Source organism: Vibrio sp. 1069 (genome assembly GCF_033340555.1).
In genome coordinates, this window is the sequence record NZ_JAWOWP010000010.1 from 1 (window position 1) to 57,671 (window position 57,671).

The 57,671-nt window shown below is 44.1% G+C and carries 54 protein-coding genes (1 of these 54 running past the window's edge); 28 read left to right on the forward strand and 26 right to left on the reverse strand.

Annotated elements, in window-relative coordinates:
* Positions 1-192: 192 nt before the first annotated feature.
* Positions 193-1,317, forward strand: a complete 1,125-nt coding sequence (locus R7040_RS15260) for a flagellin (RefSeq protein WP_213896442.1) — start codon at positions 193-195, stop codon at positions 1,315-1,317.
* Between the two features lie 96 nt (positions 1,318-1,413).
* Here R7040_RS15260 and crr read toward each other — a convergent pair whose 3' ends face one another.
* The 5 genes from crr to cysZ form a co-directional block, all read right to left on the reverse strand.
* Positions 1,414-1,923: a PTS glucose transporter subunit IIA gene (gene crr, locus R7040_RS15265; RefSeq protein WP_005382041.1), complete on the reverse strand. Its 510-nt coding sequence runs from the start codon at positions 1,921-1,923 to the stop codon at positions 1,414-1,416.
* 121 nt (positions 1,924-2,044) lie between these two features.
* Positions 2,045-3,769, reverse strand: a complete 1,725-nt coding sequence (gene ptsI, locus R7040_RS15270; protein WP_005389298.1) for a phosphoenolpyruvate-protein phosphotransferase PtsI — start codon at positions 3,767-3,769, stop codon at positions 2,045-2,047.
* Between the two features lie 140 nt (positions 3,770-3,909).
* On the reverse strand, positions 3,910-4,167 hold the full coding sequence (locus tag R7040_RS15275) for an HPr family phosphocarrier protein (protein WP_005382043.1): 258 nt from the start codon (positions 4,165-4,167) through the stop codon (positions 3,910-3,912).
* Between the two features lie 300 nt (positions 4,168-4,467).
* Positions 4,468-5,436, reverse strand: coding sequence for a cysteine synthase A (gene cysK / locus R7040_RS15280; RefSeq protein WP_005382045.1), 969 nt, complete (start codon positions 5,434-5,436; stop codon positions 4,468-4,470).
* A gap of 164 nt (positions 5,437-5,600) precedes the next feature.
* Positions 5,601-6,344, reverse strand: a complete 744-nt coding sequence (cysZ, locus tag R7040_RS15285; RefSeq protein ID WP_025998633.1) for a sulfate transporter CysZ — start codon at positions 6,342-6,344, stop codon at positions 5,601-5,603.
* A gap of 251 nt (positions 6,345-6,595) precedes the next feature.
* Here cysZ and zipA point away from each other — a divergent pair, with 251 nt between their 5' ends.
* From zipA to R7040_RS15300, 3 genes are all read left to right on the forward strand, one after another.
* Positions 6,596-7,552 carry a cell division protein ZipA gene (gene zipA, locus R7040_RS15290; protein ID WP_115385804.1) on the forward strand — a complete coding sequence of 319 codons (957 nt, stop codon included), beginning with the start codon at positions 6,596-6,598 and terminating at the stop codon, positions 7,550-7,552.
* A 90-nt stretch (positions 7,553-7,642) separates the two neighbouring features.
* Complete coding sequence (gene ligA, locus R7040_RS15295) at positions 7,643-9,655, forward strand: NAD-dependent DNA ligase LigA (protein ID WP_017634827.1); 2,013 nt, start codon at positions 7,643-7,645, stop codon at positions 9,653-9,655.
* A 510-nt stretch (positions 9,656-10,165) separates the two neighbouring features.
* Positions 10,166-11,575 (forward strand): hypothetical protein, encoded by a 1,410-nt coding sequence (locus tag R7040_RS15300; RefSeq protein WP_005382055.1) that lies wholly within the window; start codon positions 10,166-10,168, stop codon positions 11,573-11,575.
* A 40-nt stretch (positions 11,576-11,615) separates the two neighbouring features.
* Here R7040_RS15300 and R7040_RS15305 read toward each other — a convergent pair whose 3' ends face one another.
* The 6 genes from R7040_RS15305 to R7040_RS15330 all read right to left on the reverse strand — a co-directional run bounded on the left by R7040_RS15305 (position 11,616) and on the right by R7040_RS15330 (position 17,071).
* Complete coding sequence (locus tag R7040_RS15305) at positions 11,616-11,798, reverse strand: hypothetical protein (protein ID WP_021707681.1); 183 nt, start codon at positions 11,796-11,798, stop codon at positions 11,616-11,618.
* Between the two features lie 617 nt (positions 11,799-12,415).
* Entirely contained in the window at positions 12,416-12,877 is a 462-nt protein-coding gene (locus R7040_RS15310) for an NfeD family protein (protein WP_005382058.1), read from the reverse strand.
* A 3-nt stretch (positions 12,878-12,880) separates the two neighbouring features.
* Positions 12,881-13,798: an SPFH domain-containing protein gene (locus R7040_RS15315; RefSeq protein WP_213896440.1), complete on the reverse strand. Its 918-nt coding sequence runs from the start codon at positions 13,796-13,798 to the stop codon at positions 12,881-12,883.
* Positions 13,799-13,957: 159 nt separating this feature from the next.
* A complete protein-coding gene (locus tag R7040_RS15320; RefSeq protein WP_005388628.1) occupies positions 13,958-14,812 on the reverse strand; it encodes a co-chaperone YbbN in 855 nt (284 codons plus the stop codon).
* Between the two features lie 472 nt (positions 14,813-15,284).
* Positions 15,285-16,112 carry an SDR family oxidoreductase gene (locus R7040_RS15325; RefSeq protein WP_064353702.1) on the reverse strand — a complete coding sequence of 276 codons (828 nt, stop codon included), beginning with the start codon at positions 16,110-16,112 and terminating at the stop codon, positions 15,285-15,287.
* Positions 16,113-16,156: 44 nt separating this feature from the next.
* A complete protein-coding gene (locus R7040_RS15330; RefSeq protein WP_318096901.1) occupies positions 16,157-17,071 on the reverse strand; it encodes a TIGR01777 family oxidoreductase in 915 nt (304 codons plus the stop codon).
* Positions 17,072-17,326: 255 nt separating this feature from the next.
* On the opposite strand from R7040_RS15330, the gene R7040_RS15335 reads away from it, so the two are divergent.
* The 6 genes from R7040_RS15335 to yfcE all read left to right on the forward strand — a co-directional run bounded on the left by R7040_RS15335 (position 17,327) and on the right by yfcE (position 20,573).
* Complete coding sequence (locus R7040_RS15335; protein ID WP_005382077.1) at positions 17,327-18,061, forward strand: DUF1538 domain-containing protein; 735 nt, start codon at positions 17,327-17,329, stop codon at positions 18,059-18,061.
* On the forward strand, positions 18,058-18,849 hold the full coding sequence (locus R7040_RS15340; protein WP_005382078.1) for a DUF1538 domain-containing protein: 792 nt from the start codon (positions 18,058-18,060) through the stop codon (positions 18,847-18,849). Before R7040_RS15335 ends, R7040_RS15340 begins: the two co-directional genes overlap by 4 nt.
* A complete protein-coding gene (locus R7040_RS15345) occupies positions 18,839-19,189 on the forward strand; it encodes a P-II family nitrogen regulator (protein WP_005382084.1) in 351 nt (116 codons plus the stop codon). The genes R7040_RS15340 and R7040_RS15345 overlap by 11 nt, the downstream gene beginning before the upstream one ends.
* Positions 19,186-19,593 (forward strand): CBS domain-containing protein, encoded by a 408-nt coding sequence (locus R7040_RS15350; RefSeq protein WP_005382085.1) that lies wholly within the window; start codon positions 19,186-19,188, stop codon positions 19,591-19,593. Before R7040_RS15345 ends, R7040_RS15350 begins: the two co-directional genes overlap by 4 nt.
* A 149-nt stretch (positions 19,594-19,742) precedes the next feature.
* Entirely contained in the window at positions 19,743-19,952 is a 210-nt protein-coding gene (locus R7040_RS15355) for a hypothetical protein (protein ID WP_005382086.1), read from the forward strand.
* Between the two features lie 75 nt (positions 19,953-20,027).
* Positions 20,028-20,573, forward strand: coding sequence for a phosphodiesterase (gene yfcE, locus R7040_RS15360; protein ID WP_017634822.1), 546 nt, complete (start codon positions 20,028-20,030; stop codon positions 20,571-20,573).
* Between the two features lie 39 nt (positions 20,574-20,612).
* Here yfcE and R7040_RS15365 read toward each other — a convergent pair whose 3' ends face one another.
* From R7040_RS15365 to R7040_RS15380, 4 genes are read right to left on the reverse strand one after another with little or no spacing between them, the layout of a single operon-like run.
* Positions 20,613-20,891, reverse strand: coding sequence for a SelT/SelW/SelH family protein (locus R7040_RS15365; protein ID WP_005382088.1), 279 nt, complete (start codon positions 20,889-20,891; stop codon positions 20,613-20,615).
* A 21-nt stretch (positions 20,892-20,912) separates the two neighbouring features.
* A complete protein-coding gene (locus R7040_RS15370; protein WP_053307523.1) occupies positions 20,913-21,668 on the reverse strand; it encodes a sulfite exporter TauE/SafE family protein in 756 nt (251 codons plus the stop codon).
* A 46-nt stretch (positions 21,669-21,714) separates the two neighbouring features.
* Positions 21,715-22,230, reverse strand: a complete 516-nt coding sequence (gene toxS / locus R7040_RS15375) for a transmembrane regulator ToxS (RefSeq protein ID WP_005382091.1) — start codon at positions 22,228-22,230, stop codon at positions 21,715-21,717.
* Between the two features lie 11 nt (positions 22,231-22,241).
* Positions 22,242-23,120, reverse strand: a complete 879-nt coding sequence (locus R7040_RS15380; RefSeq protein ID WP_005382092.1) for a transcriptional regulator — start codon at positions 23,118-23,120, stop codon at positions 22,242-22,244.
* 271 nt (positions 23,121-23,391) lie between these two features.
* Between R7040_RS15380 and htpG the strand changes: the two genes are divergently transcribed.
* From htpG to hemH, 3 genes are all read left to right on the forward strand, one after another.
* The gene (gene htpG / locus R7040_RS15385) at positions 23,392-25,296 is read left to right on the forward strand and encodes a molecular chaperone HtpG (RefSeq protein ID WP_213896438.1); all 1,905 of its coding nucleotides are present in this window, start codon (positions 23,392-23,394) and stop codon (positions 25,294-25,296) included.
* Between the two features lie 320 nt (positions 25,297-25,616).
* Positions 25,617-26,261, forward strand: a complete 645-nt coding sequence (gene adk / locus R7040_RS15390) for an adenylate kinase (protein WP_005382094.1) — start codon at positions 25,617-25,619, stop codon at positions 26,259-26,261.
* 167 nt (positions 26,262-26,428) lie between these two features.
* The gene (hemH, locus tag R7040_RS15395) at positions 26,429-27,391 is read left to right on the forward strand and encodes a ferrochelatase (protein ID WP_318096903.1); all 963 of its coding nucleotides are present in this window, start codon (positions 26,429-26,431) and stop codon (positions 27,389-27,391) included.
* Between the two features lie 49 nt (positions 27,392-27,440).
* On the opposite strand, the gene R7040_RS15400 is transcribed toward hemH, so the two are convergent.
* Entirely contained in the window at positions 27,441-28,829 is a 1,389-nt protein-coding gene (locus tag R7040_RS15400; RefSeq protein ID WP_005382097.1) for a peptide MFS transporter, read from the reverse strand.
* Positions 28,830-29,162: 333 nt separating this feature from the next.
* Between R7040_RS15400 and rfaH the strand changes: the two genes are divergently transcribed.
* Positions 29,163-29,663, forward strand: a complete 501-nt coding sequence (rfaH, locus tag R7040_RS15405; protein ID WP_005382098.1) for a transcription/translation regulatory transformer protein RfaH — start codon at positions 29,163-29,165, stop codon at positions 29,661-29,663.
* A gap of 115 nt (positions 29,664-29,778) precedes the next feature.
* On the opposite strand, the gene asnB is transcribed toward rfaH, so the two are convergent.
* The 4 genes from asnB to nagA form a co-directional block, all read right to left on the reverse strand.
* Positions 29,779-31,443, reverse strand: coding sequence for an asparagine synthase B (asnB, locus tag R7040_RS15410; protein WP_005384979.1), 1,665 nt, complete (start codon positions 31,441-31,443; stop codon positions 29,779-29,781).
* Positions 31,444-31,673: 230 nt separating this feature from the next.
* The gene (locus R7040_RS15415) at positions 31,674-33,263 is read right to left on the reverse strand and encodes a cation:proton antiporter family protein (protein ID WP_005384981.1); all 1,590 of its coding nucleotides are present in this window, start codon (positions 33,261-33,263) and stop codon (positions 31,674-31,676) included.
* A gap of 81 nt (positions 33,264-33,344) precedes the next feature.
* A complete protein-coding gene (gene nagC, locus R7040_RS15420) occupies positions 33,345-34,559 on the reverse strand; it encodes a DNA-binding transcriptional regulator NagC (protein ID WP_042523152.1) in 1,215 nt (404 codons plus the stop codon).
* A gap of 2 nt (positions 34,560-34,561) precedes the next feature.
* A complete protein-coding gene (gene nagA / locus R7040_RS15425) occupies positions 34,562-35,698 on the reverse strand; it encodes an N-acetylglucosamine-6-phosphate deacetylase (RefSeq protein WP_054578023.1) in 1,137 nt (378 codons plus the stop codon).
* Positions 35,699-36,187: 489 nt separating this feature from the next.
* On the opposite strand from nagA, the gene nagE reads away from it, so the two are divergent.
* Together nagE and glnS are read left to right on the forward strand one after the other, a co-directional pair.
* On the forward strand, positions 36,188-37,681 hold the full coding sequence (gene nagE, locus R7040_RS15430) for an N-acetylglucosamine-specific PTS transporter subunit IIBC (RefSeq protein ID WP_104975952.1): 1,494 nt from the start codon (positions 36,188-36,190) through the stop codon (positions 37,679-37,681).
* A gap of 276 nt (positions 37,682-37,957) precedes the next feature.
* Positions 37,958-39,628 (forward strand): glutamine--tRNA ligase, encoded by a 1,671-nt coding sequence (glnS, locus tag R7040_RS15435; RefSeq protein ID WP_115385807.1) that lies wholly within the window; start codon positions 37,958-37,960, stop codon positions 39,626-39,628.
* Positions 39,629-39,848: 220 nt separating this feature from the next.
* Here glnS and fcrX read toward each other — a convergent pair whose 3' ends face one another.
* Complete coding sequence (gene fcrX / locus R7040_RS15440) at positions 39,849-40,298, reverse strand: ferric iron uptake transcriptional regulator FcrX (RefSeq protein WP_005382141.1); 450 nt, start codon at positions 40,296-40,298, stop codon at positions 39,849-39,851.
* A 200-nt stretch (positions 40,299-40,498) separates the two neighbouring features.
* On the opposite strand from fcrX, the gene R7040_RS15445 reads away from it, so the two are divergent.
* The gene (locus R7040_RS15445; protein WP_005382144.1) at positions 40,499-41,002 is read left to right on the forward strand and encodes a DUF4442 domain-containing protein; all 504 of its coding nucleotides are present in this window, start codon (positions 40,499-40,501) and stop codon (positions 41,000-41,002) included.
* A 52-nt stretch (positions 41,003-41,054) separates the two neighbouring features.
* Here the strand turns inward: R7040_RS15445 and fldA are convergent, their stop codons facing one another.
* From fldA to R7040_RS15460, 3 genes are all read right to left on the reverse strand, one after another.
* Complete coding sequence (fldA, locus tag R7040_RS15450) at positions 41,055-41,588, reverse strand: flavodoxin FldA (RefSeq protein ID WP_005382146.1); 534 nt, start codon at positions 41,586-41,588, stop codon at positions 41,055-41,057.
* Between the two features lie 48 nt (positions 41,589-41,636).
* Positions 41,637-41,858: a DUF2788 domain-containing protein gene (locus tag R7040_RS15455; RefSeq protein ID WP_005393038.1), complete on the reverse strand. Its 222-nt coding sequence runs from the start codon at positions 41,856-41,858 to the stop codon at positions 41,637-41,639.
* Between the two features lie 112 nt (positions 41,859-41,970).
* Positions 41,971-42,738, reverse strand: a complete 768-nt coding sequence (locus R7040_RS15460) for an alpha/beta fold hydrolase (protein ID WP_005384988.1) — start codon at positions 42,736-42,738, stop codon at positions 41,971-41,973.
* 92 nt (positions 42,739-42,830) lie between these two features.
* On the opposite strand from R7040_RS15460, the gene seqA reads away from it, so the two are divergent.
* The gene (seqA, locus tag R7040_RS15465; RefSeq protein ID WP_005382149.1) at positions 42,831-43,373 is read left to right on the forward strand and encodes a replication initiation negative regulator SeqA; all 543 of its coding nucleotides are present in this window, start codon (positions 42,831-42,833) and stop codon (positions 43,371-43,373) included.
* 92 nt (positions 43,374-43,465) lie between these two features.
* Complete coding sequence (gene pgm / locus R7040_RS15470; protein ID WP_025766986.1) at positions 43,466-45,112, forward strand: phosphoglucomutase (alpha-D-glucose-1,6-bisphosphate-dependent); 1,647 nt, start codon at positions 43,466-43,468, stop codon at positions 45,110-45,112.
* A gap of 61 nt (positions 45,113-45,173) precedes the next feature.
* On the opposite strand, the gene R7040_RS15475 is transcribed toward pgm, so the two are convergent.
* Positions 45,174-45,947, reverse strand: a complete 774-nt coding sequence (locus tag R7040_RS15475; RefSeq protein WP_025766985.1) for a DUF1853 family protein — start codon at positions 45,945-45,947, stop codon at positions 45,174-45,176.
* Positions 45,948-46,179: 232 nt separating this feature from the next.
* Here R7040_RS15475 and R7040_RS15480 point away from each other — a divergent pair, with 232 nt between their 5' ends.
* Entirely contained in the window at positions 46,180-46,938 is a 759-nt protein-coding gene (locus R7040_RS15480; RefSeq protein ID WP_025766984.1) for a Nif3-like dinuclear metal center hexameric protein, read from the forward strand.
* A gap of 92 nt (positions 46,939-47,030) precedes the next feature.
* Here R7040_RS15480 and R7040_RS15485 read toward each other — a convergent pair whose 3' ends face one another.
* Positions 47,031-48,320: a citrate synthase gene (locus R7040_RS15485; protein WP_005382163.1), complete on the reverse strand. Its 1,290-nt coding sequence runs from the start codon at positions 48,318-48,320 to the stop codon at positions 47,031-47,033.
* A 396-nt stretch (positions 48,321-48,716) separates the two neighbouring features.
* Here R7040_RS15485 and sdhC point away from each other — a divergent pair, with 396 nt between their 5' ends.
* The 8 genes from sdhC to sucD all read left to right on the forward strand — a co-directional run.
* Positions 48,717-49,109, forward strand: coding sequence for a succinate dehydrogenase cytochrome b556 subunit (gene sdhC / locus R7040_RS15490; protein ID WP_017634811.1), 393 nt, complete (start codon positions 48,717-48,719; stop codon positions 49,107-49,109).
* A complete protein-coding gene (gene sdhD / locus R7040_RS15495; protein ID WP_005382169.1) occupies positions 49,103-49,447 on the forward strand; it encodes a succinate dehydrogenase, hydrophobic membrane anchor protein in 345 nt (114 codons plus the stop codon). The genes sdhC and sdhD overlap by 7 nt, the downstream gene beginning before the upstream one ends.
* Positions 49,448-51,214, forward strand: coding sequence for a succinate dehydrogenase flavoprotein subunit (gene sdhA / locus R7040_RS15500; RefSeq protein WP_005382172.1), 1,767 nt, complete (start codon positions 49,448-49,450; stop codon positions 51,212-51,214). It begins immediately after the preceding gene.
* 15 nt (positions 51,215-51,229) lie between these two features.
* Complete coding sequence (locus R7040_RS15505) at positions 51,230-51,940, forward strand: succinate dehydrogenase iron-sulfur subunit (protein ID WP_005382174.1); 711 nt, start codon at positions 51,230-51,232, stop codon at positions 51,938-51,940.
* Between the two features lie 171 nt (positions 51,941-52,111).
* Positions 52,112-54,937: a 2-oxoglutarate dehydrogenase E1 component gene (gene sucA / locus R7040_RS15510; protein ID WP_005382176.1), complete on the forward strand. Its 2,826-nt coding sequence runs from the start codon at positions 52,112-52,114 to the stop codon at positions 54,935-54,937.
* 28 nt (positions 54,938-54,965) lie between these two features.
* The gene (gene odhB, locus R7040_RS15515; protein ID WP_005382177.1) at positions 54,966-56,174 is read left to right on the forward strand and encodes a 2-oxoglutarate dehydrogenase complex dihydrolipoyllysine-residue succinyltransferase; all 1,209 of its coding nucleotides are present in this window, start codon (positions 54,966-54,968) and stop codon (positions 56,172-56,174) included.
* A 213-nt stretch (positions 56,175-56,387) separates the two neighbouring features.
* Entirely contained in the window at positions 56,388-57,554 is a 1,167-nt protein-coding gene (gene sucC / locus R7040_RS15520) for an ADP-forming succinate--CoA ligase subunit beta (RefSeq protein ID WP_005382179.1), read from the forward strand.
* Positions 57,554-57,671, forward strand: the start of a protein-coding gene (gene sucD, locus R7040_RS15525) for a succinate--CoA ligase subunit alpha (protein ID WP_005382181.1). The gene runs 755 nt beyond the window's last position; the window shows 118 of its 873 coding nt (coding positions 1-118); it begins with the start codon at positions 57,554-57,556; its stop codon lies beyond the right edge, outside the window. The genes sucC and sucD overlap by 1 nt, the downstream gene beginning before the upstream one ends.

Consider the following 57,671-nt stretch of genomic DNA (forward strand, 5'->3'; position numbering starts at 1 on the left):
TCTATCGCAAGCGTCAAGCTCAATCCTTGCGCAAGCGAAACAAGCGCCTAACTCAGCGCTAAGTCTGCTAGGTTAATCAATTTAACAAAGCAAGAAACCAAAGCCAGGCTCATCCCTGGCTTTTTGCTTATTGGCTATAACGATTCAGATGTGTCCTGACAGTATGTTCGATAAGGCATTCATATCGATTAGATGATCTCTTTAAATTCCAATGTTTCTGCGATGGTGGCGCAGAGACACCTGAGTCAAGCAGCTGCGCAAAATGTTGAGTCACAACGCAACCTAACTTCGGGGTTTCGAATCAACTCGGCGAGCGATGATGCGGCAGGTTTACAGATATCGAATACTCTCCATGTACAAACGAGAGGGCTTGATGTCGCCTTAAGAAATGCGCACGACGCTTTTTCTGTTGCTCAAACAGCGGAGGGAGCATTGCACGAAAGCAGTGACATATTGCAACGCTTACGCTCTCTGGGGCTTCAAGCAGCAAACGGCAGTTATGACTCAAGTGATCGGCAAAGTATTCAATATGAGGTCGTAGCGCTGCAAGATGAGCTTGATCGTGTCGCGATCACGACAACATTTGCGGATAAAAACCTGTTTGATGGATCTTACGGTTCACAAAGTTTCCATATTGGCGCGAACGCTAATTCAATCTCTTTGACGTTACGTAACATGCGTAGCCATATCCCAGAGATGGGAGGGCTGCATTATGTTGGTGATGCGGTCGATAAAGATTGGCGAGTCACTGGAGATAACCAAACTCTCAAAGTCGAATACCAAGACAGTAAAGGGCAAACCCAAACGGAATCCATTGGACTCAAATTGGGTGACCGTATAGAACAGGTCGCCACTTACATCAATGCTCAACAATCGATAGTGAATGCTTCAGTAACGGAAAACAACGAACTGCAATTCTTCTCTTCTACGATGGAGGCGCCAGAGGGTGTGGTTCTCGAAGGGAGTTTAGCGGATGAGCTTGATGTGAGCGCTGGTCAATTAGTCACAATGGATGACATTGATATGTCGACGGCAGGTAAGGCTCAGCTTTCAATTGGGGTGATTGATACAGCAATTAAGTACGTTGATTCGCACCGAAGTGAAATTGGCAGCTTTCAGAACCGTGTAAACGGCTCGATGGATAACTTAAATACTGTGAATCGGAGTGTTACAGAGTCCAAGAGTCGAATAAGAGATACAGACTTCGCAAGAGAATCTACGGAAATGGTGCGTTCTCAAGTGCTCCAAGATGCGACAACAGCATTATTGGCTCAGGCAAAGCAAAGGTCGAGTTCGGCACTTGGATTACTTAGCTGAGCGGATTTCATTGATGTAAGTCGATCAGAAATAAAATTTCAGGTAATAAAAAACGCTGCCAATGGCAGCGTTTTTTCGTGCTCGATTAAGTAAAAATTACTTAGTTACACGTAAAACTGGAGTTTCACCAACAGTTACAGAACCAGAAAGCTTGTTTAGCTCTTTGATTTCGTCCATGTTAGAGATAACAACTGGAGTTAGCGTTGACTTCGCTTTCTCTTCTAGAAGAGCTAGATCGAATTCAATTACAGTGTCGCCAGCTTTGACAGTTTGACCTTCTTCAGCGATACGTGTGAAGCCTTCGCCTTTTAGTTCAACTGTGTCGATACCGAAGTGAACGAAAAGCTCAACACCGTCGTCAGACTCGATAGAGAACGCGTGGTTAGTTTCGAAGATCTTACCGATAGTACCGTTTACAGGAGCTACCATTTTGTTGCCTGCTGGCTTGATAGCAATACCGTCACCAACGATTTTCTCAGCGAAAACAACATCTGGCACGTCTTCGATGTTTACAATCTCACCAGAAAGTGGCGCGATGATTTCGATAGCACCAGCGTCAGCGCTGTCATCAGATACAAGCTTCTTAAGTTTGTCAAACAGACCCATTGTGTCATGCTCCTAAGGTTTGGTTTTATTCTGTCGAATTATAGTATACCAATATAGCTCATTAGACGACTTTTTTCGCCGTCTAATGGCCATTAAGTATTGAATTACTTGGTACTACCGATTACTGAGCTTTCTCAGCAATAAACTTTTCTACCACGGCTTCGATTTCTTCTGCTGTCGGTAGAGAAAGGGCTTCTTCAGCCATTGCTTTCACTTCTGCGAAGTTAGAGTTACGAACTACTTTCTTCACTTTAGGGATAGAGATACCGCTCATTGAGAACTCGTCCAGACCCATACCTAGAAGTAGAAGTGTTGCACGCTCGTCACCTGCAAGTTCACCACACATACCAGTCCATTTACCTTCTGCGTGAGAAGCGTCGATAACTTGCTTGATCACAGTAAGTACAGCAGGTGATAGTGGGTTGTATAGGTGAGAAATCATCTCGTTACCACGGTCAACCGCTAGTGTGTACTGAGTTAGGTCGTTTGTACCGATAGAGAAGAAAGACACTTCCTTCGCTAAGTGGTGTGCGATCGCAGCAGCAGCAGGAGTTTCAACCATAACACCGATTTCGATGTTTTCGTCGAACGCGTGGCCTTCAGCGCGTAGCTCTTCTTTGTACTCTTCGATCGCTTTCTTAAGCTCACGGATTTCTTCGACAGAGATGATCATTGGGAACATGATACGCAGTTTGCCGTGTGCAGAAGCACGTAGAATGCCACGTAGCTGATCACGAAGGATTTCACGACGATCCAGACTGATACGTACAGCGCGCCAACCTAGGAATGGGTTCATCTCTTTTGGAAGATCCATGTATGGGAGATCTTTATCGCCGCCGATATCCATAGTACGGATGATCACAGCTTGACCGTTCATTGCTTCCGCAACTTCTTTGTACGCTTGGTACTGTTCTTCTTCAGTTGGTAGCGCAGTACGGTCCATAAATAGGAATTCAGTACGGTACAGACCAACACCTTCACCGCCGTTACGAAGGATACCGTCACAGTCTTTCACTGTACCGATGTTACCGCAAACTTCTACACGGTGACCGTCAGTCGTTTCTGCGTGTAGGTCTTTCAGTTTCGCTAGCTCTTCTTTTTCAGCGAGGAATGCTGCTTTAACCGCTTTCGCTTCTTCTAGCTCAGCTTCTGATGGGTTAACAACAATCTTGTTGTTCATTGCGTCAAGAATCAGCATGTCGCCATTCTTAACTTTCTTCGTGATGTCGTTAGTACCAACGATAGCTGGAAGCTCAAGTGAGCGAGCCATGATTGAAGTGTGAGAAGTACGACCGCCGATATCACAAGCAAAACCAAGCACGTAGTCTAGGTTGATTTGTGCAGTTTCAGATGGCGTTAGGTCGTAAGCAACAAGAATTACTTCTTCGTTGATATCGCTAAGCGAAACAATGTTGATGCCTAGTGCGTTCTTAACAAAACGAGAACCGATATCGCGGATGTCAGTTGCACGCTCTTTTAAGTATTCGTCGTCTAGAGACTCAAGAGCACATGCTTGCTCTTCGATCACTGAGTGGATAGCGTGATCAGCAGTCATCTTGTCGTTTTTGATAAGTGCTAGGATTTCCTCTTCTAGCTCTTCGTCTTCAAGAAGCATGATGTGACCTTCAAAGATCGCTTCTTTTTCTTCGCCAAACGTTTCAAGCGCTTTTTGCTTGATAGTTTCTAGCTGAGCTGCAGATTTGTTACGAGCGTCAAAGAAACGCTGAACTTCAGCTTCTACTTGATCGTCAGAAATAGTGTTTGTGTTTAGGACAATTTCATCTTCTTGAAGTAGTAGTGCTTTACCGATTGCAATACCAGGAGATGCTAGGATGCCTGAAATCATAGCCTTACCTTAAGTTTGGTCAACTTTATAAAACGGGAGAATAATGGGTGCGCTAACGAATAGTTTTAGCTTAGTTTTGAGCCTATTTCCAACGAAGCCATTTTGCTTTCACAAAATGGCTTCTGGAGTAGGAGACCGGATTAGTGTAGTTGGTCCATTAGAGCAACTAGGTGGTCAACTGCTTGCTGAGCTTGTGGGCCTTCAGCAGAAATAGTAACTTGAGTACCTTTTACTAGGCCTAGTGTTTGTAGTTTGAACAGGCTCTTAGCGCTAGCGCTTTTACCGTTAGAAGTCACAGTGATGTCTGCGTCGAATGCTTTTGCTTCTTTAACAAACTGTGCAGCTGGACGAGTGTGAAGGCCGTTTTCTGCTGTGATTTCTACTTGCTTCTCGTACATGTGATATACCCCAATAAATGTATTTTTTTGTTAGTTTGTGACCAGATTTTAGCTTAACTGCTTTACATCTTGTGCGCTAGCACGGGAAGAGTTCAAAGCGCGTCAGTTCTGATACTAGTCAAAAGTTTGGTAACTACGCAACTGTTTGCGTGCGTAATCACTTTGAAACCTTTTTGTGTTCTGCTTCTTTATTTTGAAGCTAGAAATAAAACACCCTGATATTACCAAAGGTAGGGCAGGGATCAACAAAAAAGCCCCTAAACGGGGCTTTTTTAAACTAAAAATTGATTTGAACACATATTATTGTTGGTTCTCTTTTTCGGTAAAGATACCTGCAAAGAGTGCTGTACTTAGGTAACGCTCACCGGAACTTGGCAAGACAGTTACAATTGTTTTTCCTTCAAATTCAGGTAGTTCCGCAAGTCGGTTCGCTGCAACAACCGCTGCGCCAGATGAGATACCAGCTAGGATACCTTCCTCTTCCATTAGGCGACGAGCCATCTCAATCGCTTCTTCTGAGGTAACTTGCTCAACACGGTCAATAATGTCTAAATCGAGGTTACCAGGGATGAAACCAGCACCGATACCTTGAATTTTGTGTGGGGCAGGTTGGATTTCTTCGCCAGCAAGTGCTTGTGCAATAACCGGAGACTCTGCTGGCTCAACTGCAACAGAAGTGATGGCTTTGCCTTTTTCACCTTTGATGTAACGGCTAGTACCTGTAATAGTACCGCCCGTACCAACACCAGCAACGAATACGTCGATTTCACCGTCTGTCGCTTCCCAAATCTCAGGGCCCGTAGTCTTTTCGTGGATTTCTGGGTTCGCTGGGTTGTCAAATTGTTGAAGAAGTAGGTACTTCTCAGGGTTGCTTGCTACGATTTCTTCTGCTTTAGCAATCGCCCCTTTCATGCCTTTCGCCGCTTCAGTCAGCTCAAGGTTCGCGCCTAGTGCTTTTAGTAGCTTACGGCGTTCTAGGCTCATTGATTCAGGCATGGTCAATGTTAGCTTGTAACCGCGAGCAGCCGCTACGAATGCTAGAGCAACACCTGTGTTACCACTGGTAGGTTCTACAAGCTCTACACCTGGCTTAAGAAGCCCCGCTTTCTCTGCTTCCCAAATCATGTTTGCACCGATACGGCACTTAACACTGAAGCTAGGGTTACGCGCTTCAATTTTCGCGAGAACTTTGCCTTTACTTACTTTGTTTAGACGAACGAGAGGTGTATTACCAATAGTAAGAGAGTTATCTTCGTAGATTTTGCTCATAGTGATGTTCCTTCATTACACGTTGTGTGAATATGGATAGAAGAATATGCGGTATGAAAAAAAGGGAAAAGGATTAAAAAGTTATATCTTATTAGGTTGGCCCAGAACTTGATAAAAGAAAAGGGAAAAGCTGACGCTGATCCCTTTCCTTAATCTCTAATCGACTATCGTTGGTGCTTAAACTCCGCGACCCACATAGCGGTTGCACCACATATTGCTACAGGCATGACAATGAGGTTCAAAATTGGGATCGTCGTAAATACAGACACCAATACCCCAAAGCCATAGGCCTTACCTTGCTTTTGTTTCAATTTGTAACGCATGTCGTTAAATGGGATTTTGTGGTTATCAAACGGGTAGTCACAATATTGAATCGCGAGCATCCAGGCGGTAAAGATAAACCATAAAAATGGGCCTACTGTTTGTCCAAGGGCAGGGATGAGCAATAACAGGAATAGGCCTATTGCTTTAGGTAAAATGTAAAGGAGCTTTCTCCACTCACGAGCTAAAACGCGAGGAACATCTTTCAGGACGGCAGTGAAACCATCATCATTTACTTTTTGTCCCGTTAAGTACTCTTCCACTTTTTCAGCCAAGAGGCCATTGAATGGCGCGGCGATAAAGTTCGCGAGCGTGCTGAAAAAATAGGAGAAGGTAGCGAGTATCGTCAGAGCGAGTAAAGGCCAAAGAATGTAAGTTAACCAGGATAAAAACTCAGGCAGCTGCCCAATCCAGCCTTCTATCCATATATTAAGGTTTGAAAATAGATAGAAGATGGCACCACCTACAAGCAAGATATTTGCAAGTAGAGGTAAGATGACAAAGCGCCTGATTTTAGGGGCAAGTGCCAATTGTATCCCGTATAGAAAATAACCGAACCCGGTTCTCTGCTGATTGTTTTGCTTCATGTCTATTTTGGCTTCGTGTAAATGAAAACTCATTGTACCTGTGAGGACTTTTCTTTCAATGCCCTGACAAATGACGTCTTGTTAAGTGGAATCGTGGCAAGAATCACAACAAAAAACGGAACTTCTTGCATTAAGTTGTTCTAAATCTACATATAGTTTTGGTAAAGTAAACGTATCATTCAGATTTATTGCACTTGGGTTGCTGCTCAAGGAACTGCGAGTAGTAAAAACAAGTATATTGAGAGTAAATAATGCAGGAATTGCGATTCGTACTCATTGTTGTTGGCGCATTAGCCATCGCGGCATTACTGTTTCATGGTTTATGGAGCAGTAAAAAAGAAGGCAAAGCAAAGTTTGGTAACAAGCCACTTGGTAAGCTGGATGTTAACCAAGAAGACAAAAATGATCTTGTTGAGAAAGAACGAGACTTCGCTCCCGCTCCTGAAGATGACTTTGAGATCATTCGCAAAGATCGCAAAGAACCAGATTTTGGGATGGCGAATTCTTTCGACAACAAGTTTGAATCTGACCCGTTATTCGGTGGCCCATCTGAAGTCAAACAGACGCAGCAGGAGCCGGATGACATCCCTTCATTTGGTGCAGAAAAAGATAAAGAAGAGGACGTTGAGCCTGTTGTTCAAGCAACAGTAGCTGAAGAGCCATTCCAGCCCGCTGTGGAAGAAGACGCTATTCCCGCCGCGTTTGATATTACGGAGAAAGAACAGCAAGTCGAAACGGTTAGTGAGCCTGTCGTTGCAGAGCCTAAGGAAGAGCCAAAGCTAGAACCTGAAATGCAAGTGATTGTATTGAATGTGCACTGTGCGGGTGAAGAGCCATTTGTTGGTACTGCTTTATTTGAAAGTATGCAACAAAACGGTCTAATTTATGGCGAGATGGATATTTTCCACCGTCATGTCGACTTGTCCGGTAACGGCAAAGTGCTGTTTAGCGTCGCTAATATGATGCACCCTGGTACGTTTGAACATGCTGATCCTGCTGAGTTTACAACGAAGGGTATTTCATTCTTCATGACATTGCCTTGTTATGGCGAGGCTGAACAGAACTTCAACTTAATGCTCCGAACTGCGCAGCAAATTGCTGATGATTTAGGTGGTAACGTACTTGATGACCAGCGCAACTTAATGACGCCAGATCGTTTAGCATCTTATCGACGTCAAATAGTTGAGTTTAATGCCGCTAACGCATAATCTTAACTGCAAATAATAATAGGGCTCCGGATGGAGCCCTTTTTCTTGGATTTCCCAACCTCACCGATTGAAAATACACGGGGCTTTACTATGTCTGAATCAGTACTTCAGCGACTAGAAGAACTAAAAGAGTCGTTGCATTACCACGCTGTGCGTTACTACGTGGAAGATAACCCAGAGATCCCTGATGCCGAGTACGACCGTTTAATGCGAGAGTTACTGGATATTGAAGCTGAGAACCCTGACTTAATAACCGTAGACTCGCCAAGCCAACGTGTCGGTGGGCAACCTCTCTCTGCGTTTAGCCAAGTGACACATGAAGTACCGATGCTTTCGCTTGATAACGCGTTTGATGATAGTGAACTCGATAGTTTCCACAAGCGCGCACAAGAGCGCGTGGGCAGCCAGAGTGTGAAAGAATACTGTTGTGAGCCTAAATTGGATGGACTCGCCGTAAGTTTGTTATATGAGAATGGCGTTTTAGTTCAGGCGGCCACTCGAGGCGATGGTACTACGGGTGAAAACATCACAGAGAATGTGCGTACGATTAAAGCCATTCCTTTAAAACTCAGAGGTAATGACTGGCCAAATCGTCTTGAAGTTCGTGGTGAAGTCTTTATGCCGAAAGTTGGGTTTGAAAAGCTCAATGAATTAGCAAGGAAGAAAGGCGAGAAAATCTTTGTTAATCCACGTAACGCTGCGGCAGGTAGCTTACGACAATTGGATTCACGTATTACGGCTTCTCGTCCGCTTAGCTTCTATGCATACAGTGTAGGCGTGGTGCAAGGCGCAGAATTGGCAGCAAGTCATTACGAACGCTTTTTGCAAATCAAATCTTGGGGACTGCCAATGTGTCCGGAAACTAAGCGAGTTGAAAGCTTGGCGGATGTAAAAGCTTACTACCAAGATATATTGCAGCGTCGTGATGCCCTCCCTTATGAGATCGATGGTGTCGTTATTAAAATTGACGATATTGCCGTGCAAGAGCGTCTGGGGTTTGTTGCTCGCGCTCCACGTTGGGCGATTGCCTACAAGTTCCCAGCACAGGAAGAAATGACGACACTGAATGAAGTGGAGTTCCAAGTCGGTCGCACTGGTGCGATTACACCTGTTGCTAAACTAGAGCCTGTATTTGTTGGCGGGGTAACGGTAAGTAATGCGACGCTTCATAACGCAGATGAGATAGAACGTCTGCAGGTCAAGATTGGTGATCACGTTGTGATCCGCCGTGCTGGCGATGTTATTCCGCAAGTCGTATCTGTCATCAAAGAGCGTCGACCAGAAACAGCTCGAGATATTGTTTTCCCAACTCAGTGTCCTGTTTGTGGTTCGCATGTTGAGCGGATCGAAGGAGAAGCGGTAACACGTTGTATGGGGGGCTTAGTTTGCCAAGCCCAACGCAAACAAGCGCTAAAACACTTTGTTTCTCGTAAAGCGTTAGACGTTGACGGTTTAGGCGATAAAGTGATCGAGCAGCTTGTTGATCGTGAGATGGTGAAAACTCCTGCTGACTTATTTAAGTTATCAGCGGGGATTTTAACCGTACTAGATCGCATGGGGCCAAAGTCTGCGCAGAATATTGTGAATGCGTTAGAAAAATCCAAAGAAACAACTTTACCTCGGTTTTTGTATTCACTGGGGATCCGTGAAGTTGGCGAGGCAACCGCAGCAAACTTAGCAATGCACTTTAAAACGTTGGGAGCGATCCAAAATGCTACCGAAGAGCAGTTGATTGAAGTGCAAGACATCGGTGCTGTGGTTGCTCAACATATTACGACTTTCTTTAGTGAAGAACAGAACCAAGCGGTGGTTAAAGATTTGCTTGAACAAGGAATTCATTGGCCAGAGATTAATACTACTGAGCAGGTGGGGGAATTACCATTAGAAGGTAAAACAGTAGTATTAACGGGAACACTTTCTCAACTGGGGCGTACAGAAGCCAAAGAAGCCCTCCAAGCACTGGGGGCTAAAGTGACGGGTAGTGTTTCTAAGAAAACCGATATTTTGTTTGCTGGTGAAAATGCAGGTTCGAAGCTCGCAAAGGCACAAGAACTGGGTATCGAAATTAAAACAGAACAAGACTTACTCGAACTGATGAATTAAGTCTTCTCAAAAAAGCTAAAAAATAACTAAAAGCCCCGTATGGTAAGCATGCGGGGCTTTTTATTGTTCATAATTAAGTGTTTTTTTATTGAGTAATTGATGCCTTTGTTCTTTTCAGTGATCAAGATCGAACCTTGGGTTATTGGTTTTTGGGGCTTTTTTAGTCTGCGAGTGACTTCAAGTTGATACTTTTGAGTTCAATTTAAGTGTTTGATTTTAAATAATAATTTATTGTGTTGTGTTGATGTTGTTAAAAATAAGATCTGGATCAATAAGTTATATGGAACTTTGGAGTGGCTCATATTTTTTTAGAAAAAAAATAAGTTCCATTTGGATGTTTTTAGCTGCGAAGTTAGTCTTAATCACGTGGATACACGGTGTGTATGCAGGAACTAAAAAAAGCCAAATTAGAAATAATGAGGTTTGATCAGGAATTTACTTCTCTCCTTCGGCGGCCAACTAAAGGTGAGATAGAAAAATACAGCTATATCCATTTTTAGGAGTTTTTCCATGGACAAATTTTTTAAGGTTTCAGCGTTAACCGCAGCAATGTTTGGTGTTGTTGCTGTCGCTCCAGCTACAGCGTCTACTGAAAGTGCAGCAGGTGGCGAGTACGTAGAGAAAGTGAACGAATTTATGCAAGACTCAAGTCTGAATGCATTATTCATAGTTGATACTCGTTCACGAACTCGTACAACAGGTAAGCCCGGCGGTGAAAATGGTGACCGTTGGAGTCGTCTAAACTACTCTTCTTACAACGCAATTTTAGACTTCACTTCTGGCTACCACGATGGTTGGGTGGGCGCAGATGTTGCGGCTTACTACTCTGGCGATCTTTACAACGATAGTCTTTACAATTCAAACGAAGGCTACCTATGTAACGAAATCTCAACTTGTAACAACCTAGACTGGGGTGCAGGTGATGGTCAGCAGCTTAAAGTTTACAAAGCAGCGCTGAAATTCAAAGCAAACGAAAACTTTAATGCTCGTTTCGGTATGTTACAGGCTGGTGGTAACGGTACAATCGGTAACGTTTGGAGCTTTGTACCTGGTACTTACCGTGGTTTCGAACTAAACGCTAAACTTGGTGATTTCAACCTAAGCTACTTTGGCGCAGACCAATTTACAGCACCTTGGCTGCTTCACGAAGATGATTACGCACCAGCGCTTTGGTCTGACACTTCATGGAGCTACCTACACTCTCTAGGCCTAAACGGTAACCTAACTGACAGCTTGTTTATGCAACTTGGTTTGGGTCAAGCTACTGGCGTTCAATATGCAAATGGTGTTGACTGGGGTGCAGGTCAAGTAACTAGCTACCACAACGAAACTGACAACACTTCTTACAAGGCTTACTTGAAGTACACTGTTAGTGACCGTACAACTCTAGCATTTGATTTCTACGGTGTTGACGATGATGTGAAATACGATGGTCTAGGTTTCCACACTGGTCTATCTTTGAATCAATCTTTCGGCAAGCTAGCTTGGATGTCTGAGTTGCGCTACACAGACACAGATAACCGTGCGGACTTCGTTCCTCGTACTATTCATACATATGGTATGAACAATGGTACTTGGTCTCAGTGGTGGGACGCGCTGTCTGACTGGAACAAAGCGGGTGAGCTAGCATGGTACAACCGTCTATCTTACAACCAAGGTAACGGCTGGAACTACTACCTAGGCTTTGGTTACGGTACTGGCGCTGACTCTGCAGCAAGCGGAGCATCAGGTGACTGGGATTACGAAAGCGAATACGCAGTTAACGCAACAGTATCTTACTCACTACAAAGTGGCGCGCTTAAAGGTTCTACCATTCGTTTACACGGTACAATCCTAGAACGTGATGAGTACGCAGGTGCTGGCGATGCGGATGAAACAGACTTACGTCTACAAGTTCTTATCCCTTACAGCTTCCACTAATACTTAATTAGATAATAAAAGGAGCCGCTAGGCTCCTTTTCTATTTCACTTCTCGGCCGTCGTATATTTTGCAATATAACGGTGGCAACATATGTACATTACCGTTTGGCAACTCACACTTTATCTCTGGGCCTAACGTACGACCACCGGATGCACCATTAGCATGAGTGGTTAACGGAATTATGGCAAAAGATATTACTAATAGACCAGATAAAAATCTCATAATAATCACCTTAATATAAACTTTAAATATCTACGTGCTTGTATAAACCGTGACTACGCAGAAAGGCAAGGTTGAATAGGGCTCTTATATCAAACTAAGCTCTTACTTCTTTACTATTCCCATTCCCCACCTCTAAATCGACACATTTCACTTGGAATATTCGTAACGTCGCCACTTGGCATCTTACATTCGACTATAGGTCCCAAATTAGTTGTACCGCCGTTTCCGTTGTTGTAGGCAAAGGAAGAAAAAGAAAAAATACCGCACAACATTAAAAAGAGAAGCTTATTCATAGTACATCCTCTTACTTACCAAATAAAAAGCACTCAACTTAAATGCTTATGCGTTAAGTATGTATCCGAGGATAAAAAGATCAAAAAATAATTCAATAAAGTTTTATTTTTTAAAATAAATTTAGATCGATAATTTACCTAGATATATTTCTATCTTATTGATTGTCGTGTGTTGAATAATTAAATAATAGGAAATGGGAGGTAGGGTATTAATAATATTACTAATACTTATTTTTTTCTCGATTTTAATTAAGGTAATGAAATGAAAGCAGTTGTTTAGATTAAAGTAATGGAGCATGATTTGCCCCATTACTTTGGCATAAATTAATTAGAATCAGGCTCAATGATTAAAATAATACCTTCAACATCGGTGATTCTTACGCGGGTACCGGCTGGAAGTGCTTGATCCGATTGTGCGGACCATGTGGTATCGGCTACCTTGATGCGATTGAGCCCGACGGAAAAGTCTTCTTCAAGGATAAGAGTACGCCCAATTAACTGCTTGTACTTTTGGTTCAGATCTCTTTCTTGGTCTTCTTGCTTGTCTTTAGACCATTGTCGTCGCCACCAAAGCCAGGTGGTGATTAAGCTGAAGCTTGCAAAGCAAAGCCATTGCAATTGCCAGCTCATTGGCAAAACGGTCATGATGGCTCCAACGATAAGTGCAGACATCCCGAGCCAGAGAAAATACCCTGCGGTACCAAGTAGCTCAACTGCTAAAAGAGCAAAGCCAAACGCTAGCCAATGCCAGAAAGAGATACCTTCCAACAAACTAAAAAAGTCCATAAATTATTCTTTATCTTGCTGTTTAAACATTTCTGCTATCCCTGCAACCGAGCCCATTAGTCCGGTTGCTTCTAATGGAAGCATAATGATTTTACCATTTTCGGCTTGACCAATGCTCTTGATCGCTTCGGTATAACCCTGTGCAATGAAGTAATTGACGGCTTGCATGTCACCTTTTGCAATGGCTTCGGAAACCATGTAAGTCGCTTTTGCTTCTGCTTGCGCGGCACGCTCACGTGCTTCTGCATGGAGAATAGCAGACTGCTTTTCGCCTTCAGCTTTTAATATCTCTGATTGTTTATGACCTTCGGCCTTTAATATCTCAGCTTGGCGAACCCCTTCTGCTTCAAGAATTTCCGCACGCTTATTACGCTCGGCTTTCATTTGCGCATTCATTGCAGCGGTCAGATCGGCTGGTGGCTGGACATCTTTAATCTCAATTCGTGTGACTTTTACGCCCCAAGGGTTTGTTGCTTGGTCAACAATCGCCAACAGCTTAGAGTTGATCATGTCGCGTTGGCTCAGCATTTCGTCCAGTTCCATTGAACCTAAAACGGTACGAATGTTCGTAAGGGTCAAGTTTCTAATAGCGTGTTCTAAGTCGTTGACTTCATAAGCCGCTTTTGCAGCATCGATCACTTGAACAAATCCGACAGCGTCAATAACCACGTTAGCGTTATCTTTTGAAATGACCTCTTGCGCAGGAATATCGAGAACGCGCTCCATCATGTTTACTTTTTGACCAACTTTATCAATGAATGGAATGATCAAGTTTAAACCCGGCTTTAATGTGTGGGTGTAGCGTCCGAAGCGTTCAACTGTCCAGTTGTTTCCTTGCGGAACCGTTTTAATGGCTGAAGATAAGATAACGACAGCAAGAACGACGAAAATACCGATGGTGATCAGTGAATCAATTGGCATGAGTTATTCCCTTAAGTGCATAATATTCGATCCATTTTTACCTATTTATAGACAATAGACAATTGAAGTTCTGAGACCTTTGAGAGGTTATTGGTTTTTTATATGACAAAGGCCGGAAATCCCGGCCTTTGTTGTCTTATTCCTAGAAGAATGCTGCGCTTAGTACAAAATTGAGTAAAGCTGGCGACGATATTTGCTTGCTAATGCGTTACCTTGACCTAGCGCACTGAGAATATCCATAAAAGTCTTCTTCACGTCACCGTCTTGGGCGCCCAAGTCTTTTTTAAGAATATTCCACAGCAGTTCCAACGCTTCTTCATCCCGACCAACTTGGTTGTATTGTACCGCCAATTCACAAGCGAGTTCGAAGTTTGCCATGTCTGCTGCGTATGCTTGTTCTAGTCGCTGTAACTCAGGGCTATCTGCAGCCTGCAAATGCAGCTCGAGCTTGGCTATTAGGCTCTTGTAGTAGTTATCTTGATACTCGAGAGGGATAGCGTTCAGTAGTTCTTGGGCAATATCAAATTGTTTGGTTTCTAGCAAACAATCAGCCATCGCGAGTTTCACATCACCACGCTCTTGCAGCTCTGGCGGCAAAGTGTGGATGATGCTCAAAGCCTGAGCATGCTCACCTTGCTGAAGAAGTTCACTGACTTGTTTTAATAGTTGTTCATCTGGGCTTGGCAAATGCTTTTGTAGCATGGTAGCAATGGCATCAATTGGCTGGGGGCCTCCCAGACCATCGACGGCTTGACCATTTATAAACAGCGCGATAGTTGGCAATACTTGCACGCCAAATTGAGACGCTAAAGCGGGCTGATCTTCACAATTTAGTAGAGCAAGCGTAAATGCACCGTTGTACTGTTGAGCAAGAGATTGCAACTCAGGGAGTATCTGTGCGCTTTCTGGCTGAGCGTTGGCCCAAAAGTGGATCAAAACGGGCGTGTTCATTGATCCTTCAAGCGTTTCGCGAAAGTTCTGTTCTGTTATCTCAACGATAAATGGGGATTGCATCAGAGTATCCTTGCCTTGTGTCTTGTCGTTGATATTAGATATGGAGTTGATTTAGGTGAAATTCAAGCGACATTCACCATCAATAATGAATCATTCTATTTTGAGAAAACGTGAGGTAATAGAGTGAGGTTATTGCTGCTCAGGTGTTAGATAAAAAGAAAACGCTGCCGAAGCAGCGCAATTCTAATGCTATTTGTTAGTGCGGTATCAAAATAGGATGAACATGGTCAACACTACACCCACACTAAGCCAGTTAAGCTGATTTAATGTCATTGTTGCCTCGCAGTAGTATAAACATTGCTACAAAACGTAATGGGTGGCGATACCAAATCTAAGCAACTCAATCACTTTGGGCGAAAGAATCCCCGCTGAATTGCGTAGAAATTGATTCGTTTAGTTGAGGTTTTTTTAACCTACATGTTCATAATGACATCACATTGTTACGGTGAAATTACATTTCGACAAAACTTTTTTATGCAGCCTGTCGCAAAATTTTATCAAGTACACGGGTTGGTAATAGTCTTTTCAAGACTGCGAATAATTTAGTCGGTGTAGTAATTCGATAACGAATTTTCGGTGAAACGCTAGTTAATGCATGAAGAACTGGTGCGATGCAAGACTCTGCAGGCAAAACAAATCGATTATTAGACTTGTCGTTGTTGAGTCGCTCTCTTTGTCCTTCATAAGCATGACGATGGGGGCTAGATTCAATATCAACCCACTTCTCAAAGGCTCGTAATGCATTGTTTCTAAATTGAGTTTCGATCGGTCCTGGTTCTATCAATGCCACTTTGATATTCGTATCCGCAAGCTCTAGCCTGAGCGTATCTGTCCAGCCTTCTAAGGCAAATTTTGATGAATTATAGGCGCCACGGTATTTCATTGCGGCAAAACCAAGAACAGAGCTGTTTTGTATGATGCGTCCTTCGCCTTGCTGGCGCATATGAGGAAGCACCTCTCTGACCAACTGGTGCCAACCAAAAAAGTTGGTCTGAAATTGATCTTGAAGAGCCTCGGTGGGTAAGTCTTCCAGTGCTCCGGGCTGACCATAGGCACCATTATTGAACACTGCGTAAAGCTTACCTTCTGCTAACTCTAGCGCTTGCTTCACGCCCGAAGAAATGCTTTCTGGGCTATTTAGGTCTAGATTGATGCAGGTTAGCCCTTCATTAATTAGGCGCTGGACATCTTGTTCTTTCCTACAAGATGCAATGACATTAAATCCCTTGTTTTGTAAGGCGTGAGCGCACACGTAACCGATGCCGGTTGAACAACCCGTAATAAGAATCGACTTTTTCATAATTTAATTTAAGACTCAGAAACCTTGATTAGAGCCATCATTCATCAGCTCCGGTCCTGAAGCAAGTGCTTGAGTGCTGGCTCTATTCTGGAGTAGCTAAATTTAAAGCCCAGTTCGGTGAGTTTTTTGGGTTTGGCTCTCATGCTATCAAACAATAAGCAGGAAGATTCTCCCATTAGGAGTTCCATCGCCCATTTAGGCGTGAACAAGATATGCGGACGTTTTAGCGTTTTAGCTAGTGTGCCGCTGAATATACGATTAGTCACAGGATGGGGGGCGCACATATTGAATGCACCGTGGGCATGTGGTGTTTCAAGCAAGTACATGATGGCGCGGACCATATCTAGGATGTGAATCCAAGGCATGTACTGATTACCGTTCCCAAGTGGGCCGCCTACGCCAAGCTTGTAAGGTAATAGCATTTTTGCCAACGCACCACCATTAAGGCCGAGTACCACGCCAGTTCTCAGTAGACAAACCCGTGTTTGTTCCGACTCTGCGCGCTTGGCTATTTGCTCCCACTTTGCACAAACCTCGTGAGGAAAGTCGTCGCTATTAACATGTAAGCACTCATCAAACGGATGGTCTTGTTGATCACCATAGTAGCCAACTGCCGAGCCACTAATAAAAACAGAGGGAGGTTCGGTACTTGCGTGGATCAGCTCAACAATTTGCTCGGTAATTTTCCAACGACTTTTGCAGATTTTTTCTTTTTGCTCGCTGGTCCACCTTTTATCCGCAATAGGCTCACCTGCAAGATTAATGACGGCATCAACGTGATTGAGATCGGCGAACGACTCGAGCGAGTCAAGGTATTCGATATTACCCAGATCAGCATGCTGTAGGCGTTGTTTTGCTCGCTCTGGAGAGCGTGTAAGTAGCATAACTTGGTGAGTTGATAGCAGCTTGAGCAACTCCGAGCCAATAAACCCAGTGCCACCTGTGAGTAATATCTTCATGTTATCTCTTTGAATGTACACGTATTAGAACATTATAGTCGCTTTGTGCTTAGCTTGATCATCTCAACACCATTATTTCTGGGATAGTGACAAGCTGGCAGAGATACTATTAACTTCACATATTAGAAAATATGTAACTAAATGTTATAGATGGCGCTAGTGCATTCACGGTAGAAGAGTGAAATCTATGCCAGACTAGAAGTTATCGCTCATTGGAACGAGCGTAATCAGTTTGCACAATCAAGGAGGATAGGCATGGAAGCATTTGTTGCGCTTTTTCGAGCGCTCCTCAATAGTGCTCGTGACTTATTACCCATCATCATTGTTATCACTTTTTTCCAATTAGTCGTTTTGCAAGAGCCGCTGCCCAACCTGGTCTCCATTCTTTTTGGCTTGTTGCTTGTCGTTTTAGGATTAACCTTTTTTATCTTTGGCCTAGAACTTGGTCTTTTTCCTATCGGAGAGAGTATGGCTCAAGCCTTTGCAAAAAAAGGCAGCGTGTTTTGGTTATTAGTCTTTGCGTTTTGTTTGGGGTTTGGCACCACGATAGCTGAACCTGCATTAACCGCGGTAGCGGAAGAAGCCTCAGAAGTTGCGGCTGAGGGCGGAATGATCGCTAACTCAGAGCAGTCCATGCAGGATTACGGAGAAGGACTTCGAGTAACAGTAGCTCTCTCTGTGGGGATAGCCATCGTTATCGGCGTTTTGCGTATCTTAAAAGGGTGGCCGATTCATTACATGATCATTGGTGGCTATGTAGGCGTTGTAATACTGACGTGGTTTGCACCTGAAGCCATTATTGGCGTCGCTTACGATTCCGGAGGTGTAACCACGTCCACCATAACAGTACCTTTGGTCACTGCTCTGGGCGTCGGTTTAGCGTCTTCTATTAAAGGGCGCAACCCTATGGTGGATGGCTTTGGTTTAATTGCTTTTGCCTCGCTGTTACCGATGATGTTTGTGATGGTTTACGGAATGGTCGTAACATGATTTCAATTGATCATTTCCTAGACACTTTATTATCGACCGTTAGAGACGTCGTTCCCATCGCCAGCATTATTTTTGGTTTTCAGTTAGCCGTGTTAAGGCGTCCTGTTAGCAACCTTAAGAAAGTTTTGCTTGGGTTCGTTTATGTGATTTTCGGGTTAGCTCTTTTTTTACTTGGATTAGAAATGGCGTTGTTTCCACTTGGGGAGACGATGGCTGTGCAATTAACGGCGCCGGAGTTTTTACAAGAGTTCAAAGTATCGGTAGGGAAAGCCTTAATGTGGGTCGACTATTATTGGGTTTACACCTTCGCCTTTTTTATAGGCTTTAGTACCACGATTGCAGAGCCTTCTTTAATCGCTGTAGCGATAAAAGCAAACCAAGTCTCTGGAGGCAGTATCAGTATTAACGGCTTGCGCGTAGCCGTTGCGTTTGGGGTGGCAATTGGTATTGCATTAGGGAGTTACCGGATTGTCGTGGGCGATCCCATTCATTATTACATCATCGCGGGTTACATCGTCGTTGTGATTCAAACGTTTTACGCTCCTAAGCTTATTGTTCCACTCGCCTACGATTCTGGAGGCGTAACAACTTCTACCGTCACTGTCCCACTTGTAACTGCATTAGGGTTAGGGCTTGCTTCGACCGTCCCTGGAAGAAACCCAATGATTGATGGCTTTGGCTTGATCGCGTTTGCCAGTCTATTTCCTATGATCTCTGTGATGGGCTATGCGCAAATAACCCAGTGGCTGAATAAAAACGTCTCGGAGGAAGAAGAAAATGCGCTTTAAATTGATACTTGCGTTTGTGGAAGACAGCAAAACAGACAAGGTGTTGGACGCTGCACGCGATGCTGGTGCGACCGGTGCAACAGTGATTAACAATGCTCGCGGGCAAGGTTTAAATCAAAAGCGAACGTTTTTTGGTTTAACGTTAGAAGTGCAAAAAGATGTGCTGCTGTTTGTGGTCGAGGAACATCTATCTCGACACATATTAGAGACCATTAATGAGGTTGGTGAATTTGACAGAGAGTCGGGACAGGGGATTGCTATTCAGATCGATATTGAAGATGCAGTCGGTGTCGCGCATCAAGTCGAGACATTGACCAAAGTAGTCGAGGATGAATTATGAGTGATCAAACGATAATTAGAGTTCGAGATGTTATGGCGGCAACGTATGTAATGGTTGATGGACTGATGACCGTATACGAAGGCATAACGCTAGCGAAAAAATACCAAGTCAAAGCGCTGGTGGTGAAAAAGCGAGATGATAATGATGAATATGGCATCGTGTTGATGAATGATATCGCCAAAAAGGTGCTGGCGAATAATCGTTCTCCTCAGCGCACAAATATTTATGAAATCATGACCAAGCCCGCTTTGTGTGTCGAACCAGATATGAACGTAAAATATTGTGCCCGTTTGTTTGAGCGATTTGGCATAAGCAGAGCGCCGGTCATTGAAAGTGGCGAGGTCATTGGGATGGTGAGTTATAACAATATTGTCATCAATGGTATGGTGCGAGAAGAAGTGTAATCGGTTGATATAAATGAAAAATCAACGAATTTTTTCTCAAGTCAGCGACTGTTACAAAGAACTAAAATATTTAATATATGTTAGGTTGCATATGTGTTAATTCACCATTATTCTTTGCGCCCTAAGCCTAATGTCGAGGAATCTGTATCATGCCTTTAGTCTCTTGCCCCGTGTGTGAGAAACAAATCTCAAAACGCGCTCATGCATGTCCAGGATGCGGAGAGCCCGATCCGCTGCACCATCTAGCCAAATCAAAATTTATGTCGATGGTGTTTTGGATACTGGTGTTGGTTGGAACAGCGTATGCAGCATGGTTCTATGTTTTGCCTATGGTCATTGAATCATTGCGCTATCAGTAGTATTCAAACCGTCGTAGGTTGAGCTGCTAAAAAAATGCCGTAGAATGACCTCATACTTTTTGAGGAGACAATGTCGTGAAACTATTTTTTGCCTCAGACCTGCATGGCTCTTTGCCAGCAACTAAAGAAACCATTGAGCTATTTCTGGCCTCTGGTGCGCACCACCTGATTTTGCTAGGAGATACGCTAAACCATGGGCCGCGAAACCCTATTCCGGAAGGCTACAACCCTCCACAGGTAGCAGACTTATTGAACCAATACAGTGATCAAATTATTTCTGTACGTGGCAACTGTGATAGTGAAGTGGACCAAATGCTATTGAAGTTTCCAATGATGATGGATTACTCATGGGTGCTACTTGAATCTGGCAAGAGAATCTTTTTGACTCATGGTCACTTGTACAACTCTGAAAAACGGCCGCCACTGCGCGAAGGTGATATCATCGCCCACGGGCATACACATGTTCCCGTCGCAGAGATGCAAGATGGAGCCATTATATTCAACCCAGGCTCGATGACATTCCCACGTAATGGCTTACCGAGAAGCTTTGGTACTCTAGAAGACAATAAGCTAACGGTAAAAACGCCAGAAGGCGAAGTATTAGCACAAACCATGATTTAACGGTTTTACTAAGTAAAAAAATAGGGAGCGAATTGCTCCCTATTTTGTGTCTGAATGTCCTAAATCGCGTTCTGGGTCGATAATGTCTCTAACGCGCTGTTTTAGCACCTTGGCTTCAGGAAAGCCGCTGTCTTTTTTCCGTTCCCAAATTTGCTGGCCATTACAGAAAATTTCGAAGCGACCACCTGTGTCCGGGTGTAAGCTGATTGTTTCTATTTCTTCACTAAAAGTATGCAGTAATTCTTGCGATAGCCAAGTTGAACGCAACATCCAGTTGCACTGGCGGCAGTAATAAATATCAATGATTGCTTTATCCATGAAACTTTCCTTTTAATCTTTTTAAACCAGCAACTTGATGCCCACCGCAAACGTGAGAATTTCGAATGCAACTTTAATCACTCTGTTACTGTATCGAGTCGCGGCCCATGCGCCTAAACTGCCGCCTAGAAAAGAGCTTAACAATAAAACAGGTAACCAAGCCCAGTGAATAGGCGCCCCTGCCTGTACGACGGCAATGCCTCCGATGCCATTCCAAAACAGGCCGACACAAATCATGGTGTAAGCAACGGCTTGTTTGTAGTCGTAACCAAACCAGCGCACCAAAAATAGTGTCACGAGCAAACCAGAACCTGCGGTAAGAGATCCGTTAATGATGCCGATGAACAGCAAGCCAATTCCACCAATAACCCAACCAATAGGATGACGGTTGCGTATTACTTCAGCTTGGCCTAGCGATGTCTTAAATCGCGAGTAGATACCCAGCGCTAGGATCATCGTGCCGAGCATCTTTTCCGCGATACCATCAGGGATCTGTACAATTAAGTTAGCCCCTAAAATCACGCCAATACTGCCGGACAAGATAAGGTAGAGCGCGACTTTCCATTTAATAGTGCCTGATCTTAAATGCGTGCTTGCTGCGCCTAAGCCTAAAGCGACCGAAGCCACTTTATGTGTGCCTAGCGCAACGGAGAACGGTAAGCCGAGAAAGATGAGTAAAGGGAATTGAAGCAAGCCTGCTCCGCCACCGGAAAGTGAAGCCAGCGTGTTGGCGATTAGTGAACCGAAAAAGAGAGTAGTGGTATCTAGCCAATCCATAAGCAAAACAAAGGGGGCGTCTTGCCCCCTTATCATCCAATCAAAATTAGTTTTTAAACAGTACCGAAGAACCGTGGTTCAAGCTAGTGAGCAATAGTGTTTTTTCGTTCACGACGTCAATACGACGACTTTGCTCCGCATCTAGCTTAAAAATTTGAGTAATTAAACGTAGCTGTGCTTCGGAAAAGTCTTTTGATTGAGAAGATGAAATATCTTTAAACTCCGAAGGCGAGACCAACAAATAGTTGTCACTTACTTCCCAGCGGCCTTTTTCCGAGATATTTATCGTTGATTCTGCGGTTGAACCTTGAGCGAATAGTTTTATATTTGCTACGCGAATATAGTCACCATTAGGGAGATATTTCACGTTTGATTCAACATTAACTCGGCGTAGTGGGCCGACAGTATCGTCAGGCAAGCTGTCTGTAATGACTGTCACCATGGTCGACTGCCATTCGTTTGCTGTGAGGAGCTGCTCCACTTTTAGGTCACTTCCCCAATACAACCAACTACTGAAAAGAACGGATACGGCCAAAACCGCAGATGCTAATTTAATCTTCATATTGGCCTCCTTTATTTGCAGATGTCTGTTGGATCGTTTTGACCTGCGAAAATACGCAGTGTTACGTTCTCGTAAGAGTGGTTACTGTCATGAATGTAGTTCAGAATCAGCTGGTTATTTTGTCCACCAGTGGCAATCACTTCCACTGGCAACGAGTCTTCTGCATGGTGCTTCACGTAGCGCTCAATGCATTGCTCTATTGAAGGCAACCAGTTGTTGATTTGAGGGTGATTTACAGGTGTCATCACCGGTACACTTTGATACTCACCAATCTGACGGAATTGGGATTCCGCAGGGTTCGTGAATAACAATACGCAAACAGGAAGCAGCAGAGACAAAAAGATAATGACACGCGGTAGCCAGTTAATCGTGTTAGATGCTGGCTTCGGCTGAGTTTTAGTCGGCTCTACTTGAGGCTCAAGATCAGCAGTAGTATCGGTCACTATCTCTGTTGGTGGTGTATCGCTCGCTTCTAACTCCACTGCTGGCGCTTCTTGTTCAGAAGCGGTTTCTTCAACGTCAGTGTTAGAGTCAGTAGAAAATGGGCTCAAGCGTTCCACTGAACAAATGAGTTGGTAGCCACGTTTAGGTACCGTTTTAACAAACTCTGGAGATTTTGTTGAATCCTTCAACATCTTACGCAGAGTAGAAATCGCTTGAGTCAGGCTTGAGTCATCCACCTCAAAACCTTGCTCACGCCAAACAAACTCGTGAAGCTCGTTACGGGTTAAAACTTCGTTTGGTCTCTCTGCCAACATCAGAAGTATACGGCTTTCGTTGCTTCCTAATCGTACAACGTCGTTGCCGTTTTGTTGGTCAGCGAGCGAATTACTATTTGGATCAAAGGTGAACCTTTGAGCAAGTAGAAATTTGGTGCCAATGTTAGTCATTTAGTTCTTCTTAGATGGATGATGTTGTAATTATGGTGATTTATGTCACAAAATTACCGGGGCGCTTGGAGTGCGCACGACATTTTAGATGCTTTTAGACGGGTAGGATAATTAAAATTTTCTAAAAAAACACCGTTTTTAGCAATATTGACCTTGAATTTACATTTGTCAGCCACATGTTAAATGACATCTCGGTAAGGTGATTTCAAGGGGAAAGTCACAAACTTGTCCCTATGAAAAAGCCAATTAGTTTAGATGTTATGGAGCACACATGAGCGAAACCGTATCTCAAAATAAAGAAACTCGTGGTTTTCAATCAGAAGTAAAACAACTACTGCATTTAATGATCCATTCTCTTTATTCAAATAAAGAGATCTTTTTGCGCGAGCTGATCTCTAACGCATCAGATGCATCAGACAAACTGCGCTTTCAGGCGTTATCTAACCCAGATCTATACGAAGGTAATGCAGACCTTTGCGTGAAACTGTCGTTTGATGAAAGCGCAAATACCTTAACCATTTCTGATAACGGTATCGGTATGAGCCGTGATGATGTGATTGAGCACTTAGGAACAATCGCAAAATCTGGAACAGCCGAGTTTTTCTCAAAGCTATCTGAAGAGCAGAGCAAAGACTCTCAGCTTATTGGTCAGTTTGGTGTTGGTTTCTACTCGGCATTTATCGTTGCTGACGCCGTTACCGTGCGCACTCGCGCTGCGGGTCTAGCCGCTGATGAAGCGGTACAATGGCACTCAGCGGGTGAAGGTGAGTACACCATCGAAAACATTACCAAAGAGTCACGTGGTACCGACATCATTCTTCATATGCGTGAAGAGGGTAAAGAGTTTTTGAATGAGTGGCGTCTACGTGACGTTATCAGTAAGTACTCTGATCACATCGGCATTCCTGTTTCAATCCAAACTGTCGTTCGTGATGACGAAGGCAAGGAAACAGATGAGAAGAAGTGGGAGCAAATCAACAAAGCCCAGGCACTGTGGACGCGTAACAAATCTGATATTTCAGAAGAAGAGTATCAAGAGTTCTACAAGCACGTATCACATGACTTTGCCGATCCCTTGGTCTGGAGTCATAACCGTGTAGAAGGTAAAAACGACTACACGAGCTTACTATACATCCCATCGAAAGCACCTTGGGATATGATGAACCGCGACCACAAATCAGGCTTGAAACTGTACGTACAGCGCGTATTCATTATGGACGATGCAGAGCAATTTATGCCGTCATACTTACGCTTCGTACGTGGTTTAATAGACTCAAACGATTTACCGCTAAACGTATCGCGTGAGATCTTACAAGACAATAAAGTGACTCAGTCTCTACGTAATGCTTGTACTAAGCGCGTGCTAACGATGCTTGAACGTATGGCCAAGAATGACGAAGAGAAATACCAATCATTCTGGAAAGAGTTTGGTCTTGTGATGAAAGAGGGCCCTGCGGAGGACTTTGCAAACAAAGAGAAAGTTGCAGGTTTATTGCGCTTTGCCTCAACTGAAGTGGACTCTTCTGAGCAAACTGTGGGCTTGGCGTCTTACGTTGAGCGCATGAAAGAAGGTCAAGGTAAGATCTACTACTTGACGGCAGACAGCTATGCAGCTGCGAAAAACAGCCCTCACTTAGAACAGTTCAAAGCGAAAGGCATTGAAGTTATCTTGATGTACGACCGCATTGATGAGTGGCTGATGAACTACTTAACTGAGTTTGATGGTAAACAGTTCCAGTCAATCACTAAAGCTGGGCTTGATCTAAGTCAGTTTGAAGATGAAGCAGAAAAAGAGAAGCAAAAAGAAACCGAAGAAGAGTTTAAGTCGGTTGTAGAGCGCACGAAGTCTTACCTAGGCGATCGTGTGAAAGAAGTTCGTACCACCTTCAAACTCGCATCTACGCCTGCTGTTGTGGTAACGGACGATTACGAAATGGGTACTCAAATGGCGAAGCTTCTTGCGGCAGCTGGTCAAGCTGTGCCGGAAGTGAAATACATCTTTGAGCTAAACCCTGAGCACAAATTGGTTAAGCGTATGGCTGACGAAGCCGATGAAGAAGCGTTTGGTCGCTGGGTTGAAGTTCTGCTTGGTCAGGCAATGCTAGCGGAGCGAGGCTCTATTGAGGATCCAACAGAGTTCTTAGGAGCCGTTAATCAACTTTTGACTAAGGTGTAATAACCTCTGCAAATCAAAAAGCTCGCATTTCGCGAGCTTTTTGTTTGTTGTCGCAAAATTTTGCATCTCAAGTGCTGAGTTAATAATCAATAGGGCGTGAAAGAGGGTACTGTTAACATTCTTTAGTCTTAATACACTCTTTGCTCAGAGAACCTGTGATAGAATCTGCGACTTGAATGTGAGTAATAAGGCGTGTATTTTTGCTCGCCTATATACGTTATACCGAAACTTATCGTTGCAGGTGCTTCTCAGGTTTGATGTCTAAGAGGTCAGCTATTGTGAGCTTCGGTATAAATCTTAAATATTAAAGAGGATAAATCATGCGCATCATTCTTCTAGGTGCTCCAGGTGCAGGTAAAGGCACACAAGCAAACTTCATCATGGAAAAATACGGTATTCCACAAATCTCTACTGGTGATATGCTTCGTGCTGCTATCAAAGCAGGTACAGAGCTTGGTAAACAAGCTAAAGCTGTTATTGACGCTGGTCAGCTAGTTTCTGATGAAATCATCCTTGGTCTTATCAAAGAGCGCATCGCTCAAGAAGACTGTGCAAACGGTTTCCTACTAGATGGTTTCCCACGTACTATCCCTCAAGCTGACGGCCTAAAAGAAATGGGCGTAGACGTAGACTACGTTATCGAATTTGACGTTGCAGACGATGTAATTGTTGAGCGTATGGCTGGTCGTCGTGCTCACCTTCCTTCTGGTCGTACTTACCACGTGGTTTACAACCCGCCTAAAGTGGAAGGTAAAGATGATGTAACTGGTGAAGATCTTGTTGTTCGTGATGACGACAAAGAAGAAACAGTACGTGCTCGTCTAGGTGTTTACCACGAGCAAACTGCGCCGCTAATCAACTACTACGGCAAAGAAGCTGAAGCAGGCAAGACTAAGTACCTTAAGTTTGATGGTACTAAGCAAGTAGCTGAAGTTAGTGCGGATATCGAGAAAGCACTATCTTAATTTGCTGAAGTCAAAAATTTAATATTTTGATATATTGAAAGCGGCCCAAGTGGTCGCTTTTTTTAGTTTACTCGTAAACATATATCTAATTAACTTCAGCTCGGCTATTCGTTACTTCGAGGTTACTTAAATATATGAACCAAGCCGTTTACCATGAATAGGATGTTATGAAAGAGAATAATAAACAGGGTGTACTCCTAGTTAACCTGGGAACTCCTGACGCACCAACCGCTCCTGCCGTAAAGCGCTTTTTAAGTCAGTTTCTTCATGATCACCGAGTGGTAGACATGACTCGATGGCTTTGGTGTCCACTATTGCACGGCGTTATCCTTCCTATCCGAGCTCCTAAAGTTGCCAAACTCTATCAATCAGTATGGATGGAAGAGGGCTCGCCGTTGATGGTGTACTCTAAACGCCAAACTGAAAAGTTAGCACAAAAGCTTGATATACCTGTAGAGCTTGGTATGACGTATGGTAACCCAAGTTTACAATCAGGCTTTGAAGCCCTATTGGCGCAAGGCGTTGATGAAGTCATTGTTTTACCTTTGTATCCGCAATACTCGGGCACAACAACGGCAGCGGTTTCTGACGGAATCACTAAAGCATTTAAAAAGCTGCCTGTGATGCCGGGCTTTAGCTTTATTCGTGATTATTACAATCACCCGAAATATATTGAAGCGTTAGCGCATTCAGTTCGTGAACATTGGCAAAAGAATGGCCAGGGAGATTACCTGCTGTGTTCTTATCATGGTATTCCAAAACGCTATGCTGACAATGGTGATGTTTACCCACAGCATTGTGAAGAGACGACTCGCTTGCTTGGGGAAGCGTTAGGTTTAAGCGAACAACAAATTGGCATGACGTATCAGTCCCGATTTGGGAGAGAAGAGTGGCTTCAACCTTATACCGATAAGACCCTAGAAGCACTTCCTGCAAAGGGTGTGAAAAATATTAATGTTGTGACCCCTGCATTTTCGTCAGATTGTTTAGAGACGTTGGAAGAGATCTCGGAAGAGTGTAAAGAGATTTTCCTTGAAGCTGGTGGCGAAAACTTTACCTACATCCCTTGTTTGAACGATAGTGAACTTCATATCGAGATGATGGTTGAGTTAGTTCAATCTAAACTTTAGATACAAAAAAGGGTCGCAATAGCGACCCTTTCTACGTTTAGTTGAGCGATCAAGCAACTTGTACTTGCTGCTCTTCTACTTGCTCTGCCGTGCTGTGCGTATTTTCAGCGCCATGCATCCAGCGAACGAGTGTATTAGAGAATAGGAGCAAAATTACGCCACTTACGGTTGCGCTGACCGCAATACCACTAAAGATAGCCATAGCGCCTAACTCGCCTACGTGAGAGCCCACATAGCCCGCAACATAGTTAGCAATCGCATTACAGCCAAACCATGCACCCATCATAAGTGAAGCTAAGCGAAGCGGTGCTAATTTAGTTACCAATGAAAGACCAATTGGTGATAAACACAGCTCGCCTAATGTGTGGAAGAAGAAAGCGCCGACCAACCATAACATCGATGTTTTTACTGTTGTATCTCCACCTTGTTCTAGCACTGCGCCAACCATACAAAGGAAACCAATCGCCAAGAAAAATAGTGCCATCGCAAATTTCACTGGCGAAGTAGGTTCACGTTTACCCAATTTTACCCAAAGGACAGCCAGAACTGGCGCTAGAGTAATAATGAAAAATGGGTTTAGTGATTGGAACCACGCAGCAGGAACTTCGAAACCACCAATCATGCGATCAGTATATTGTTGAGTGTAGATGTTCATCAGACCACCAGCTTGTTCAAAGCCTGCCCAGAAGACAATAGTGAATAAGCTCATGACCAGAATTACTTTTAGTCGATTCACTTCTTCTTTGGTGAGTGGCTGCTTCGTGGTGGCGTTTTTGTTGTTTAGATCTCGTTTCGCCGCTGGTTCACGACCAATATCACCAAGCCATGATTGAGCCAGTACCATTTGCATCACTAGGCTAACCAGCATACCCACACCAGCGGCAACAAAGCCTGCTTTCCAACCGTAAGAGGTTGTCACAGAGCCAGAAACGACGCCGGCAAGTAATGCACCTAAGTTGATACCCATATAAAAGATAGTGAATGCGCCGTCACGACGGTTGTCACCTTCTTGATAAAGGTCGCCAACCATGGTTGAGATATTTGGCTTAAAGAGACCGTTACCAGTGATAAGTAGGCCAAGACCTAAATAGAAACTGTGTAGCGAACCAATACCTAAAGCATCAGCAGGAAGTGCAAGAGTAAACTGGCCGATGGCCATTAACGCGCCACCAAGCAAAATTGAGCGACGTTGACCTAAATAGTTATCTGCTAGGTAACCACCGATAAGAGGCGTGATATACACAAGCCCTGTGTATATGCCGTATAGGTCTAATGCGTCTTTGGTTGACCAGCCAAGGCCGCCATTCATTGTTGTATCGGTGAGGTAAAGCACGAGAATGGCACGCATTGCGTAGTAAGAAAAGCGTTCCCACAGTTCAGTACCGAACAATAAGAACAGGCCACGTGGATGACCAAAATATTGATGTTGGTTTGACATAAGCTCTTCTAATAATAGTTATTACATTTTTTAACGACTTCTACGTATACAATGCAATTCAACGAGTGACAAATAATAAAATTTTGCCATTCAACTATTTTTGTTTGTTAAGTGGCTGTTTTTGATTGGATTTGCAGATTATATGATGGTGTATTGGTTGTGTTACAAACTTAATTTCCATTTTTGCCTATGGACTTCTTTATCGTAAGTTGCTGAAAAATGTCGTTAATGCGAGCGATGTATAATCATACTTTTATAGATAAACTGAATATCAATGACTCAACTTTGGCTTAATGCTAGGATAAAAACAAAATAGAATTGGCTAGTAAAAAGATGAAACGTTGGTATCTACTTTATTGTAAACGTGGGGAGCAGGTTAGGGCGAAACAACACCTTGAAAATCAAGGTGTAGAGTGCTTTTATCCAACTGTAGAAGTTGAGAAGATTTTGCGCGGTAAAAGACAAAAAGTCGAGGAACCGCTGTTTCCTTGTTACGTATTCGCTTACTTTGATTATGAGCAAGGGCCAAACTTCACCTCAGTCCGCTCTACTCGAGGTGTTGTTGACTTTGTGCGTTTTGGTGCTCAACCGAAAGAAGTTCAAGGTGACTTGGTCTTCGAATTGATGCAGCTAGAAAAGTGTTGTAATGACAATACCGTTTCTGAATGTATGCCAAAACCAGGCGATCAAATTAGAGTTAAAAGCGGTCAATTTGCGGGCATAGATGCCATCTTCCAAGAACAAGATGGTGAGAAACGCTCAATTATGCTAGTTCAGATGATCACCAAGCGTGTGCCTGTCAGCATAGACAATAGTGATTTAGATTTAAAATAGCCTAATTCCATCAAACATAAAAAGAGGTGCAAAAGCACCTCTTTTTGATCGTATCTAATTTTTTGTCTGTTTTAAAAGGGTTGGACGAACCAACCCTTATCTTTATCGTAGAGAATTAGTATGAGTCGTTGTGAACGGTCTGTACTGCACGACCTGATGGGTCAACACAGTTTTGGAACGATTCATCCCATTCAATCGCCTTCGCTGAAGAACACGCTACTGAAGGGCCTCCTGGTACACACTCTGCTGCTGATGGAAGTGGGAATAACTCTTCAAAGATTTCACGGTACACGTAGCCTTCTTTTGTCGTTGGCGTGTTGTATGGGAATCGATATTGAGCTGTTTCCATCTGCTGGTCTGTCACTTTCTGTTCTGCTACTTCTTTCAGCGTATCGATCCAGCTGTAGCCAACGCCATCAGAGAACTGCTCTTTTTGACGCCATGCGATCGATTCTGGCAGGTAGTGCTCGAAGCACTCACGAAGGATGTGTTTCTCCATTTTACCGTTGCCACACATCTTGTCTGCTGGGTTCAAGCGCATTGCTACATCAATGAACTCTTTATCTAGGAAAGGTACGCGTCCTTCAACTCCCCATGCTGCCAGCGACTTGTTAGCACGAGCACAGTCGAACATGTTCAGAGCAAGCAGTTTACGCACAGTCTCCTCGTGGAACTCTTTCGCGTTTGGCGCTTTGTGGAAGTAAAGGTAGCCACCAAAGATTTCGTCAGCGCCCTCACCAGACAATACCATCTTGATACCCATCGCTTTGATCTTACGACCCATTAAGAACATAGGTGTTGATGCGCGGATAGTCGTCACGTCATACGTTTCAATGTGGTAAATCACGTCACGAATCGCGTCCAAACCTTCTTGAATCGTGTACGTCATTTCGTGGTGAACGGTACCAATTTGGTCGGCAACTTCGCGAGCGGCTTTCAGGTCAGGCGCGCCTTCTAGGCCAACAGCAAAAGAGTGCAGTTGAGGCCACCAAGCTTCAGACTTTTCATCATCTTCAATACGCATCGCTGCAAAGCGTTTTGCTACCGCAGATGTAATAGAAGAATCTAGACCGCCCGAAAGAAGTACACCGTAAGGCACGTCAGTCATTAGTTGGCGTTTAACAGCCGCTTCTAGCGCTTCAGTCAATTCTTCTTTGCTAGTGCTGTTACCTTGTACTGCTGCGTACTCGTTCCAGTCACGAACATAGTAACGTGTTGGCTCAGTATCTTTAGAGCTGTAATAGCTACCAGGAGGGAATTCACTTACTGTTTTACATACTGGAACAAGAGCCTTCATCTCTGATGCCACATAGTAGTTACCATGCTCATCGTGACCTTGATAAAGAGGGATAATACCAATATGGTCACGGCCGACTAAATACTCATCTTTTTCTTCGTCGTAGAGCACAAAAGCGAAAATACCGTTTAGTTCTTCAAGGAGATCTGCACCCATATCTTGGTAAAGTGCAAGAATGACTTCACAGTCTGAATCGGTTTGAAATTCGTACTTTCCTTCGTAACGAGCACGAATTTCTTTATGGTTGTAGATTTCACCATTGACGGCAAGGATGAGCTTCTTATCAGGGCTGTATAGCGGCTGTGCACCACTATTTAGACCAACAATCGCCAAGCGCTCGTGCGCTAAAATAGCACGCTCTGAAGAGTAAATCCCAGACCAGTCTGGGCCACGGTGACGAAGTTTTTTCGACATCTCTAATGCGATAGGGCGCAATGCGGCTGCATCGCTTTTAATGTCTAAAATGCCAAATACTGAACACATACTACATCCTTACTAAACTAAACAATTTCTAATCGGTATGGTTTAAATTTGCCATTACTAATAAAAAAAGCAACGTTTTGTGATTAAAAAAATGATAAAAGGCCTTGTTGTATGGAAAATATTTAACTCAATCGTTGTTTTGGTGAATGAGATCAAGGTTTGGTATAAAAACTATACAAAAAAGGCTTTCTATCAATAGAAAGCCTTTCAAAAAATATCAGTGCTGTTGCTTATTTAATTGGTGTGAATTTAGGCTGAAGTTGTTTACAGACGTGTCGAGCAAAACCGCTACCAGCTTCACTATATATATTGAATGCTGCGTCAACGCCATTTTCAAGTAAGCCTTCCAATTGATCTGGGTATTCGGCGATAGCGGCAATTTGCCCCTTATATTTTCTGCGTTTAAGCTGCTCAAGTGCTGTTTGGTTACCTTGATGATGTGGCATTGCAAGCAGAACCAGTTTTACATGACCTGTATCTAAAATTCGCTCCCAGAAATCCGGGTCGGTGGCATCACCAGAAATCACATTTCTTCCTTCTGAACGATGATGATGTGCAGCGTCTTCACGAATTTCTATACCCAATGAAATTTTGCCATAGCGTGAGCGTAGCTCATCATAAGCGCCCGTTCCAATACGCCCCATACCTAAGATCAATACTTGGGCATGACCTGGGTTGATGAGTTGGTCGCGTTGATTGAGCTTTTCTACCGCTGTCTCTTGCAGCCACTTACCTGAATGTTGATAAATTTTATGGCTAAGGCGGTTAAGTGGCGCGGAAATTACAAAGGATACCGACACCGCAACCGCAATCGCAGCAAGCATATCACTTGGCATCCAGCCCATTTTATAGGCCAATCCAGCAACAATAAGACCAAACTCACTGTAGTTAAATAGTGATAAAGAGGCGAGCAAAGAGGTACGTACTCGAAACTTAAAATGATTAATAGTGACGAAGTACAAGAGTCCTTTGATTGGTAGCAGTAAGATAAATAGCAGGGCGAGAACGACGCCATTCACGCTCAATGAGGCGGATAAACCAATGTTTAAAAAGAAGCAGACTAAAAAGAGCTCCTTCATATTGAATAATGACTTGGATAGTTCTGAGGCTTTTGGGTGACCTGCGAGTAGCATGCCTAAAATTAGCGCGCCCAAGTCTGGTTTCATCCCGACCAACTCGAATAGCCCAGCACCGACAACAAGCGCGAAGAAAATACCGAATAGCACCAGCATTTCGCCGTGGCCAACTTTATCGAGCAGCTTATAGAATAGGGGACGAAGGAAAGGCAGTGCGAACAAACCGATGGCATACCATTCTGGGACTTTTCCGGTTGAAGCAGTCAGGAATACTACGGCAAAAATATCTTGCATAACCAAAATACCGATCGCGAGTGTGCCGTAGGTCGCGTTCATTTCGCCTTTTTCTTGCAATGCTTTTACGGCAAAAACGGTACTAGAGAACGATAGTGCAAAAGCTAAAAGCAGGATTTGGCTGCCGTCCATACTGGCTAGCGAAGTCAAGCCCAGTAGTTTTAAGCCGGATAACGCTAGGGCAAAAAAAGCGGTAGAGAGTATGTTGTGGGCGGTTGCCCCTCCCCATATTTCTTTGGACAGCAGGGTTTTTACATCGAGTTTGAGTCCAATAGTAAACAGAAGAAGAGTAACACCAAGATCTGCGAGAGTGACGATAACGTCATTGCTTTGGTAACCAAATGCATGCAAGCCAAATCCAGCTAGTAGAAAACCAACGAGGGGAGGGAGGCTGCATTTAAGCGCAATAAAACCAGCTAAAAAAGCGGCTGTAATTAGAATAATTTCCATACTGTTAAGCTGTATTCCTGATATACAAAAACGGGCTGTGAAAACACAGCCCGAGATTGTAACTCAATTGGTTGTATAAACTTAGTCTTCCAGTAACTTTTGTAACAAAACTCCGTTCAGCATAGCGCGTTTAATCATCGCAAATGCGCCCATCGTTGGCTGCTTATCAATGTGAGAAGCCACGATAGGGAGGTCGTTATGGAAAGTTTTAAGAGATTGATTCTCTACGTTGCGTTGAATTGCAGGGAAAAGAATATCTTGTGCTGCAGTAATATCGCCAGCAATTACAATTTTCTGTGGATTAAATAAGTTAACCGTAATCGCAATCGCTTTACCTAGCTGGTTGCCCACTCGCACTAAACTCTGTTTCGCAAGTTCATCACCATTCATTGCGTGCTGACATACCGCTTCAATTGTGATGTTTTCAAGGTCGGTTAAGCTTGATTCGTATCCTTGAGTAATCAGTTGCTTCACTCGTTGAATAATCGCTGGGTTTGCAGCTACGGTTTCTAAACAGCCAAAGTTTCCACATTGGCATTGCTCACCAAGCGGGTCAATTTGGATATGACCAATTTCACCGACGTTGCGGTTAAAACCAAGAAAAACCTGGCCGTTAACGATAATACCTGCGCCAGTACCGCGGTGGACGCTAACCAAAATAGAATCCTGGCAGTCTTGGCTTGCTCCAAAGTAGTGCTCAGCCAACGCCATGCCACGTACGTCGTTGCCAACAAAGCATGCTGTATTAAACTTCTCTCCAACAATTTCACCGAGAGCAAGATTATCGATATCGGTATTAGGCATGTATTCGACCACGCCAGTTGTTGGGTTAACAAGGCCCGGTAAAGTGATGCCGATAGCGATGAGTTGATCAATTTTGTCTTCGCAACGGCTTACGAAATCTTTTAATAAATCGATGAGTCCTGCGATTAAGTCTGCTTGGTTAGTGTAGTACAGTTCATGCTGATCTTCTGCCAGCGCGGTACCACCTAAATCGTATAAACTGAACTGTACGTAATCTCGACCTAAGCGAACGGCAATCGAATGAAAAGGTTTGACTTCAGTAGTCAAAGAGATCGCACGACGACCACCAGTTGAAGCTTGTTGGGCGACCTCCTTAATAAGGCCGCGCTCTAAAAGTTGGCGGGTTATTTTGGTAACACTAGCAGGCGCGAGTTGACTCACGTCCGCGACTTGAATACGGGAGATAGGACCTTGCTGATCAATCAGCCTATATACCGCAGCGCTGTTAAGCTGTTTTACTAAATCTACATTACCAATCTGTCCGCCATTCATGCTTAATTTTGCTCGTATTGTCCGTTAACAACCGTCGCTTTTACTTTAAAGTCACGATCGAAAATAGTCAGGTTTGCAACCATCCCTTTTCGAACTCGGCCAAGGCGATCCTCAACACCAATTGCTGTTGCTGGGTATAACGTGGCCATTCGTAGAGCTTCGTCTAAAGCGATCCCCGCGTGCTCAACTGAATTCTGAACTGCTTCAATCATTGTCAAAGCTGAGCCGCCTAGCGTGCCATTTTCATCAACACACTTACCATCTCGGTAATATACTTTCTTACCGACAAAAATAAAGTGATCAATGTTAGCACCTGCTGGAGCTGTGGCATCCGTCACCAAAACAAGCTTTTCACCTTTGATTTTATGAGCAATTCGGATGTTTGCGTAGTCGACGTGAAAACCATCAGCAATAATGCCAGCGTATACGTCAGGAGTATCGTAAATTGCACCAACAACTCCTGGTTCACGACCAACCATTGGTGTCATTGCATTAAAGAGGTGTGTGGCAAAAGTAATGCCTGCTTCAAAGCTTTTACGTGCTTCGGCGTAGGTTGCATTTGTGTGGCCAATTGAAACCACGATGCCAGCAGCCTTTAATCGCGCAATATGCTCTGGGTCGTTATGCTCAGGTGCTAGCGTTACTTTCGCTACGATATCGGCGTTTGCGCAGATAAGGTCGATCATGCTTTCGTCTGATGGGCGAATAAAATCGACGTTATGGATGCCTTTTTTCGCGACGTTAAGGTAAGGACCTTCGAGGTGTAAACCAAGCGATTGATTTTGATACTTGTTGTGGTACTCACGAGCTGCGGCAATTGCAGTTCGCATATCTTCATCAGATGACGTAATGAGTGTTGGCAGGAAGCTAGTACAGCCAGATTTGAGGTTTGCCTGGTGCATGATTTGCATGGTTTCAGGGGTAATTGCATCGTTTAGCATTACACCGCCACAACCGTTCAACTGCAGATCGATAAAGCCTGGACTTAGATTAGCGCCTGCAAGGTCTTTTAGTTCGATGCTTTGAGGTAGCTCAGAAACCGGCACAATAGATTGAATAAGATCGTTTTCGATGATGACCGCATGATCGGTAAGAACATCACTACCGGTATAAATTTTACAGTTACTTAGCGCGTACATAGTCAGCTAGTCCTTATAGATGAGAATTCAATTTCTATATCGTTATCTAAGTAGAGACTGCTTCAGTCATATGGGTACTTAGTTTGTATCACTGAATTAGATAACGAGTCACATACAGCAAGTCGCGTTTTATCGATGTTATTGTCATAGTAACTAACTGAAAAGTAATAATTGTATGGTTTTTTATGATTCTTTTTCAGAGCAAAGTTACAGTGATTTACCCGCCTAGATACCAAAATAACACTGATTCTGCCTTGCATAAAGTGCGAGAATATTATCTTTAAAACGCCATTTTTTCGTATAATAAAATAAGTTTTATGATCTCGCTAGCAAAAACCTTCCGAAAGGGCAAATTGTGGTGATTATGATCACAAACGGTGAGCTTTTAATTTGCGGAGCAAAATTAATATCATAAACTTAGGATGACTAAATTGGACGGCTGAAATAAGTCATTCAACATAACATCTAATCCTATAGGGGGAACTTAAGGTGAACATTCTCGGATACTTCCAGAAGGTGGGTAAGGCGCTTATGGTGCCGGTTGCCACACTTCCTGCAGCAGCAATACTCATGGGTATTGGCTACTGGATCGACCCAAATGGCTGGGGCGCAAACAGTGCACTTGCTGCATTTCTTATTAAAGCTGGTGCAGCGATCATTGACAATATGTCAGTATTGTTCGCTGTTGGTGTTGCTTACGGAATGTCTAAAGACAAAGATGGCGCCGCTGCACTTTCAGGTTTCGTGGGCTTCTTAGTTGTCACAACGCTTTTGGCCCCTGGTGCAGTATCACAGATTCAAGGCATTGACCCAAGTGAAGTACCTGCTGCATTTGGTAAAATCAATAACCAGTTCGTCGGTATCTTGGTTGGTATTGTTTCTGCTGAGTTGTACAACCGTTTTTCTCACGTAGAGCTGCACAAAGCACTGGCGTTTTTCTCTGGCAAGCGTCTTGTACCGATCCTAACGTCTTTTGCTGGTATCGTTATTGCGTTCATCCTGATGTACGTTTGGCCATCAGTTTACGGCGGTCTGGTCAGTTTTGGTGAAAGCATTCAAGGTATGGGTGAAGCAGGTGCAGGTGTTTACGCATTCTTCAACCGACTTCTAATTCCTGTTGGTCTGCACCATGCACTAAACTCAGTGTTCTGGTTTGATGTTGCTGGTATTAATGACATTCCAAACTTCCTTGGCGGTGCGAAATCATTAGCTGAAGGCACGGCAACGGTAGGTGTTACGGGGATGTACCAAGCGGGCTTCTTCCCAATCATGATGTTTGGTTTACCAGGTGCTGCTCTAGCGATGTACCATACTGCGAAATCAAAGAATAAAGAGAAAGTGGCATCTATCATGATTGCAGCTGCGTTTGCTTCATTCTTTACAGGTGTAACAGAACCACTTGAATTTGCATTCATGTTCCTTGCTCCAGGACTGTACGTTCTTCACGCAGCGCTGACTGGTCTATCAGTTTATATCGCGGCATCAATGCAGTGGATTGCAGGTTTCGGTTTCTCTGCTGGTCTAGTCGACTTAGTATTGTCAACTCGTAACCCGCTAGCGGTAAACTGGTACATGCTCATTGTACAAGGCCTTGGTTTCTTTGCGGTTTACTACTTCGTGTTCCGTACCGTGATTGTTAAGTTTGGCCTTAAAACACCGGGACGTGAAGATGATGAAGAATCTTCATCTAACGTGGCTGGCTCAAGCAACTCTTCTGAGCTCGCTCGTCAGTACTTGAAAGCACTTGGCGGTCATGACAACCTAAGTTCTATCGATGCCTGTATTACTCGTTTGCGCCTTTCTGTGAAAGATATGAGCGTTATCAATGAGAAAACTCTGAAAGATCTTGGAGCTATGGGAGTTGTGAAGCTAGGTACAAACAACCTACAAGTTATCCTTGGTCCTCTAGCAGAGATTGTTGCTGGTGAGATGAAGAATGTATCTAAAGATGAAGATTTAAGTGGTGTTCAGCTACCAGCTTAACTGTTTAATAGTGGTGTGATTGTTTGTTATTGGTATTGCAAACAATTGATACTACAACATCGCAAAAGGCCTCCGCAGGAGGCCTTTTTTCGTTTAGGCCCTTTGAATCTGCTTTGCTTTCACGCTAACTCGATAAATATTGTCGTTTTAGAGCGAGTTCTTGTTGTCTAATTGCTTAGAATTGTGGATCATTAGGAACAATGTACTCTGTGAAACCATACTTGGAAACAGGGTTCCGTTTTCTCTGACAATACTAATATTTTTGAGGTGCTATAGATGAGTGAAGCTGATGCTCGTCCATCAAACTTTATTCGCCAGATCATTGATAAAGATCTAGCGGATGGTAAACACACTAGCGTGCATACTCGATTCCCGCCGGAGCCAAATGGCTACCTGCATATCGGTCATGCTAAGTCTATCTGTTTGAACTTCGGTATTGCTCAGGACTACCAGGGTCAATGTAATCTGCGTTTCGACGATACAAACCCTGAAAAAGAAGACATCGAATACGTTGAGTCTATCAAGAAAGATGTAAACTGGTTGGGCTTTGAGTGGAGTGGTGAAGTATGTTACTCATCAAACTACTTCGATAAGCTTTACGAATATGCAATTGAATTGATTAACAAAGGCTTAGCGTATGTAGATGAGCTAAGTCCAGAGCAAATTCGTGAATACCGCGGCACACTAAAGGCGCCAGGTAAACCAAGTCCATACCGTGACCGTCCTGTTGAAGAGAACTTGGCGTTGTTTGAAAAAATGCGCGCTGGTGAATTTGAAGAAGGTAAAGCGTGTCTTCGTGCTAAAATCGACATGGGTTCTTCATTCATGGTCATGCGCGATCCAGTTTTATACCGTGTGCGTTTTGCTACGCACCACCAAACTGGTGATAAGTGGTGCATTTACCCAATGTACGACTTTACGCACTGTATTTCTGATGCATTAGAAGGCATTACGCACTCTATTTGTACGCTTGAATTCATGGATAACCGTCGTCTGTACGATTGGGTTCTAGACAACATCACGATCGAAAGCCGTCCACATCAATACGAGTTCAGTCGTTTAAACCTTGAATACACAGTGATGTCTAAGCGTAAGCTTAACCAGCTAGTTACTGAAAAACTGGTTAATGGTTGGGATGATCCACGTATGCCGACTGTCTCAGGTCTGCGTCGTCGTGGCTTCACACCTGCATCTATTCGTGAGTTTTGTAAGCGTATTGGTGTAACGAAGCAAGAAAATATGATCGAGTTTAGTTCATTAGAATCTTGTATTCGTGATGACCTAAACGAGAACGCTCCGCGTGCAATGGCTGTACTGGATCCTGTTAAAGTTGTTATCGAAAACTTTGAAGCAGGCGCAGTAGAAAACTTGACAGTTGCCAACCACCCAAATAAACCTGAAATGGGCGTGCGTGAAGTGCCATTCACGCGTGAACTGTGGATTGAGCGTGAAGACTTCCGTGAAGAAGCGAACAAAAAGTACAAGCGTTTAGTGCTAGGTAAAGAAGTTCGTTTACGTGGTGCTTACGTGATCAAAGCTGAGCGCGTTGAAAAAGATGCCGAAGGCAACATCACAACGATTTTCTGTTCTTACGATGCAGATACGCTAGGTAAAAACCCAGCAGATGGTCGTAAAGTGAAAGGCGTTATTCATTGGGTGTCAGCAGATAAAGCTCTTCCTGCGGAAATTCGTCTGTACGATCGTTTATTTACGGTGCCAAACCCAGGCGCAGCGGAAGATTTTGCTTCTACTATTAACCCTGAATCATTAGTAGTGATCAATGGCTTTGTCGAGCCTAGCCTAGCTTCTGCAGAAGCAGAAAAAGGTTACCAGTTTGAACGTATGGGTTACTTCTGTGCAGACTCGAAAGACTCTTCAGCAGATAATCTAGTATTCAACCGCACGGTTGGTCTACGTGATACCTGGGCAAAAATTGAGAATCAATAATCTCGATTAATGCTGAGAGTGATGAAAATGCCAGCAAATGCTGGCATTTTTTATACCTAATCCCACAGAGTGCTATATAGATGTGCAAAACTGTGGATAAAAAAGATGGGTGTTTAGTAGCCTTTGTTCTGTAACCAAAGTACTGACGTCTAAGGTACTGACTTCTAGAAACAAAAAACGCCAGCATGTGCTGACGTTTACTTTTTAAATTAACAAACCCTTATTTTTTCGGTTTGTGTGCATCTGGATTGTCTTTACAACCACCATCGCTACACTTGCCGTACAAGTATAAGCTGTGGTTTGTTAGTGTGACATTGTACTTAGCTGCAATCTCTTTTTGACGTTCTTCGATAAGATCGTCAGAAAATTCAATTACCTCACCACAATCTAGGCACACTAGGTGGTCGTGGTGATGTTGAGTCGATAATTCGAAGACTGACTTTCCACCTTCAAAGTGGTGACGAGTTACAATACCAGCATCGTCGAACTGGTTTAGAACTCGGTAAACAGTTGCTAGGCCAATTTCTTCACCTAGATCAATCAACTTTTTGTACAAATCTTCAGCACTGATGTGCTGGCAGTCTGGCTGCTGAAGTACTTCTAGAATTTTTAGCCTCGGAAGGGTTACTTTTAAACCCGCATCCTTCAGCGCCTGATTATTATCTGACATATACTTTCCCGTTGGATCATCTGCAGCGATTTAACAGAATTCAATCTTCCTACCATTATAGGATAAGCGTTCGGAACATTAAACCACGAACTTCAAAGGGTTAATAGAATCTTTTTGTAAATTAGAAACAGGTCCATTATATTACAGCTCTGACCAGTTACAATTGTGTAACATTAAGCTTGGAGAGGGCAGGGATAGCGATGAATAGGCGACTAGCGAAGATATACAAACCAGGAATTGTAAAGTTCGCACTCAATATTTGGCCTCCTTTTTGGGGGGCGGGTATTAAAATCTTACATATTTCTCAAGACTTCCGTACTGTAAAGGTACGTTTAAAGCTTCGCTGGTGGAATAAAAATGCCAATCGCACCCAATATGGCGGCAGTATTTTCTCTTTAACTGATCCTATTTACTCGTTGATGCTGATGGGGATTCTACGAGAGGAATATTATGTGTGGGATAAAGAGGCAAGCATTAACTTTATTAAGCCGGGGCAAAGTGATTTGTTTGCAGAATTTGAGGTCACTGAAGGGATGCTGGAAAACATTTATCAAATGACACGGAATGGAGAAAAGTGTTTTCCTGAGTTTATTACTCATGTAAAAGATAAACAGGGGAATGTGGTTTCAGAGGTTCAACGCAAGCTTTATGTAAGAAAGAAACCTCAGTATCGCGAAGAGGAAGTACTTACCGATGCTGTGTGACAATACATACAAAAAGACCTCCAAGTGGAGGTCTTTGTATCATTCAATTTGATTAGCCTTCTAGCTCAGCTAAACACATCTCTTCATAGATCTGTTTAACCCAGCTTTCAACACGCTCGTCAGTCAATTCTGGTTGGCGGTCTTCATCAATACATAGACCTACGAATTGGCTTTCGTCACCTTCAACAAGTGCTTTAGACGCTTCAAATTCGTAGCCTTCTGTCGAGGTATGGCCAAGAATTGTGCCGCCTTTAGATTCAACGATATCACGGACTGTGCCCATCGCGTCACAGAAGTATTCTGCGTAGTCTTCTTGGTCGCCACAGCCAAAGATAGCCACTAGCTTAGTAGAGAAGTCGATTTGCTCAAGCTCAGGGAAGAAGTCATCCCAATCACATTGTGCTTCGCCGTAGTACCAAGTTGGGATACCTAGAAGAAGAAGATCGAAGTTATCAATGTCTTCTTTGCTGCTTTTCGCGATGTCTTGAACGTGAACTAGATGTTTACCTAGTTGCTTTTGAATCATCTTTGCAACGGCTTCAGTATTACCTGTGTCGCTACCGAAGAAGATACCTACACTTGCCATAGAGTCTATACCTTTACATTGTTTGTTATTGGCGATGCTACTAAGGGTTTAACCTAACCCTGAGCCTTCCCAAGTTAGCTGAATTACACCTTTTGCAATAAAGCCAGCACAGCCTAGGAAAAGGACTAACCACACAATACGACGACCAAAAACAGGTACATTGCCTTGCTTTAGTACATCTTTTATCGCCATCCCGATGAAAAAAAAGATAGCAGCAAAAAGAAGATCGAGTCCAATAGACTCGAGCATATCCATATAGTCGTAAAGCATTTTAGCCCTTCATGCCGAAAAATCTTGGGCGCACTATACCACTGTTAAACGGTAAAGTTAATGCACTACAAGAAGGGTTATTTCAATAATCTAGTGTTGCTTTTCGAATTTGTTAACTCGAAATGTATTTTCGAATGACTCTCATTACTTCTGTCGGTTTCTCGGCGTGTAACCAGTGACCAGTGCCAGCGATAATGTGTGCTTTAGCATGGTTAAATTGTCGCTTCACTGCCGGCTGATGTTCTGGCATTAAGTAGTCAGAGTCGCCGCCTTTGATAAATAAAGTTGGGATATCTGTTGGTGTGATTTCTTGCCAGCCAATAATTTGGTCATAATTCTCAAAAAGGCTCGGTACGTTAAACCGCCAATCCATCTTATCGCCATTTTTGTACAGTGATTTAGAGAGAAATTGTCTTACACCATCGAGTTCAATATGTTGAGCTAGGATATCCATGGCTTGCTGTCGATTTGCTGGTTTTTCATTAATAACAGCATGTAAGCCGTTAAAAACATTATCGTGACGGTTCGTAGTGTAGGCTACAGGCGCCATGTCGAGAACGACTAACTGCTTGACTACATTTGGAGCAATGTCCACAAGAGCCATCGCGACTTTTCCGCCCATGGAGTGACCAATAACAATAGATGGCTCAACGTTTAAGTGCTGAAGGAGCTGAGCCACATCGTTTGCCATATCGGTATAGTTATGGACTTCGGAGTGGAAAGAGAGGCCGTGATTTCTCAGATCAATACTGATCACCGTGTGATCTTTAATAAGATCGCGGGCGAGTAGACCCAGATTACTTAAACTACCAAACAATCCGTGAATCAAAACAACTGTTTGGCCTTGGCCTTCCTGCTTATAGTTGAGTAATGCTGACATTTTATCTTATTCGTGATGGGTTTAACGTGGAGTATCCGCGTGGATCTCGTTATAATCCCCCAGAGTTTAAACATTGAGAATGTGAAAAGCGAATGAAAACAATTGAGGTTGATGAGGATCTATACCGTTATATAGCTAGTCAAACTAAGCATATCGGTGAAAGCGCCTCGGATATTTTGCGACGCCTTTTAAACCTTGATGGTCAGTTGCAGGAAGCTAAAGCCGCGCCTGTAGTAGAGAAGCCACAAGGGATTGTAGTAAGTAAAGATGCGGGTAAAACGGAATCTGTTGATGTAGTGAAAGAAATGCGTTCGCTGCTTATTTCTGATGAGTTTGCCGGTCTAAAAAAAGCGATTGATCGCTTTATGTTGGTATTATCGACCTTACATAAATTGAATCCAGAAGGTTTCGCCCAGGCTACGAATGTAAAAGGACGCAAACGCGTGTACTTTGCAGATAATGAAGAAACCTTGCTAGCAAACGGTAATACGACCAAGCCAAAAGCCATTCCTGGCACACCGTTTTGGGTTATCACGAATAACAATACAAGTCGTAAAAGACAGATGGTTGAACAAGTGATGGCACACATGGGGTTCCAACCTGACTTAATAGAAAAAGTAACAGGTTCAATCTAAGAAACCTGATAGAAGCCTCATAATGCGTCGCAGTGAGCGGATATTATGAGGCTTTTTTAATTTTATTTGTATTGAAAGAAAGGATGTCAAACATGGCTATGCACCCTCGTGCTGGGCAAAAAGCGCAGCAGGAAGATCTTCACAATATCCCAGCACTCGTTGCTAACTACTTCTTACTTCAACCAGACGCGGCAAACGCAGAACACAAAGTTCAATTTGGTACTTCTGGCCACCGCGGTACTGCAGACAAGCACACTTTTAACGAAAACCACATTTTAGCGATCGCTCAAGCGGTAGCAGAAGTTCGTGCTGAGCAAGGCACAACTGGCCCGTTGTTTGTGGGTAAAGACACGCATGCGCTATCTGAGCCTGCTTTTTCAAGTGTGATTGAAGTATTGATTGCAAATGGTGTGAAAGTGATTGTCCAGCAAGACAACGGTTACACGCCAACACCGGGTATTTCACACGCGATTCTGACTTACAACATCAAACACGATGAAAAAGCAGACGGTATCGTTATTACCCCATCACATAACCCACCACAAGACGGCGGAATCAAATACAATCCGACACATGGTGGTCCTGCAGAAGCTGAGTTGACTCAAGCTATCGAAGATCGTGCGAACGAATTGATTGCTGAAGGTTTACAAGGTGTTAAACGCCTACCACTAGCAGAAGCAAAAGCATCGGATCTGTTTGTAGAGATGGACTTGGTGAAGCCATACATTGATGACCTGGTGAACGTTATCGATATGGAAGCAATCCAAAAAGCGAACCTGAAGATTGGTGTAGATCCATTGGGTGGCAGCGGTATCGATTACTGGCGTCAAATTGGTCAGGCATACAACCTAGACCTAACGCTAGTAAGTGAATCGATCGATCCTTCTTTCCAATTCATGTCGCTAGATAAAGACGGCGTTGTGCGTATGGACTGTTCTTCTCCTTACGCAATGGCGGGTCTATTGGCACTGAAAGACGAATACGATTTAGCATTTGGTAACGATCCTGACTACGACCGTCACGGTATCGTTACGCCAAAAGGTTTGATGAACCCGAACCACTTCTTAGCCGTTTGTATTGACTACTTGTACCGTCATCGTGACGCGTGGGGTAAAGACGTCGCTGTTGGTAAAACACTAGTTTCAAGTGCGCTGATTGACCGTGTTGTTGCGGATCTAGGTCGTGAGCTATGTGAAGTGCCTGTTGGTTTCAAATGGTTTGTAGACGGTCTGTACACTGGTAAGTTTGGTTTCGGCGGCGAAGAAAGTGCTGGTGCGTCTTTCCTTCGTAAAGATGGCACGCCTTGGTCAACAGACAAAGATGGCATCTTGCTATGCCTTCTAGCAGCAGAGATCACTGCGGTAACGGGTAAGAACCCTCAAGATTACTATGAAGAGCTAGCGGCGAAGCACGGTGAGTCGAAGTACAACCGTATTCAAGCTGTAGCAAATGGCCCACAAAAAGACGTATTGAAGAAGTTGTCACCAGAAATGGTTGCGGCTGAAACTCTAGCAGGTGATGCTATCACTGCTCGTCTAACGCATGCACCAGGCAATGGTGCTGCGATTGGCGGCCTTAAAGTAACGACAGCTAACGGTTGGTTCGCTGCTCGTCCATCAGGCACAGAGGACATCTACAAGATTTACTGTGAAAGCTTCAAAGGTGAAGAACATCTGAAACAAATCGAAGCTGAAGCACAAGAGATCGTTAATCAAGTGTTTGCAGCCGCTGGTTTGTAAAACATCCAATGGTCAATGTATCTAGCAAAGGGTTGATGTGAAAACATCAACCCTTTCATGTTTAAGTGCCCCGAACCGCTTTATCTCCGGGCCATGAATCTGGTACCACAAACCAGAATTGACCGTCCTCCGTTTGTGCATGTACAAATCGGTCTGAAGGCTTTTCAATGGGTCGAGATAAATCGTCCATACCAATCGCCCAGCATGGTTTGTGTAAATGATAAAGTGGCTTACCGATTAACTCCCATTGGCTCTGGTAGCACCAGTAACCACTAATCTGACTTGGATTTAGTTCATAACCCAAGCACTCGCTAGGAGTTGGCTCTGGAGTAAACGGATTAATATAGAGTCGTCCTTGCATCAATAGATGCTCTTGTGGGGCGTCGTTTAACGGAATTATTTTTTGAAATTCCGGGCGATCGCTCATTTTCAATTGATGAGTAAGCATTCTATTCAGTTTTGTATGCAGCTGGTCGTGAGCATTCGGACCATACCAAACGCCGTTATAAAGAAGATAAAACTTAATCGCCACTTCCCAGTGTTCTATTTGATTTGATTCTGTATTCCGCAACACCAAATCTATAGCACCAATGGTCTTACCTTCGATGTCGTTTAACTGAACCTCTTCCGCGATAACCTGATATCGTTCTGAACTAGAGAGAACTGCAGTGCATAAGTGCTGATATAAAAAGCCCAATCTTGGATTACCATTGTATTGCTCAGTGTTCTTTAAAGGCGTTACCGTAAGATCCTCTAAGGTTGCAAACGGAGGGCGTAACTTGAAAAGAGGAGGTGAAGTGGCGATCCATTGGTAAAAGCGTTGCAGTTGGTTCATCCGTATCCCTAAATGTATGGTGAGGCGACAAGCTTTGTTATTGTAACTAAATTTGCTTTTGAGGGTAGGGTGGCTAGCATCGATATTAGGGTTCGAGATACACTTTAAATACCTAAATGATATCAAGGTGCCAGATGTCAAAACGTTGTTGTATCAACTAGGTTGCACACTCTCGGTCTGATTTCATCGAGAGGTTATTTAGGTTTACATGCGCTAGAAATTGGAAGTAATAATGAATAACTTAAAGCTAGAACAGATTCTTAATGACAAACTGTCACCGCAGTTAATTAAAGATTACGCACCAAACGGGTTACAGGTAGAAGGGACGCCAGCCGTAAAGCGTATTATCACTGGCGTAACCGCCTCTCAAGCCTTAATCGATAAAGCGATTGAGCTTAATGCAGACGCATTGCTTGTTCATCATGGCTATTTTTGGAAAGGTGAGCCTGAGCCAATTCGTGGCATGAAAGGTAAACGAATTCGTAGCCTGATCAAAAATGATATCAACTTATATGGTTATCACCTTCCTCTAGATATTCATCCAGAGCTAGGCAACAACGCTGAATTAGCTCGCTTACTTGAAATCGAAGTAGAAGGTGGGCTTGAAGGGCACCCTCAGTCAGTTGCTATGTTTGGGCGCTTGAAAAAGCCGATGTCTGGTGTTGAATTTGCGAGTAAGATCAACCAAGTTCTTGAAAGAGAGCCTCTGCATATCGCTCCAGAGAATACTGATAAGATGATTGAGACAGTCGGCTGGTGTACTGGTGGAGGGCAGGATTTCATTGAACTTGCTGTACAGCACGGGCTGGATGCATTTATCTCTGGAGAAATTTCAGAGCGCACCACTTATACTGCTCGTGAAATGGACATTCATTACTTTGCTGCAGGTCATCATGCTACTGAGCGTTATGGTGTTCAGGCCTTAGGCAAATGGCTAGCGGATGAATATGGCCTACATGTGGAGTTTATCGATATTGATAATCCGGTTTAGCGTTCTCCATTAATAACGTTAAACGCAAAAAAGAAAAAAGGGTTGAGACGAAAATCTCAACCCTTTTGTTTGTCTATCTTCGTACTAAAAGATCATTCACGTTCGTGAAGTGGAGAAAACTCACGTTGTGTTTCGCCAGTGTATAGCTGACGAGGACGACCGATGCGGTTCAGTGGATCGCTGTGCATTTCGTTCCAGTGAGCAATCCAGCCGATGGTACGAGAAATCGCGAAGATAACCGTAAACATAGAAACTGGAATACCAATCGCTTTAAGAATGATACCTGAGTAGAAGTCTACGTTCGGGTACAGCTTCTTAGACACGAAGTACTCATCAGAAAGTGCAATGCGCTCAAGTTCCATTGCAACGTCTAGCAGAGGGTCTTGAATGTTTAGCTCTTTGAGAACTTCATGACACGTTTCGCGCATTACTGTCGCACGTGGGTCGTAGTTCTTGTAAACGCGGTGACCAAAGCCCATTAAGCGGAATGGGTCATCTTTGTCTTTCGCGCGGTCTACATATTCAGGGATGTTATCGACGCTGCCAATCTCTTCTAGCATTCTCAAGCAGGCTTCGTTTGCGCCACCGTGAGCAGGCCCCCAAAGGGATGCAATACCAGCGGCAATACATGCAAATGGGTTCGCACCAGAAGAGCCAGCTAGGCGAACAGTTGATGTCGACGCATTCTGTTCGTGATCCGCGTGTAGAGTGAAAATCTTATCCATCGCACGGGCAACCACAGGATTTACTTCATACTCTTCGCAAGGGTTTGCGAACATCATATGCAAGAAGTTCTCTGCGTAGCTAAGGTCGTTACGAGGGTAAATAAATGGCTGACCGATAGAGTATTTGTAACACATCGCCGCCAGTGTTGGCATTTTTGACAGCAGACGGTACGCTGCAATTTCGCGGTGTTCGTCGTTGTTAATGTCAAGAGAGTCGTGATAGAAGGCTGCAAGTGCTCCAACTACACCACACATTACCGCCATTGGATGAGCATCGCGTCGGAAGCCATGGAAAAAGCTTGCGATTTGCTCGTGTACCATTGTGTGACGAGTAACGGTCGTTTTGAATTGCTCGTATTGTTCTCGGGTAGGGGCTTCACCATAAAGAAGGATGTAACATACTTCTAAGTAATCTGCGTTATTGGCTAATTGATCAATCGGGAAACCGCGGTGCAAAAGAATACCTTTGCCGCCATCGATGTACGTGATTGATGATTCACAAGATGCAGTGGCAAGAAAACCTGGGTCAAAAGTAAAGTAACCATTGGCTCCCAGCTTACGAACGTCAATTACAGGTGTACCTAGCGTACCGTCCATAATTGGCAGTTCGATTGGCGCTTGACCTTCAACATGAAGGGTCGCTTTCTTATCCGCCATAACAATCTCCTTTGTTTATTATTTAATCCGTCCAGGATGTTTATGTGCCATTTTTGTACTGTTGTTAAAGCTTAAAGTCAATTTTTCTCCATCTTTGTGTGCACTTGTTATGATTTTTCTCATGAAAATCGTTAAAAATCTGTTCTATGTAGCATAATTTGTTACACCAATTGTATTAGAATGTTGCTCGCCGTATATTGGCAAAGAAAATTTTAGTTAAATCCTTATAAATTCGGGGCTAGAAACAAAGAGTGAGGTTTGTTGCTGGATTCCGTTTGTTAACAACTTGTTTACAATTATCTGAGTGGTTACTCGTGATATTTGTTAAATAGATGTTAACTTTTGTACGTTTGGAAGCTGAAATTGGTTATAACAATAAATGCTCAATGGAGCTGAGTGAGCAAGCCCGTGAAAGAAAGAAAGTCAAGACCTGTTAATTTAGATTTACAGACCATCCACTTTCCTATCACAGCAATCGCATCCATCCTACACCGTGTGTCTGGGGTAATTACGTTTGTTGCGGTGGGTATATTACTGTGGTTACTATCCATTTCTCTGTCATCCCCAATGGGTTTTATGGAAGCCGCTGACATCGTCGATAGCTTCTTCGTAAAATTCATCCTGTGGGGAATTCTTACTGCACTTGCCTACCACATCGCAGGTGGTATCCGTCACTTATTGATGGATCTAGGTCACTTTGAAGAACTAGATTCAGGCACGATGAGCGCTAAAGTCGCGTTTGGTGCAACAGCAGTATTATCATTATTGGCGGGGATCTTGGTATGGTAAAACACGTATCTTCATTTGGTCGTAATGGTGTACACGATTTCCTACTAATTCGTGCAACTGCAATCATTATGACGCTATACACGATTTATCTGATTAGCTTCTGTGCATTTTCAGATATCTCTTACGCATCTTGGACCCAATTCTTTGGTGGTACCTTCACTAAAGTATTCACCATGTTGGCACTTGTCTCGATCCTGATTCACGCTTGGGTTGGTTTGTGGCAAGTATTAACTGATTACATTAAGTGCGCGAAACTACGTGGCGCACTACAACTTGGTGTTATTGCCGTGCTATTCGGCTATGTCTTCTCTGGTCTATTTATTCTGTGGGGTGCGTAAGTGTCTATTCCAGTTCGTGAGTTTGATGCCGTAGTAATCGGCGCTGGTGGTGCAGGTATGCGCGCTGCACTACAAATTTCAGAGCAAGGCCTATCATGTGCTTTGTTGTCAAAAGTATTTCCAACACGTTCTCATACTGTGTCTGCACAGGGCGGCATTACCGTTGCTCTGGGTAACTCGCACAAAGACGATTGGCAATGGCACATGTACGATACCGTTAAAGGTTCCGACTACATCGGTGACCAGAACGCGATTGAATACATGTGTAAAAATGGTCCTGAGTCAGTTATCGAGCTTGAAAAAATGGGTCTTCCATTCTCTCGTTTTGATAACGGTACCATATACCAACGTCCATTCGGTGGCCAATCTAAAGAGTTTGGTGGTGAGCAGGCTGCTCGTACAGCCGCTGCTGCAGACCGTACTGGTCACGCACTTCTTCACACGCTTTACCAGCAAAACGTAAAACACAAAACAACCATCTTCTCGGAGTGGTACGCTTTGGATCTTGTGAAAAACCAAGACGGCGCAATCATGGGTTGTACTGCGATTTGTATGGAAACGGGTGAAATCTGTTACTTCAAATCGAAAGCAACCATTCTAGCTACAGGTGGTGCAGGTCGTATTTACGCATCGACCACTAACGCGCACATCAACACGGGTGATGGCGTTGGTATGGCACTTCGCGCAGGCGTTCCAATGCAAGACATGGAAATGTGGCAGTTCCACCCAACAGGTATTGCTGGCGCGGGTGTTCTAGTGACGGAAGGTTGTCGTGGTGAAGGTGGTTACCTTCTAAATAAAGATGGTGAACGCTTCATGGAGCGCTACGCACCAAACGCGAAAGACCTTGCTGGTCGTGACGTGGTTGCTCGTTCAATGATGATTGAAATTCGTGAAGGCCGCGGCTGTGATGGTCCTTGGGGTCCACATATCAAGTTGAAACTTGATCACCTTGGTAAAGAAGTACTTGAATCACGTCTACCAGGTATCTGTGAACTGTCTCGTACATTTGCACACGTTGACCCAGTGAAAGAGCCAATTCCAGTAATTCCAACTTGTCACTACATGATGGGTGGTGTACCTACTCAAGTCTCTGGCCAAGCAATTAAGCAGAAGGCCGACGGTAGCGAGATGGAAGTACAAGGCCTTTACGCATGTGGTGAGATTGCTTCTGTATCGGTACACGGTGCTAACCGTCTGGGCGGCAACTCATTACTAGACTTGGTCGTATTTGGTCGTGCTACTGGCTTGCACCTTGGCGAAACGCTAGCAGCGCAAGCAGAAGCTCGTCCTGCAACAGAATCTGATATTGAAGCGTCTCTAGCGCGTACTATGCGTTGGGAAAACAGCACTGGTGGTGAAGATCCAGTTCAGATTCGTAAAGACCTACAAGCATGCATGCAAAACAGCTTCTCGGTATTCCGTGAAGGCGATGCGATGGCAACCGGTCTAGAAGAGTTGAAAGTGATTCGCGAACGTTTGAAAGATGCGCATCTAGCGGACAAGTCTTCAGAGTTCAACACGCAGCGTATTGAGTGTCTAGAACTTGATAACCTGATGGAAACCGCGTTTTCAACTGCCGTTGCAGCAAACTACCGTACAGAGAGTCGTGGCGCACATGCTCGTTTCGATTTCCCTGAGCGTGATGATGAGAACTGGCTATGCCACTCTATCTACAATCCGGAAACAGAAGCGATGACTAAGCGTGATGTGAACATGACGCCAACGCATCGTGAAGCTTTCCCGCCGAAAGTACGTACATACTAAAGGGAGGATACGACTATGAAATTAAACTTCTCTTTATACCGTTACAATCCGGATGTGGATACCAAGCCTTACATGAAAGAGTATACCCTTGAGGTAGACGAAGGCTCAGACATGATGGTGCTTGATGCATTGATTCTGCTAAAAGAGCAAGATCCAAGCATCGCGTTCCGTCGCTCATGCCGTGAAGGGGTATGTGGTTCTGATGGTTTGAATATGAATGGTAAAAACGGCCTAGCGTGTATCACACCGTTATCTGCTCTACAAGGCGATAAGATAGTTATTCGTCCACTACCAGGGTTACCTGTCGTGCGCGATCTTATCGTTGACATGACGCAGTTCTATGATAACTATGCGAAAGTTAAACCATTCTTGATTGATGATGGTGCATTACCACCATCACGTGAGAACCTACAATCGCCTGATGATCGTGCGCATTTAGATGGATTGTACGAATGTATCATGTGTGCATGTTGTACAACGTCTTGCCCATCATTCTGGTGGAACCCTGATAAATTCATCGGCCCAGCTGGTCTTCTCGCAGCGTACCGTTGGCTAATTGATAGCCGCGATACGGCAACAGATGAACGTTTGTCTGATCTTGATGATGCATTTAGCGTTTTTCGTTGCCATGGCATCATGAATTGTGTAAGTGTTTGTCCTAAGGGATTAAATCCGACGAAAGCCATCGGTCACATTAAGTCGATGTTGGTTAATCGTTCGGTTTAATTTACTCGCTCTTAGGAATGTCGCAGTGTTGCGGATCACCCGATATGACCGCTTCACTGCTTCAGTAATATTCGAGTAAAGAATACAAAAATTGCCGACCGTATTTTTAGTCGGCTCTTATAGCTCGGCAAAGACCGAAGCAAACGTGAAAACTACTGGTTAAGGGAAAATATGCACAACGGCGTGATGAAGGCATGGCTCGAGTCTTCACACTTGGCTGGCGCCAATGCAACGTATGTAGAGGACCTCTACGAACTGTATCTAAGTGATCCCGATCTGGTAAGTGAGGAGTGGAAACGTGTTTTTGAAGGCTTGCCTAAGCCATCAGAAGAAGTGGCAGAACAACCACATTCACGTGTCCGTGACTACTTCCGACGACTCGCTAGAGAAACAAAGCATTACAATGTCCAAGTTAGTGACCCAGATGTCGATGCAAAACAAGTAAAAGTTCTACAGCTAATCAACGCATACCGTTTCCGCGGGCATGAAGCTGCAGAATTAGACCCACTAGGTCTATGGCAACGCCCAACAGTGGCGGAGTTAGACCCTGCTTTTCATAATCTTACCGAAGATGACTTCGAAGAAACTTTCAACGTAGGTTCTTTTGCTGTTGGGCAAGAAACCATGAAGTTGAAAGATATCTATGAAGCCCTCAACAAAACTTATTGCGGTTCCATCGGTGCTGAATACATGCACATGACTGACACAGAGCAAAAGCGTTGGATTCAGCAACGCCTTGAGTCTGTCGTAGGCCAGCCATCATTCAACAAAGATGAGAAGCGCACATTCCTAGAAGAGCTAACAGCCGCTGAAGGTTTGGAGCGTTACCTCGGGGCGAAATTCCCAGGTGCAAAACGTTTCTCTTTAGAAGGTGGTGATGCGCTGATTCCGATGACGAAAGAGTTGATCCGTCATGCGGGTACAAGTGGAATGCGTGAAGTGGTTATCGGTATGGCTCACCGCGGTCGTTTGAACATGCTGGTGAACGTACTTGGTAAGAAACCTCAAGACCTGTTTGATGAGTTCGCCGGTAAACACGACGAAACTTGGGGTACGGGTGATGTGAAATATCACCAAGGTTTCTCTGCTGATTTTGCGACTCCTGGCGGTGATGTTCACTTAGCACTTGCATTTAACCCGTCGCACCTAGAAATCGTAAACCCAGTAGTCATGGGCTCAGTTCGAGCACGTCAAGATCGCTTGGGTGATAATCAAGGTAGCAAAGTGCTTCCTATCACCATCCACGGTGATTCTGCAATCGCTGGTCAGGGTGTGGTTGCCGAAACGTTCAACATGTCTCTTGCTCGTGGGTTCCAAGTTGGTGGTACGGTACGTATCGTCATCAACAACCAAGTAGGCTTTACGACGTCTAATCCTCGTGACACGCGTTCTACGATGTACTGTACCGATATCGCGAAGATGGTGCAGGCGCCAATTTTCCATGTAAATGCAGATGACCCAGAAGCAGTTGCTTTTGTTACTCGCATTGCATTGGATTACCGTAACGAGTTCAAGCGCGATGTCGTGATCGATCTTGTATGTTACCGTCGCCACGGCCACAATGAGGCGGATGAGCCAAATGCGACTCAGCCTTTGATGTACCAGAAAATCAAAAAGCATCCTACACCACGCAAATTGTATGCAGATGTTCTGATCGATAAAAATGAATCAGATATCGAGACAGCGACTCAGTTAGTCAATGAGTATCGCGATGCATTAGATCGCGGTGAAGTGGTTGTTAAAGAATGGCGTCCAATGGCGTTGCACTCTGTAGACTGGTCCCCTTACTTAGGGCACGAATGGGATATGGAGTGGGATTCAAAATACGACAAGACACGCCTTATTGAGCTAGGCAATCGTCTGTGTCAGTACCCAGAAAGCCATAAACTGCAAAGCCGTGTTAATAAGCTATACAACGATCGTCTAGCAATGATGACCGGTGAAAAAGCCATTGACTGGGGTATGGCTGAAACATTGGCGTATGCTACATTGGTTGACGATGGCAAGCGTATTCGTCTTTCTGGTCAGGACTCGGGTCGTGGTACTTTCTTCCACCGTCACTCGGTTCTTCATAACCAAACCGATGCAAGCACTTACATTCCATTAGCGAATATTCATGACAACCAAGGGCCATTCCAAGTCTTTGACTCAGTATTGTCAGAAGAAGCTGTGTTGGCGTTTGAATACGGTTACGCAACAGCCGAACCAGGTGGTTTAACTATCTGGGAAGCACAGTTTGGTGATTTTGCCAACGGTGCACAAGTTGTTATCGACCAGTTTATCTCGTCAGGCGAGCAAAAGTGGGCGCGTTTGTGCGGTCTTACTATGCTTCTACCTCATGGTTATGAAGGTCAAGGCCCTGAGCACTCATCTGCACGTTTAGAGCGTTACCTTCAGCTTTGTGCTGAGCAAAATATGCAGGTTGTGGTTCCTTCAACACCGGCTCAGGTGTACCACATGATTCGTCGTCAGGTTGTACGCCCAATGCGTCGACCTCTCATTGTTATGTCGCCGAAATCTTTGCTGCGCCACCCTCTATGTACTTCAACGATTGAAGACTTGGCGGATGGTACATTCCAATCTGCAATTCCAGAAGTAGATGATTTAGAACCAAGCAAAGTGAAACGTGTCGTGTTCTGTGCTGGTAAGGTTTACTTTGACCTACTAGAGCAGCGCCGTAACAACGAGCAAGACGATGTTGCTATCGTGCGTATTGAACAGCTTTACCCATTCCCAATGGAAGAAGTACAAGCAGCAATTGCTCAATACACTAACGTTGAAGACTTCGTGTGGTGTCAGGAAGAACCTCAGAACCAAGGTGCTTGGTACTGTAGCCAACATAACTTCCGTGCCGCTATTCCTGCAGGTGCAAATCTTAAATACGCAGGTCGCCCAGCTTCTGCTTCGCCAGCAGTTGGCTACATGTCGGTGCACTTGAAACAACAAAAAGCGTTGGTTGAAGACGCTCTGAACGTGAACTCAAAAACTTCGAATTAAGAATTAGAAGTTAAAGGAAGAAACAGATATGACAATTGAAATTCTGGTTCCAGATTTACCTGAATCAGTTGCTGACGCAACCGTAGCGACATGGCACAAACAACCAGGCGACGCAGTAGAGCGTGACGAGGTTTTGGTTGACATCGAAACAGACAAAGTTGTGCTAGAGGTTCCAGCTCCGGAAGCTGGCGTTTTAGAAGCTATTGTTGAAGCAGAAGGTGCGACAGTACTTTCTAAACAAATCATTGCTAAATTGAAGCCAGGCGCAGTTGCAGGTGAACCAACTGCAGACAAAACAGAAGGTACTGAAGCATCTCCTGATAAGCGTCACAAAGCTGCGCTTAGCGAAGAAAGTAATGACGCATTAAGCCCAGCAGTGCGCCGTTTGTTGGCTGAACATGGCTTAGAAGCAAGCCAAGTGAAAGGCACTGGTGTTGGTGGTCGTATTACGCGTGAAGATATTGAAGCGCATCTTGCGAACGCTAAATCTGCGTCAAAAGAAGACTCGCCAGCAGTGGTTGACGTGCCGGCAGCGGCTCGCAGTCAGAAGCGTGTTCCAATGACTCGCCTTCGTAAGACAGTCGCTAACCGTCTGCTAGAAGCGAAGAACAACACGGCAATGCTAACGACGTTTAACGAAGTGAACATGAAACCAATCATGGACCTTCGTAAGCAGTACAAAGATCAGTTCGAAGAGCGTCACGGTATTCGTTTGGGCTTCATGTCTTTCTACGTGAAAGCAGTAACAGAAGCGCTTAAGCGTTACCCAGAAGTAAATGCTTCGATTGATGGCGATGACATTGTTTACCACAACTACTTCGACATTAGCATGGCGGTATCAACTCCACGTGGTCTAGTTACACCTGTCCTAAAAGACTGTGACAAGCTTGGTTTCGCTGATGTTGAAAAAGGCATCAAAGAGCTGGCTATTAAAGGTCGTGATGGCAAGCTAACGGTAGACGAGCTAATGGGCGGTAACTTCACTATCACAAACGGTGGTGTGTTCGGTTCACTAATGTCTACACCAATCATCAACCCACCTCAATCAGCGATTCTTGGTATGCATAAGATCCAAGAGCGTCCGATGGCAGTGGATGGCAAAGTTGAAATCTTGCCGATGATGTACCTAGCGTTATCTTACGATCACCGCCTAATTGATGGTCGTGAATCAGTTGGCTTCCTAGTAACGATTAAAGAGTTACTAGAGGACCCAGCACGTCTCCTATTAGACGTTTAATATCGCTAAAACGTCTAGTTATCGTAGGTAGCTAGACGTTAAAAATTTCAATGGCTAGACTAGCTCAACGTTTGGCCTTCATTTGAATCCTTCAGTATGAGAACTCATGATGAAGGATTGATTTGAGAAGACCCTACAGACGTACAAGCAGCCAAGACTGCAGCGTTATGGAAATAATAAATCCCTTAAGGGAAAAACAAACGGAATATCGAAATGAATTTGCATGAATACCAAGCCAAACAGCTGTTTGCAGAATTCGGTTTGCCTGTGCCAGAAGGCTACGCGTGTGATACACCACAAGAAGCTTTTGAAGCCGCAGGCCGTATTAGTACAGCCAAGAAAGTAGTTAAATGTCAGGTTCACGCTGGTGGCCGTGGTAAAGCGGGTGGCGTAGAGCTACACGATACAAAAGAAGGCGTTAAAGAGTTTGCACAGAAGTGGTTAGGTAAAAACCTAGTGACTTACCAAACTGACGCTAACGGTCAGCCAGTAACAAAAATCCTTGTTGAAGAAGCTTCAAATATTGCGAACGAACTATACCTAGGTGCGGTAGTTGACCGTGCTAGCCGTAAGATCGTTTTCATGGCTTCTACCGAAGGTGGTGTGGAAATTGAAAAAGTTGCGGAAGAAACGCCGGAACTCATCCACAAAGCAGCAATTGACCCACTAGTAGGTCCACAAGCTTACCAAGGTCGTGAGCTAGCGTTCAAACTTGGTCTTGAAGGCGACCAAATCAAACAATTCGTTAAGATCTTTATGGGTCTTGGCACTATGTTTTCTCAGTACGATCTTGCTCTGCTAGAGATCAACCCACTTGTGATTACTGGTGAAGGCAACTTGCTATGTCTTGACGGTAAGATCAACATCGACTCAAACGCACTGTATCGTCAGCCTAAGCTTCGTGAAATGCACGATCCTTCACAAGAAGATGAGCGTGAAGCACACGCAGCTCAGTGGGAGCTGAACTACGTAGCACTAGACGGTAACGTTGGCTGTATGGTTAACGGTGCAGGCCTAGCAATGGGTACGATGGATATCGTAAACCTACACGGCGGCAAACCAGCTAACTTCTTAGATGTAGGTGGCGGCGCGACGAAAGAGCGTGTTGCTGAAGCATTCAAGATCATCCTATCTGATGACAATGTGAAAGCGGTACTTGTTAACATCTTCGGTGGTATTGTACGTTGTGACATGATCGCAGAAGGTATTATCGGCGCGGTTAAAGAGGTAGGCGTAAGCGTACCTGTTGTTGTTCGTCTTGAAGGCACTAACGCTGACCTAGGTCGCGAAGTTCTTGCTAATTCTGATGTTGATATCATTGCTGCTGAGTCGCTAACTGATGCTGCTCAGAAAGTTGTTGCTGCTGCGGAGGCTAAATAATGTCTGTATTAATTAACAAAGACACTAAAGTAATCTGTCAGGGGTTCACTGGTGGTCAAGGTACTTTCCACTCAGAGCAAGCTATCGCATACGGTACGCAAATGGTTGGCGGTGTGT

Coding starts and splice junctions, on each gene's coding strand:
- rfaH (WP_005382098.1), top strand. CDS start 29,163: ATGAAACGTTGGTATCTACTTTATTGTAAACGTGGGGAGCAGGTTAGG.
- R7040_RS15370 (WP_053307523.1), bottom strand. CDS start 21,668: ATGGATTGGCTAGATACCACTACTCTCTTTTTCGGTTCACTAATCGCC.
- R7040_RS15275 (WP_005382043.1), bottom strand. CDS start 4,167: ATGTACGAGAAGCAAGTAGAAATCACAGCAGAAAACGGCCTTCACACT.
- ptsI (WP_005389298.1), bottom strand. CDS start 3,769: ATGATTTCAGGCATCCTAGCATCTCCTGGTATTGCAATCGGTAAAGCA.
- zipA (WP_115385804.1), top strand. CDS start 6,596: ATGCAGGAATTGCGATTCGTACTCATTGTTGTTGGCGCATTAGCCATC.
- R7040_RS15260 (WP_213896442.1), top strand. CDS start 193: ATGATCTCTTTAAATTCCAATGTTTCTGCGATGGTGGCGCAGAGACAC.
- R7040_RS15415 (WP_005384981.1), bottom strand. CDS start 33,263: ATGGAAATTATTCTAATTACAGCCGCTTTTTTAGCTGGTTTTATTGCG.
- R7040_RS15445 (WP_005382144.1), top strand. CDS start 40,499: ATGAATAGGCGACTAGCGAAGATATACAAACCAGGAATTGTAAAGTTC.
- R7040_RS15365 (WP_005382088.1), bottom strand. CDS start 20,891: ATGGATAAAGCAATCATTGATATTTATTACTGCCGCCAGTGCAACTGG.
- cysK (WP_005382045.1), bottom strand. CDS start 5,436: ATGAGCAAAATCTACGAAGATAACTCTCTTACTATTGGTAATACACCT.
- R7040_RS15475 (WP_025766985.1), bottom strand. CDS start 45,947: ATGAACCAACTGCAACGCTTTTACCAATGGATCGCCACTTCACCTCCT.
- R7040_RS15455 (WP_005393038.1), bottom strand. CDS start 41,858: ATGCTTTACGACTATATGGATATGCTCGAGTCTATTGGACTCGATCTT.
- fcrX (WP_005382141.1), bottom strand. CDS start 40,298: ATGTCAGATAATAATCAGGCGCTGAAGGATGCGGGTTTAAAAGTAACC.
- R7040_RS15310 (WP_005382058.1), bottom strand. CDS start 12,877: ATGGACTTTTTTAGTTTGTTGGAAGGTATCTCTTTCTGGCATTGGCTA.
- toxS (WP_005382091.1), bottom strand. CDS start 22,230: ATGAAGATTAAATTAGCATCTGCGGTTTTGGCCGTATCCGTTCTTTTC.
- hemH (WP_318096903.1), top strand. CDS start 26,429: ATGAAAGAGAATAATAAACAGGGTGTACTCCTAGTTAACCTGGGAACT.
- seqA (WP_005382149.1), top strand. CDS start 42,831: ATGAAAACAATTGAGGTTGATGAGGATCTATACCGTTATATAGCTAGT.
- adk (WP_005382094.1), top strand. CDS start 25,617: ATGCGCATCATTCTTCTAGGTGCTCCAGGTGCAGGTAAAGGCACACAA.
- R7040_RS15330 (WP_318096901.1), bottom strand. CDS start 17,071: ATGAAGATATTACTCACAGGTGGCACTGGGTTTATTGGCTCGGAGTTG.
- R7040_RS15480 (WP_025766984.1), top strand. CDS start 46,180: ATGAATAACTTAAAGCTAGAACAGATTCTTAATGACAAACTGTCACCG.
- R7040_RS15380 (WP_005382092.1), bottom strand. CDS start 23,120: ATGACTAACATTGGCACCAAATTTCTACTTGCTCAAAGGTTCACCTTT.
- sdhD (WP_005382169.1), top strand. CDS start 49,103: ATGGTAAAACACGTATCTTCATTTGGTCGTAATGGTGTACACGATTTC.
- R7040_RS15320 (WP_005388628.1), bottom strand. CDS start 14,812: ATGCAATCCCCATTTATCGTTGAGATAACAGAACAGAACTTTCGCGAA.
- crr (WP_005382041.1), bottom strand. CDS start 1,923: ATGGGTCTGTTTGACAAACTTAAGAAGCTTGTATCTGATGACAGCGCT.
- odhB (WP_005382177.1), top strand. CDS start 54,966: ATGACAATTGAAATTCTGGTTCCAGATTTACCTGAATCAGTTGCTGAC.
- fldA (WP_005382146.1), bottom strand. CDS start 41,588: ATGGCAAGTGTAGGTATCTTCTTCGGTAGCGACACAGGTAATACTGAA.
- R7040_RS15345 (WP_005382084.1), top strand. CDS start 18,839: ATGCGCTTTAAATTGATACTTGCGTTTGTGGAAGACAGCAAAACAGAC.
- cysZ (WP_025998633.1), bottom strand. CDS start 6,344: ATGAAGCAAAACAATCAGCAGAGAACCGGGTTCGGTTATTTTCTATAC.
- asnB (WP_005384979.1), bottom strand. CDS start 31,443: ATGTGTTCAGTATTTGGCATTTTAGACATTAAAAGCGATGCAGCCGCA.
- sucC (WP_005382179.1), top strand. CDS start 56,388: ATGAATTTGCATGAATACCAAGCCAAACAGCTGTTTGCAGAATTCGGT.
- R7040_RS15505 (WP_005382174.1), top strand. CDS start 51,230: ATGAAATTAAACTTCTCTTTATACCGTTACAATCCGGATGTGGATACC.
- htpG (WP_213896438.1), top strand. CDS start 23,392: ATGAGCGAAACCGTATCTCAAAATAAAGAAACTCGTGGTTTTCAATCA.
- R7040_RS15460 (WP_005384988.1), bottom strand. CDS start 42,738: ATGTCAGCATTACTCAACTATAAGCAGGAAGGCCAAGGCCAAACAGTT.
- R7040_RS15325 (WP_064353702.1), bottom strand. CDS start 16,112: ATGAAAAAGTCGATTCTTATTACGGGTTGTTCAACCGGCATCGGTTAC.
- R7040_RS15315 (WP_213896440.1), bottom strand. CDS start 13,798: ATGCCAATTGATTCACTGATCACCATCGGTATTTTCGTCGTTCTTGCT.
- R7040_RS15335 (WP_005382077.1), top strand. CDS start 17,327: ATGGAAGCATTTGTTGCGCTTTTTCGAGCGCTCCTCAATAGTGCTCGT.
- pgm (WP_025766986.1), top strand. CDS start 43,466: ATGGCTATGCACCCTCGTGCTGGGCAAAAAGCGCAGCAGGAAGATCTT.
- nagA (WP_054578023.1), bottom strand. CDS start 35,698: ATGTACGCGCTAAGTAACTGTAAAATTTATACCGGTAGTGATGTTCTT.
- R7040_RS15400 (WP_005382097.1), bottom strand. CDS start 28,829: ATGTCAAACCAACATCAATATTTTGGTCATCCACGTGGCCTGTTCTTA.
- nagC (WP_042523152.1), bottom strand. CDS start 34,559: ATGAATGGCGGACAGATTGGTAATGTAGATTTAGTAAAACAGCTTAAC.
- R7040_RS15300 (WP_005382055.1), top strand. CDS start 10,166: ATGGACAAATTTTTTAAGGTTTCAGCGTTAACCGCAGCAATGTTTGGT.
- R7040_RS15305 (WP_021707681.1), bottom strand. CDS start 11,798: ATGAGATTTTTATCTGGTCTATTAGTAATATCTTTTGCCATAATTCCG.
- R7040_RS15340 (WP_005382078.1), top strand. CDS start 18,058: ATGATTTCAATTGATCATTTCCTAGACACTTTATTATCGACCGTTAGA.
- glnS (WP_115385807.1), top strand. CDS start 37,958: ATGAGTGAAGCTGATGCTCGTCCATCAAACTTTATTCGCCAGATCATT.
- sucA (WP_005382176.1), top strand. CDS start 52,112: ATGCACAACGGCGTGATGAAGGCATGGCTCGAGTCTTCACACTTGGCT.
- R7040_RS15350 (WP_005382085.1), top strand. CDS start 19,186: ATGAGTGATCAAACGATAATTAGAGTTCGAGATGTTATGGCGGCAACG.
- ligA (WP_017634827.1), top strand. CDS start 7,643: ATGTCTGAATCAGTACTTCAGCGACTAGAAGAACTAAAAGAGTCGTTG.
- R7040_RS15355 (WP_005382086.1), top strand. CDS start 19,743: ATGCCTTTAGTCTCTTGCCCCGTGTGTGAGAAACAAATCTCAAAACGC.
- R7040_RS15485 (WP_005382163.1), bottom strand. CDS start 48,320: ATGGCGGATAAGAAAGCGACCCTTCATGTTGAAGGTCAAGCGCCAATC.